The organism is Lysinibacillus sp. RS11 (genome assembly GCF_042019215.1).
Lineage (GTDB): Bacteria > Bacillota > Bacilli > Bacillales_A > Planococcaceae > Lysinibacillus > Lysinibacillus xylanilyticus_A.
On the sequence record NZ_CP168124.1, the window covers coordinates 173014 to 230684 of the forward strand.

Here is a 57671-nt window from a genome sequence, read left to right on the forward strand (position 1 = left end):
ACAACAGGGATTTTTACTTTACTATTTTTATTCACATCTTTACAGGGCTATCGTGTCATTTATCAATTTAAACTGATTGACCTGTTTCATGCTGAGAAGCAGGGGGAGCAAATTCCACGTGCATCGCTTTTAGTAGCTATACTTGGGACGGCGCTAATTACATTTGGATATTATACAGCGTCCTTAGATATTTTCACGAGTAAGATTTGGAGATTCTTCACAGCATTAGGTACTCCACTAATGGTGATAGGTGTGACAATTGCAGGGACATATCTGTTATTCCATAGTGTTAGCGTATTTGTGTTAACGGCGTTGAAAAAAGCAACTTCTTGGTCGTGGAAAGGCTTGAATTTAATTGGTGTATCACAATTATTGTACCGTATTCGAGCAAATGCTAAATCGCTTTCGATCATCGCTATTTTAAGTGCGACAACGATCACGGCAGGTGGCGGCGTTTTCGGAATGTATTACAATGCGGAGGCCACGGTACGCCAAATGTTACCTAACACATTTATGTGGAAGGGCGATACGGTGAAATTTCCTCAAGAAGACGTCTTGTACAATGAATCGCTTGCCGTGAAAAATTTACGTGTCGATAATGAATTTTCATTTTTTGAATATACATTATTACAAGAATCCGATTATAATCGTTTAGCAAAATTACAGGGAAAAGATGAAGAACTGCACATTGCGGATGGTTCAACAGTTTTACTTGATGCAAGCTTCGATGAACGTTTTTCACATGATTTTACCGGCGAAGAGTTTAAATTGGAGAACGGGGAATCATTCCATGTTGCTAAAATGTATACAGAGAGTGTATTAAACTTTTTGCCAGCTGGTACAGTACTCGTCGTTAATGATAAAGTGTTCGCTGCAACAAATGCAGAAGCTGTTAAAATGCAGGTAGTTGGTATGGATAATGACTTGAAGCAACAAGTCATTTCACAGGAGATTTACAATCAATTATCATCTGAACAGCAGGAAGGGTTTTCAAGTGTTCCGCAAAGTTATGAAGCTAGTTTAGCTACTGTAGGATCGCTATTGTTTGTAGGTAGCTTTTTAGGATTAGTATTTTTAGCTGCGACAGGAAGTATTATTTACTTCAAAGTTTTAACAGAGGCAGAGGAAGATCAGTCTAAATATGCAATTTTAAATAAAATTGGTGTTAACAAAAAACAAATATTAAAAGCAGTTGCAGGTCAGGTTGCCGTTATCTTTAGTGCACCACTCGTTGTTGGTATCGCACATAGTGCATTTGCGCTGCTAGCCTTTTCACAGCTATTTAGTTTGGATATAACTAAACCAGTCGTACTGTGGATGATTGCTTATTCCGCAATTTACGGCATATATTATATCTTTACAGTTCGTTCATTTTATAAAATTGTTAGACAGGGGAATTAATATGAAAAAGGTTTTCTTAGGTATAGGAGCATTGTTCTTATTGTTTGTAGTAGGTCTTGTTGTCCTAATGAACGTGGATTTTAACCGTTTAAATAAAGAAGCATACTATGTTCAAATCACTACTGATGGTGAAATAGAGGAATATAAGCTAGATAGTGGGGAAATTATGAAAATGTATTGGTACGAGCTACCTGCTTATGACGAAAACGGTAAAGAGCACACATTAAAATTTTCAGCTCAGAAAAATTTACGCCATGATGCATACATGAAGCTTTACGTAAAAAAAGAAACGGAAGTTACATCATATGATGAAGTAAAATTCCATGAGCTACCTACAAAAGTACAGGAGCTTATGGAGAAATAAGAAGAAGGAGTAGTCCGCATAGGGCTACTCCTTTTTTTCTACAGGTAATTGAATACTGACAGTTGTACCTTGTTGTTCTTCAGAGGTAATCGTTACAATTCCTCCGTGTGCTTCAATGATATCTCTAGCAATAGCAGTACCTAAACCAGTGCCAAGTGTTTGCTCAGTATTTGTACCTCGGTAATAGCGTTCAAAAATATGTTCAAGGTCTTCAGCAGAAATGCCGCTACCATTATCAGAAATCGTAATAGAATGATCATCAACATGAATATTGACTGCAACATCAAAAGGATTATGAAGTAATGCATTGTGTAAAAAATTCATCACGGCTCGTCGCATAAAGTGCTCGTCAATGTGATGCTTAATATCCTCTTTCGAAGCATTAAATTCAATATTGGCCTGCTCATATTGTGGTGTATTGAGTGTATCAATAACAATTTCGCGAATAAATTGCACCATATTTACCTCGGTTAAGCTGAGCGGAAGCTGTTGATGTCTTAATCGCATAGTTAAATTTAAATCATCCAATAAATCCTGCATATGCAATGATTGTTTTTCGATAATCTGAGCATATTCTGTTTGTTCATAAGGAGTCGATTTTCCATCATTCAGTAGCTCCGCATAACCACGAATCGAGGCAAGAGGCGTTTTCATATCGTGTGAGACATTACTGATCCATTCCTCGCGCATGATCTCTAACCTTTTACGTTCCTGCTCATGTGCAGTAAGCTCTCTTGATACTTCATTTAAATTCTCAAAAACTGGCTTGTACACACCACCGAGTACTTTATTAGTCACATGCTCATGATTCTTTAAATGACGAATACGTTCAATCATTGCATAAAGTGGCTTTGTTAATGTTCGCCCGAAGAGCCAGCCAACGAGTGTGGCTACTAATAAATCAGCAATTACAATGAGAAGTCCAAACTTGCCGATAAATTGTAATGCCGATGAGCCAGAAATATGAAATACATATCTAGAAATACCACTTCCCTTGATGCCAATCAGATAACTTATACTGTCTTTACTTCCCACATAAACGGTTGTATCACCATCGAATTCTTTATATTTATAAACTTGAATGAGGTCAATTGGTGCATAGTGTGAAAGAGCTTTCTCTGGTGCGAAGTGGGCATCAACGACTTGTCCCTTGTCATCAAGCAATTGAATCCAAGCATTTCGCTGATGCAACTGTTGAAGCCCTTCTTTACTTACAGAAGGTGTTCCGTTATTTATATCGATATATTGCTGAAAATCACGAACGTATCTTTCCTCTGAATACGCAGAGTCATAATAATTACTGAACTGTTGGAAAATAAAAAAACCAATTAAAATTGCCGTATTCACAAAAATAACAATGATGACGATGGAAAGCACAGAAAGTAGAAAGCGGGTAGTTAGTTTCCACTTCATCCCTGCGCCTCTTTTGGGATGACAAATTTATAGCCAAGCCCTTTTATAGTTGTAATATACACAGGTTTGGAAGCATCTTTTTCAATCTTTTCGCGCAGTCGTCGAATATGCACCATAACGGTATTGTCTGAGCCGAAAAAGTCCTCTCCCCAAACACGCTCGAACAGCGTCTCTTTACTTAATATTCGATTTGGATTGTGCATAAAGCAAGCCATCAAGCCAATCTCCTTCGCCGTTAGCTCCAATAAAACGCCGTCCTTATGTACCTCCGTTTCATCTCCATTTAACAGGAATGGTCCAACTTGTATGGTCTTCACGGGGGCAACTGGTGCAGTTTCCTGCATTTGATAGCCGGCTCTACGAAGCTGTGCCTTTACTCGATAGGCGACTTCTTTAGGACTAAAAGGTTTCGTAATATAATCGTCTCCACCAATGGCAAGTCCTAAAAGTTTATCAATTTCCTCATTTTTCGCCGACATAAAAAGGACTGGTACATGCGACACTTCTCGAATACGTCGGCATAAATCGTAGCCCTCACCATCTGGAAGCATCACATCGAGAAGTACAATATCGGGTTGTGACTGTTGAAAGCTTGCCCATGCTTCTTGAATGGAGCCAGCTGTACGAATTTGCTGATAGCCCTCTTTTTGTAGACTGACTTTTAGTAGATTGGCTAAATCAGCTTCATCATCCACCACTAAAATAGTCGGTTCTTGCATAATTAAACACGTCCTTCCTCTTTTTATGTAATCTCTAATAGTTTTTTAACAATAACGCATTGCTATTACTTTTGAAAGTGGCTTGAAGGACTTTTTCTTATTATAAATGAAACCTACTCGAAAGACGAAATGATGTCATTGCCTGCTATTGGGATAGCTATACGCTTAAAAAAGTTGAGAGTTTTAGTAAGTGAGCTTCGATATAGTAGTGAAGAAGCTTTTTCAATAAGCATAAAGGAGGCGAAATGATGAGATGTTCAGCTAAAAATTTCATTAGCCGTTTACAAAACCAAAAAGAAGATGCGCTTGAGTATGTCATTGAGCAATATTCAGGCTTCGTAAATGCGATAGCTTATAAAATCCTTTCCGGCATAAATAAGGACTCTATTGATGATTGTGTTAATGATGTTTTCCTAGCCATTTGGCAAAATGCAAAGCAATTTAAAGGCGAACCTGAGGATTTCAAAAAATGGATAGGGATGCTGACAAAATATAAAGCCATAGATTTATTCCGTAAGCTTGAAAAACAACAAGCACGAGAGAAGGGAGACGAGGAGCTCTTGCAAAAGCCAGATCTAAAAGATACACAGCAGGAGCTTTTGAAAAAGGAGCAACGAAACGATCTATTAGTAGCAATTAGTCACTTAGAAAATATTGATCGAGATATTTTTATGATGAAGTATTATTTGCAATTAACCAATACAGAGATAGCAGAAGCGCTGCATTTATCAAAAGCGGCCGTTGAAAACCGACTTTATCGAGGAAAGAAGAAACTAGCATCAACAATACAGCTAAAGGAGGCATTCATATGACGAAAAGTTATAGAGAGTGGCTGGACCTGGATGTGGAACAAATTGAACCAATCGAACTATCTGCACAGCAAAAAATGAAGCTTAAACAAAAGATTTTAAAGAAGCAAACACCGAGAAAACGTATGCCAAAATGGGTGCGTCATATAGCAGCGGCTGCAATTATCGGCATAAGTGCAGTGACAACTATTAATTTCGCCTTTCCAACCCTTGCATCACAAATTCCGTTTATGAAAAATATTGCTAGCTATTTTGATCATAATAACACGATGTTCGAGAATTTTGATAGTTACGCAAAAGAAGTTGGTCAGATGCAAGTTAGTAACGGTGTATCGATGATGATAGAAAATGCTGTGTACGACGGCACTTCATTAACCATATCTTTTGCGCTTGAAAGCGAGATAGATTTGGGATCACATCCATTTTTACAAGGTCTTTTTATGGATGTTAAAGGTGCTGGAGGGATGGGAGGGAGTTGTCGACTTGAAAAAATAAGTGATACTAAATATGTCGGCTTAGCAAATGTGACACCTCATTTCGATAAAGAAGTACCAGATGAAATAGAAGTAACGTGGAAGCCAGAAGCTTTTCTCAACATGAATAACGATACAAAAGTGGAGGGTGATTGGGCCTTTAATTTTAAGGTTCCTAAGTTAGCAGGTGAGCTACAGCTAGTCAATGAAACCGTTACAAACTATGATGTCACTGCACGATTTACAGCCCTTGGAAAAAATGATATGTCCACTGTTATTCATTATGAATATGAAGTTGTTCCAGAGATACTAAAAAAGTGGCCAGAAGTTACAGTTCAATTTGATCAACTGCAAGACAATCTTGGCAATATCTATGTAGTAAACGGAAATGGTGCTAAAAGTGAGGACAATGGCATTTCCTATAAATCAAGCGCTACTGTACAGGCCATTGAACCAGCGGCTACATCCATTACATTTGTTCCTGTTATCTATTTCTCCTTGGGCTCAGGGCAAGGAGTGGAAATAAAAGAGATGGATTCTGTGACAATTCCATTAAATTAAGATTACCCATGGAAAGTGTGCATATCCACAATTGAAATATAATAATCTATGAAAGATGAACGAAAGGGTTTTTGTGCAATCAAAAAGCACAGAGACCCTTTATTGTTGTAAATCGTCATAAGAATTTTTATGAATAGACTATTGGATCTTTTTTAACCATTGTAGTCTTAGTGTTTTTAGGAATACCAATGTCTTTTTGAAACTTTTTACAGATGAGAAGCGTAATAATAGTATCAACCATTTAGGAGGAAAAATGATGTTTAAAAAAATAGCAGCAGACGCGCTTGGACTTTCAGATATTGGTGTAGTTGTTACTCGTGAGGATTATGATAAGACGGATGCAGATGATTTTATCCTGCATGAAATTGATGAGAAAATATATTTTTTAATTAAGACGAAATCAGATGAGTATTGCTTTACAAATCGTGCAATTATTCATGTAGACGGTGAAAGCGCGATGAGCAAAAAGCGTTTACTGCGTCGTTACGACTACGCAATGCACAATATTAGTGATGTTTTCCTCGAAACAGCAGGAACTATTGACCTTGATGTCGAAATTAAATTTACAATCGACAATACGCCATTATCAATTGACATTCATAAACGTTTTATAGATGACATTAAAGATTTATATAAAGCGTTGAATGCTATCAGCTATGAGCAAAAGCAAAATGCATACAAGCTAGAGGTGGCAGAAAAGAGTTTATCCATTGCTTCTTCATCAATTGGCCGTATCGGTAATGACAATGTCACACCGTCTGCATCATTCGAGGAAATTACACGTTTTGCAAATAATTGGATGATTGACCATAAGGACAAATACAAGAAGGAAGATTTCTCACATATTTTTGATTTATACATGAATAACTAAGGAAATGTAGGGCTACTAAAAAGAAAACTAGTATGCTTGAAGATATTCTTCCATGCACAATATATGGACAGAGCAAATAGGCTGTACACAATCAAATGTAAATAGCGATGATTGTGTACAGTTTAAATATATTGGTATGGCCTAATACACGACGTACTTATATATTCAGTCGTTATTAAAAGCAGCTATCCGATAAAGTTCTATTGTCCGAAATAGATATTTACTACCTCGATTTTAGTATTATTAGCAATTTACAATGAAGGAAGCAGAACCTTTTGGAAAAATGGGATTTTCTTTTTAGGAAAATAAATTCTTAAAAGTGATTTTTATCCAAGTCGTACTTTCAATCATAACAATTGCGGTGGCCTTTCTATGAACTTTAGAACCACTTCTATCAAATAGAGACTTCATAAATAGCATTCATTTGATATTACATCTTGAAATATTTAAAATACGTTTAAATCACTCAAGGGCAATAATAAAATGTCAACACGACCGACAATATTTTCTTCTAGAATAAATCCTATTGTTTGATCACGGCTATCTGTACTATAGCGACGGTTATCTCCCATTACAAAATAATACCCTTCTGGTATGACTATTTCGCCTGAAATATCTTCTAAAGTAAAATCCAATGTTAATTGTACAAAATTATACACATTTTCTTTATAAGCTGCTAAATGTGGTTCATCTATCTTGTCCCCATTAATAAAAAGAGCGTCATTTTTAAATGCAATATGTTCACCGGGCAATGCGATGATTCTTTTCACATAGCCATTATCGTTTAATTTAAAATTTACAACATCGAAACGTTCATATTGTTTTATATGTTTCTTTACTAGTAAAATACTCCATTCACCTAGTGTCGGTTTCATTGACTCACCAATTGATAGAATTGGTTTATAGAAATATAGCGAGATGACGCATACAAGAAAAATACAAATGATAGAACTAATTATATAGTATTTGAAAGTTCTACTATACTTCATTAATATCAATTCCCCCTTATCAATGGTGCACACATATTTGAGTTACTGAATAATTTTTTTGGCTCATTTGTTTTAAAGATTTGTCATAGCTCCTAAAAATTTAAATAAATTAAAATTTTCAAAAAATAATATATTTATATTATACAATTAATTTAGAAATTATTAAATTTATAGGAGGCATTTTATGAAAAATCAAATTTCTCTAATTGTCCATTGGATCCATATGATTTTAGGATTCTTTTCTGGGGTATTGGTATTTTTAGGTATAAAGTGGTTAGGGGTACCAACTTTTGATAAATTACTTTATAGAGTTCTTGGTCCACCTAATACATTCAATATTGTTTTAGCTCTCTTGCTAACCACTACACTCATTTTCATAGTACTGAAACTACCGACATATAATAAGAAATGAAGATAATTGTGGTCAAAATAAAGTGCAGACTTTTACAATACATTTGTACGAGTCTGCACTTTTTTACGTATAGATAGTAGCTTTAAAATAGTAGAAATACACTGATAAAGAAGTGATTTCTATACAATTTCGAATTATCAATGCATATGTGTAGTGACATTTTCCTCGAAATGGAAGGGAATATCGATCTTAATGTCGAAATTTAACTTTATATAGGAGAATTTTTTAGACACTTTAAGTTTTTAACAAAAATCTATATACATAAAATCAGAACTAGGAGCGTGACGAAAAATGATAAACGAATTGCATGTGCTTGAAAAAGAAGAAAAGGAAAGTGATGACCTTGTACAGCAGCCGCAAGCCGTCGAAACATTATTCGTAAATGAGTTCATAGATGGTATTTTAGATCCTCAGCAAAAAATGCTTGGTCCTGTAAAAGATGGTGGGACAATTATTGCTAATACAACGCCAGGATGCTGGGGTCCGATGCTAACACCAAAGATTCGTGGTGGGCATGAAGTGACAAAGCCTGTATTTGTAGAAGGGGCAGAGGTAGGGGATGCCATTGTCATCAAAATTAAATCCATACAGGTGACATCATTAGCAACAGCATCTGGACATGATGAGGCAATTCCGGATCGATCTATTGGGGATCCATTCGTATCAGTAAAATGCCCAGGCTGTGGTAAGCTGCATCCAAGTACAGTTGTCAAAGGGATAGGTCGGCAGTCCATTCGCTGTTCGACATGTGATACAGAGACATCACCTTTTAACATGACAAATGGTTATACAATGGCATTAGATCATAAAGGTAATATTGGTGTGACTGTTGGACGAGAAGGGGCTCGCCGTATTGCTCTTGATGCGAAAAATTATATGCGTACACCTGAAAATTCTGTGCAAAATCCTGTAGTAGCATTAGCACCAAGTGATTTGATAGGTGTTATGGCAAGAATGCGTCCATTTTTAGGGCAGCTTGGAACGACGCCTTCAAAGGCGATGCCAGACTCTCATAACGCTGGTGATTTCGGTTCGTTTTTAATCGGAGCACCACATGAATATGCATTTACGCAGACGGAATTAGATACACATCGCACAGATGGGCATATGGATATAAGCCGTGTTCGAGAGGGAGCAACAATTATTTGTCCTGTAAAGGTCCCAGGCGGCGGTGTGTACATTGGTGATATGCACGCAATGCAAGGGGACGGCGAAATTGCAGGACATACAACGGATGTTGCTGGTATTGTTCAACTACAGGTAAGTGTATTGAAAAAAGTAGATTTGGACGGTCCTATTTTGTTGCCAAATACAGAAGATTTACCGTATACAGCGAAACCTTTTACAAAGGAAGAAAAACGTCGTGCACGTGAGCTTGCTGAGGAATTTGGAGTTAAACACGTGGAGGAGGCATTCCCTGTATCGGTGGTTGGCTCTGGAACGTCATTAAATGAGGCAACAACGAATGCTATAAGCCGTGCTGCAAGGCTCTTTGAGATGAGTGAGCCAGAGGTTATGAATCGAGCGACGATTACAGGCTCGATTGAAATTGGTCGTCATCCAGGAGTCGTCACAGCAACCTTCCAAGTACCTAAAACAGTACTGAAAAAAGCACGAATTTATAAGCCAGTGAAAAAACAATATGATTAAATGCATAAAGAGAGACCCGAAAAGGAAGCAAACTAGAAGTATTTTATAGTTTGCTTTTTTTTTTGTGTTGTAGGGAGGAAATCGGCCGCTGGGCTTTCGGGGCAGAAAAACATCCCTCAAAAAATTTGACGGATGTGAAAACATTTTTGCATCTGCCGCTACGCTTTCGAAGCAGAAAAAATACGTCAAAAACTTTGACGTATTTAAAAGCATTTGCTCCTGTCACTATGCTTTCGGGGCAGAAAAACAATTTTGCATCTGTCGCTACGCTTTCGATGCAGAAAAAATACGTCAAAACTTTGACGTATTTTTTTGTAACTATTTAGATGGTCGCTCGTCTACTGTTGTGAGAATACTTTTTCTCAATTATATTGATGAATAGTTTTTATTAGTTGTGCGTTTTATGGCGCTAGCTTTGTCTAGCGTAGGCAATGAGCTATTTGTGACAATACAAATGGGCTACCAACTTATGAGTGATTGTCCAATGCTCATTTGCCGTTCTTTTTTTGGATATTTCATAGCAGCAAGCTTAATCTTTTAACCCATCTAGAAGGTATTTGTACCTTTATAGATGGCTTTTTTTTATGCTGTTGTAGCCAAAATGTTGAATTTGCACAAATACTTTTGTTGTAACTTCTTAATGCATATTACGATTTTTTTAGCATATGTTGGATAAGATTTGTTATATTGAAGAAAGAGTGTTTACGGCACGTATTTTACATGATAGGGGAAGATCTTTGTTGGTAGAATTTGATAGGGGGCTTCAGTTGCATGCTGTTGGATTGTGATGAGCAGTTATTCATGACATTTAAACATAGTGGTGAAAAGGGTGCTGAAAAGTTACTTTCGAAATGGTTGGAAGCAGAGACGGACTCTCAAGTAGACCCGGAAATACTAGGTACTGCACTTTCACCAAATTTATTTTTAGTGAATGAAGAAACGGCGATGAATATTGCGTTTTCAACTGCACGAAAATATTGGGGGCGCGTAACGGGAGATATGCAAACGTTTTTTAACAAGCATGGTTTGGATACTAAATTTGTAAATGACCGTCTCGATGCTTTTTTTTATACGCAAAAAGGCAAGGAAACTTTTTTTGAGCAGCTTTTTGCACAGCATACAATGGACTTAGAACGATTAATCTGGCTAATTTTTGGGAAGCGAATGCAAATTACAATGCCAGTTAACGAGCTACAAACTATATTTTTATATAAATTTGAAAATGTATATTTGGTGCATATGATTTATAAAGAAGATGCACAATTTTGGCATTGGCTTTTCATAAAAAAGGTTTATTCACTGTTTATCCACAAACCTTTAGAACAATTCACATTTATCCATGAAATGATGGGTCATATTGAACGATCTACACGAAAAACTTATGCACATGTGAATAACTTTATGAATAATTACAAAAAAACTCTGGATAAGTGTATAACTTATGTGGATAACCGTAATTCTACTTGTTTAGCAAAAAAACAGCTACATCTTTACCAGATTGTCACGCACTATCGTTTAGCAGAAGGGGATTATCGATGTGTTAAAGCATTAATTACTTCCTTTGAAGCGGATTGGCGTTATTCGATGTATGCATTAACGGAGAAAGAAAAGGTTCTGATTGCATATCTTCTTTTTCATATAGCGCATCAGGAGCAGAGTGCTGAAAGTGTTATTCAATACGGTGAGTATTTATTAGAAGATGAACGGCTTAATAATTACGCAATAGAGATTTTGTTGGAATATAAGGAGTTATTGCCTAATCGTAAGCCAACACCACCGGCCATTATTAAAAATTATGACCTTAATTTTTTAGAAAATTTATATGCTGTATTGCTTGATCATTATGTAAGAATGGAGTGTTATCAAGAAGGGCTCCTGCTTTTAAAAGAACATGTACTAGCATCCAATAAAAAAATACATGCCACTTTAGTCCAGAAAAACTATAGTAATGAGCAATTTATCGCGATTGAGGCGTCAGTTCAGCAAGATATTGCTCTCCATGTTAATAATTCATTACAGCATATAGGTTTGTCAGTGGAAGAATGGCGCCAACGTTACCATCATCCAGATACGTCTTATTATTTGGTAGCACAGAGCGCATCCTTGCATATGCTAAATATTTTAAAAGTTTTATTTGTGACGGAGCAGTATGAGGTTTTTGAAAAATTAATGGAGATTTATAAAAAATATCTACTCATTGACGATCATTTCGAAAAGCTACGAGTGTTTGTAAGTGCGTATGTTTAACTTCTGTTGCTGTCGCTAGCGCTTTCGCACAAAAAACATCAGTTGCTGTCGCTGCGTTAGCACTGCGCTTTCGCACAAAAAACATCAGTTGCTGTCGCTGCGTTAGCACTGTGCTTTCGCACAAAAAACATCATGTTGCTGTCGCTACGTTAGCACTGCGCTTTCGCATAAAAAACATCTGTTAGGCTAAAGCCTCTGGACGCAATTATGCCGAGGCATAATTGATTAGAAGTACAAACAAGAGTGTCTAATATGTTTGCATTAGACACTCTTGTTATTTATTTCGTGTTGTTGGCGTAAGGGTGCTAATCTAAAACCCCTTTGTCCTGTAAGTCAGCAATTTGCTCGGCACTATAGCCAAGAGAAGATAGAACTTCTACATTATGCTCTCCAAGCTTGGCACCGACATGCTTGTACGCGGGCTTGGCACCGTCAAACTTAAAAGCAGATGCAATTTGTTTTTGTATTGTACCATCGCTTTTGGGAATATCCACAATCATGTTACGAGCCGTAAGCTGCGGATGCTCACATGCTTCTGGGAAAGTTAAAACTGGTTCGACACATCCCTCGAAATTCTCGTTAAACACTTCAAGCCATTCATTGTAAGTCTTTGATAAGAAAGCATCATGGACGGCCTCTTTAAAACGAATTTGTGTATAGTATGAATCATTGAAAGTATTATCAATAAGCTCAGGAATATCAAGTGCTTCACAAAGCAATTTGCGGAATTGAGGCTCAAGACTTCCTACTGAGAAAAATCGGCCATCCTTTGTTTTGTAAAAGTCATAGTAGCTTCCACCATTTAAAATTTCCTGCTCAGGCTGAGGCACACGACCACCGCCAATATAGGCAGACCCATACATAGCATTGAGTGAGAAGACAGCATCCGTCATACTTATATCAATAAATTGTCCTTCACCTGTTTTTTCACGATGTAAAGCTGCTGCGAGAACTCCAATTGCAGCGTGCATTGAACCCCCTGCAATATCAGCTAGCTGAATACCCATTGAAACAGGTTTTTTATCTTGATGGCGTGAGTAATCAAGTAAGCCAGCTAATGATAAATAGTTATTGTCATGTCCTGGTCGATTGCTATATGGTCCAGTTTGTCCATAACCTGTAATAGCACAATAAATAACCTTTGGATTTACTTCTTTTAGTGCTTCATAGCCAATGCAAAGACGTTGCATGACGCCTGGTCGAAATCCTTCGATAATGACGTCGTATTCTTTAACGAGTGACTTCACAATTTCTACAGCTTCAGGCGACTTTAAATTTAATGTTAATGATTTTTTAGAGCGATTCAAATGTTGATGAATATATGCCTCATGATCATCATCATAAGGTGGCATAATACGCGTTAAATCTACACGTTTTGATGATTCAACGTGAATAACCTCTGCGCCTAAATCAGCAAATATCATTGTCGCCATTGGACCTGGTAGTAATGCAGAAAAATCGAGAATTTTTAACCCCTTTAAAATACCCAAATCTCCCAACCCCTTTTTGTGTAGGCTACAATGCCATCTTTTAAGAAGGAATTGTAGCGCTTTTCTCATTATCCCCATTTTGTGAAAAGCGTGTACCATGTCTGTATTAATACAGAATAACGGTAAATTTATCAGTATTATAACAGAAGAATTGATGGCTTGACTATGTTAATTTCAATTATAAATTAATTAGTCAGAAAATTATATGTCGGAATAACAATAAAAGTAAAAAAATTTTGAATAAAGATTATCTGTCAAATTTCAGATAATAATCTTCGTTTATCCGAAAATTCTGTCGCATCAAAGGTACAAAAAATCTCTATGCAATAGATTGCACATAGAGAGTTTTTTGTGCTAATGATTATTGTCGCCAGTCAAATTACTTAGAATAGAAGTTAATCGTATAATATGGTGCACCGTTATCATTAAAACAGACACCAACAAAAATATGTGTGAATTCTTTTCTTAAAATATTTGTACGATGCCCTGCCGAATTCATCAGTGCCTCATGGGCAAATATACTATTGTGCTGTCCATGAGCTAGATTTTCGCCATACCAGAAGTAATGAACGCCACTAACAGTGAGACGGTCATTGGAATGATTACCTATGTGATCCTTATGGCTAAAAAATTGATGTGCAATCATATTACTGCTATGCTGTCGAGCAATGTTATTACATTTCTTATCATAAATAAGTGGCTGTAATCCTTCTATAACTCGCTCATGGTTAATCAGTTCAACCATTAAATCTTCAAGCCCTGTTCGTAGTTCATTGGAAGGCTTACCATAATAACCACATTTACTTAATTCCGTTTTGGCATTAATCCAAATGATAGAACGAACCATATTATTTTTGTGTAAATCATAGAAAAAAGTAACATAGTGATGATCAATCAAATAGGTCCCATGTGTAGTGCTACCTGTACAATCATTATAAACGAGCAAGTAACTTGTATTTTGATAGTGTATGGCACTGAGTGGAAGACCATATTTCCTATGCACATCTGTTTGATTTGCACCGATGTGAATACCAAATACGCTATATCCAATGCGTGTTTCATATCCTCCAACCTTAGTAGAATTATGTTTTCCTACGAGTGAGAATTGGGCGTAGTCTGTATTTACTCGATGCCATTTCATTTTGTATTCACTTTGAAAGCTGGATAGTGACAACGCTTTTTGTGTATTTAAATGGACTGTCTTTTTTTGATTAAGAGAAGTATTGGCCCATAATGCCATACTGAAACCAAATATAATTGGAGCTGCTTTACGTAACAACATAGTTAAACCCTCTTCTGTGAATTTATAATAAAAATCTATCGAAATCTATCAAAAATATAGGAGATTTATAGATATAAAATACTATATTTTTATTCCGTTAACGATGCTAAATTTCTGGCACTATCCCTACTATATGGCTATTATCATAAAGTGGGGTTGATTTCCGTTCCTACCGAGCGCTTTGCTGCTGACGCTTCGCTTTCGCGCAGATCAAACATTTGTTGCTGACGCTTCGCTTTCGCACAGATCAAACATTGTTGCTGACGCTTCGCTTTCGCACAGATCAAACATTGTTGCTGTCGCTTCGCTTTCGCACAGATCAAACATTGTTGCTGTCGCTTCGCTTTCGCACAGATCAAACATTGTTGCTGTCGCTTCGCTTTCGCACAGATCAAACATTGTTGCTGTCGCTTCGCTTTCGCACAGATCAAACATTGTTGCTGACGCTTCGCTTTCGCACAGATCAAACATTGTTGCTGACGCTTCGCTTTCGCACAGATCAAACATTGTTGCTGTCGCTTGGGCCATAAGGATGTTGGTCACGAAGGCCTTATCACAGGACATGATGCTTTTTGCCTCCAGGGTCTCATCTGAGTCGTCCGGTCTTCATTCCAATCAACTTATACACATGGCATACGTTTTACAAATGTTATCCCAAACTTTTGAAGATGAGCATTCTATATTACTTTTGTTATAAAAAAGTCTTAAGAAGCACTATTTTACAAATACTTTTTTCTTAATATACGAAATTATTCTTAATAAGGAATTTTTTTGTGATTTAATAGACTAATAGAGAAAATGTCAAAAGGCAGTAGTTGAAAAGGTTATTGCAAAGAAATTAACTAGAGGTAAAGGGTAGAGAATGAAATCAAAACATTTAAAGTTAAAGCATTTAATCATGGGAGTTGCGTTGGCTGCCTTTTTCTTAACGAGCATTGGTAGCATTTGGAGCGGTTACCGAATGAATGTTGCCTCCATTAAAGAAAATACGCTTGAAACAAATCGAGTATATGCGCAAAAATTAGCAACCACTGCAAGTTTGTATTTAGAGGAAGCTTTTCAGATTTTAGGATATAGCGCCAACCTTCTAGAGTCGAAAATGGATGATAAGAATGCATTGAATAGTGAAACAGAGCGTTTGAAAATGCAAGATAAAATGTTTAACTCGGTTTTTATCACAAATGCAGAAGGTCTTGTACTATCTGTTACACCACCAGCTGAGGAGGTACAAGGTCAAGTATTGGCAGCAGTTGAAACAGAAGAAGCGTTATCAAAAAAGGAGCCTTTTGTCTCAAAACCTTATGAAGGGGTTACAGGGCGTCTCCTTATTTTTATATCGTCTCCTATATTTTCAGAGACAAATGAATATTTAGGAATGGTAGCTGGAACAATTTATTTGAAGGAACGAAATATTTTTAATGCGTTACTAGGGGAACATTATTATCATGATGGTTCGTATGTTTATGTAGTTGATTCAGACGGACGCGTTATCTATCATCAGGACCCAAGTCGTGTCGATGATATTGCTATGGGTAATAAGGTTGTTCAAGCGGTAGTTTCTGGAGAAAATGGAGCACAGCAAGTAGTGAATACTAGAGGAATAGAAATGCTTGCTGGTTATAGTGCGGTTCCTTTAACGGGGTGGGGAGTTGTTGCTCAGAGACCGTTAGATGTAGCATTAGAACCTTCATTTGATCGTGTACAGGATGTAATTATAAAATCTATTCCTCTTATGCTAATTTCAATTATTATTGTACTTTGGGCGGCAGCGCGTATTGCAAATCCTTTACAGCAATTAGCTACATTAACAGAGGAGAGTTTGGAAACGAAAAATGTGGAAGGGTTAAATTCTGTACGTGGTTGGTATTTTGAAGTGTATTATTTAAAGAGTGCACTTATTCGGAGTTTAACGTTTTTACAGGGGCAGGTGTCCTATTTTAAGGATCAATCTACAACAGATCCATTAACAGGTGTAACGAATCGGCGCACGATGGATGCAATGCTAGCTGAATGGCTTGACAACAAGTTACCGCATGCCCTCATTTTACTTGATTTAGATCATTTTAAAAGTGTTAATGATACATATGGTCATGCGGTCGGCGACAAAGTATTACAATTTTTAGCTCAAAATATGAAAGCAGTCGCTCGTGATGGAGATGTTTGCTGTCGCTACGGTGGAGAGGAATTTGTTTTGTTACTGCCAAATACTACGGCTGAGGAAGCGGGACAAGTGGCAGAGCGACTGCGCCACAATTTGGCACATACTATAAGTCCTTGTGGTCGCATAGTGACATTATCTGCTGGAGTTGCTGTGTATCCACAAATGGCTGACACTGCGGAAAAGCTAATTGAAGCTGCGGATGGTGCGCTGTATCTTGCAAAACAAGCTGGACGAAATCAAGTTATGGTCGCTGAACAAGAAAATAAATAAAAAATGTATTGAAATAGGCTTATATCTTTTGTTTTTTGGGTAAACGATTAATACGACAATCATTTGGGCAAGCTACTTTTAAGTCATTCCCCATATGACTTCTAAAGCATGTTCAAATGATTCGTAAACTCGGGACACATCTCTTGATCGACTTGACAAGATGTAAGGTTATCCCCCTTTCCCTTATGACATCACAAGTACGACAGATGTATGCCTATATATCGTTAAAGCCAAGTGAGCACCGATGCTCCTTGGCTTTTTTATGTGTGATATTAAAGGGATTTCAGGAAAAACGAGGCTCATCGCAATAACGTAGGGTTGATTTCCGTTCCGACTGGGCGCTTTGTAGCTGTCGCTTTGCTTTCGCTACAGATTAAACATTTGCCGCTGACGCTTCGCTTTCGCGCAGATAAAACATTTGTTGCTGTCGCTTCGCTTTCGCACAGATAAAACATTTGTTGCTGTCGCTTCGCTTTCGCACAGATAAAACATTTGTTGTTGCTGTCGTTGCACTTTCGCACAGATAAAACATTGCTGTCGCTTCGCTTTCGCACAGAGCAAAGCTTCCTGGGGGCGTCCGATGAGCCGCTTCACTCGCGTTGCTCGCTCCAGGGTCTCGGGCCAACACGATGTTGGTCACGAAGGCGTTATCACAGGACGTGATGGTTTTAGCCTTCGTTCCTCTATTGCTGATCCCCAAGGAGTCGCCCAGTCTCCACTCCAATCAACTAATATACATTTCGTAATATTTATAACAAATGCCTCACCGACTTTAAGTAATAGTTAAAAATAAGTGGTTTAGTCCTGAGAATGTACAGTGACTAAACTGTTTTTTTGTGTTTACCGCTAGCCTTTATTAACGATTTTCTTCCATTATTTTAGAAATTGCTATGAAGGTTCACTGTCTACCTGTCGATATAAAGGGTATGATGAAAATGATATTTTGTACGTATCAAAATACATAAATGAAAGGAAGAGTGGGATGGATAAAACAAAAATCCAAAAAGTGAACAAAGCACTGATAGCAACTGTTTTCGCTACTAGCGGGATTGCTGTTGTAGTGCCAACACCACAAAAGGCAGCGGCGGCTACTTCACCATTTACAGATATTGACCAATATTCAAGTCATTATGACAATATTATGAAATTATACGCTCAAGGTGCGATTAGTGGGTATGCAGATAAAACTTTCCGACCAAATCAAAATGTAACACGTGGTCAGGCAGCAAAAATGCTGGCGACTGTTTTAAATTTAGATTTGAAAAATGTGGAAGATCCATACTTTAAAGACGTTCCACAGAGCAGTGAATATTATAAGTATGTAGCCGCATTACAAAATGCAGGAATCATGTCTGGGTATTCAAACGGAACATTTATGCCTAATGAAGTAATTACACGTGGGCAATTAGCGAAAATTTTAGTGCTAGGCTTTAAATTTGAGGTAGCATCTAATTACAACCATAGCTTCAAAGATGTAACAAGCCAAACGAGCAACGCCATCTATATTCAAACTTTAGTGGATTTAAATATTACAGAAGGAACAACGCCTGCCACATTCTCACCATTTGATGCAGTAACTCGTGGACAAATTGCATCCTTTATTGTGCGTTCACAAGAGAAAAAAGGCAATGCTACAACTTTCAAAATTACAGGTGTTGAAGACGATGTTGTCTACATAAACGGTGAACCATATTCAGTACCAGAAAGTCTTGCGCATATTTTTAATGAATATAATGCACCCGTATTAAAAGGTGCGTTTATTGAAGGGGATCTTTCAGGCAAAACCATTCGCTCTGTCTCGAAGTTAACATTGAATGCGAGCGGGACAAGCTCAAGATTTCTAGAGTTTGATGGTGATCATGAGTCCTTCGGTGCGACAATCGTTGTTAATGGGAACTATATTGAATTTTCAAATGTTACATTGACTGGCACAATGTATGTGAACGAAACGGTACGTCCACCTTTACATATGAGTGTTTCTGACTATAATCCATTATCGATTGGCCGTATAGCAAGCAACAATTTTTCATTTATCGACTGGACTAATCCCGAAAATCCAAATGGTGAAAACCCACCCCCGTCCAAAAACGGTCCGACAACGGATTTTGAAAATTGGACAGATCAGAATTCAGACAAAAATCCTGATAAAAACAAGCCGTTTGAGAATTGGTCTAAAGATAAAGTGACGATGAAAAATGTTGAAAAACATATTGAATTTTATAACAGCACTGTATCACGCTTAGTCGTATCACAAAGCGGTACAAAAATCGAAACAAATATGAAGTTACCACGCGTAGACATCATCAGGAATGTCCGTGAATTTGAGATTCAAGGAAATATTGGGACACTAAACCTTGATACAGAAACAAAGCTAACAATTTACGGAGATGGCAATATCGACTGGATTAACTACAATAGCTTTACAGATTTAGAGCTATATATGGACGGTCGCGTAGGTACTCTGTACGTTGATAATGTATATGGTTGGGTTGATGTTGGAGATTACACGTATATTGACAAAGTTATTATACCGAAGGGTGAGTCACCGAATAATATCTTCGATGATTTCCTAGAGGATAAAGATAATATCGGCATTATTACAGATCCAGACGGTAAACCGATTGATAAGGATGATTATGATAATCAAAAACCGACCGATAAAACGAAACCAATGGTCGATGTTACAAAGGTAACACCATTAAATGGTAGCCAAGCTCAGGTAGATTTTACCTCAGATGAAGTCGGAACTTACTATTATATAGTTCGTGAAAAGGGCGCTGATGCACCAACAAAACGAGAAATGGTAGATCGTATTTCTACTGAAAATGTAGCAAGTGGAACAGGTGCGGCTGTAAAAGGCACAAACACGGTTAAAGTCACTAATCTAGGTGAGAAAAAAGAATATGTCGTTTATGTAATGGTGGTTGATGGAGCGAAAAATGCTTCGGATATTAAATCACAAGCATTTCAAATGAAGGATGGCTCACCGCCAGTCGTAAAGTCACTTACAGTAACGCCACTACAAGGCGGAAAACGTGCAGAGTTAAAATTCACAGCGAGTGAACCAGGGGATTATTACTACTATGTACGTAAAAAGACGACTGCCGCAGATCCAACAACTGCAGACATTATTGCTAAGCCAACAGGTAAGGGTAAGGCAGTTGCGGGTAAACTTGGAATTACTGAAATTGTAACAGGTTTAGACGCTGAAACAGAGTATCAACTTTATGTAGTGATGAAGGATGATTCGGGTAATAACTCGAAAGATCCAGCTGTCATGAAAGAGTTTACAACAAGTGCACTTGATAACATCTATCCATTTGTAGAAAAGATGAAGCTAGAACCAGCAGGTCAAGAAAACCAGTTTTATGTATATCTAAATGAAGCCTTAGATCCTGAAAGCGCTCGTAATGTAAATAACTACGATTTATCAGGAACAGTTATCGTCAATACGACAGGGCAGCAAAAAATTAAACCTTCTGCTGTAGAGTATAAAGAAGGCGATAAAAAAGTATTATTAACAATTCCATCTCAAACAGGTTTTGTCTATGGTGATACATTACGTGTAACAGTATTACCTGGTGTTAAGGACTTAGCAGGCAATGAATTTGAAAATGCCAATACTGTTGGACCTGGTAAAAATGCTCGAAACTATGCTGAATATGTGCATGAGAAATTTGTACCACCAACTATTTCTATTGAAAATGTCATTAATAAACCAGACGAATCTGATAATTCCAAACGAGTAGAAGTTGAATTCAAGCCAAATAAGGCTGGTTCGTATTATTATATGGTTTTACCTGATACGATCGTAGACAATGGTGAAACAAAGACATTTAAGCAATATTTAGCCGACAAAGGTATTACAGAGCGAGACTTTGTCAATGAATTTGCGAAGGATTCATCATTAAAATCGGGCTACTTCCAAATAGGTGGAAAAGATATTTATATCGAAATTGGCTCTGGTCCGGCTGATTTAGAGACAGATACAAAAAAATTCCCTATTGCTATTTCTAAAGACGAACTTAATCCATTCTCAAGCTATTCTGTTTACATGGTCTTAAAGGATCGTGGTGGGGAAATTTCGAAAATGACATCAAAAGAAATTATTGGTGACACGAAAGCACCGTTAATTAAAGACTTAGTTGTAAAGCCTAAGGAAAAAGATGATACAAAAGCAATGATCAGCTTCAATACTGATGAGACAACTATACTGCATTATTGGTTTGTACCGAAGAAAAATGCTGATGGGACAACGAATGATTCAGCTAATTTAAAGATTGATACACCTGCAGAGCGTAAATTCTTAGAGGACAAATTAAAAGGTAGTCCGAGTGTTAAGAAAAGTGGAAAAGGGGCCTTCCCTTTAACTGAAGCACAGGGTGTAACTTTAAATCCACATACAGAGTATGTTGTATATCTAGGAGCAGAGGATACGTATGGTAATATTAGCGTTTATAAAGCCAATGATGCTGGGGAAAATCATGATGAATCAAATGCTGGTTGGATGAAGCAAGATTTCTATTCTGATGGTACAGCTCCACGAGTGGAAGACCCTATCTTTAAACGAATTGATGGAAAAACATTTGAGGTTACATTCTCAGAAGCAGTCGGTGACCCAGCTAATCCAGGAAGTATTATTAAAAATGGTCAATCATTCTTTAATTTTACAAACTTAGATGGTACAACAGCGACTTTACCAAGTTATACATGGGCTTGGGAAGATGGTGCAGCTTTAAGGGAGACATGGAAACCTAGAAAAATGATTATTACGTTTAATAATCCGGTAAATCAAAGCTTTGCATTAACGGTAAATGCCGATATTACAGATAAAGGCAGTGCGATTATTGCCAATACACAAATACCGTTTGCAAATGGTAAACCTACAGCATCTTATATGTATAGAACTCTTACAACTAATATTGAAAGTGCTAAGCTTCAGGAGCCTATTACTGTTGATAGAAGTAATAAGATTAATGCAACATTCGACTTTACCTTCTCAGATCCTTCAGTGGAACCTGGAGAAGAAGTCAACTACTATTACAAAGTATATAGTAAAACATATACACAAACAGAAATTGATAATGTTAAACCAATTGAGGTTATTGATCCAAATTCTTCGGGTGCATTAACAAGTCTTAGCCAGGGCAATGGCAAAACGCCGCTTAAAAACGGACGAACAGTGCAACCTATTACAAATAATACGTTCCCATTCATTGAGGGAGATTATATTGTAATTGTTATAGTTGATAAATATGGAAATAAATATCTTGTTCAAGATAAGATTTCAAAGTAATAAATATGTATAGATAATAGAAATAAGGCTTTTAAATCGATAACAACCAAAAAATAACCAAGTGGATGATGTTCCACTTGGTTATTTCTCTTTCAGAAAGAGCTTGATGTCCAGCTAATTTATTCCGCATTAACGGGCAGTAATTAAATTGTACCGAAAGCGAAGCGTCAGGTACAAGATTCCTACCTCCAAATTCAGCGAAAGTAAAAAGTTAGGTGGGAGAATAATTGCTCGTAAAAAATAAATGGGGATGAAGAAAACTCCCGCTGATTAAAGTTTCACACTTTATTGAATACCTAGTTGAAACTCAAATTTCGAAGAATAAAAAAGAGGGGCTTATAGACAGCCCCTCCATCACACCCAACCAAATGCTCGAGCAATTGTCGCCGTTAGCCATGTCACGCCAATGGCAATGACAGTTGGAATCATGAATGACATAAATGTCCACTTTGCACTTTTTGTTTCTTTATAAATATTGACTAAAGTCGTTCCGCAAGGGAAGTGTAGAAGTGAGAATAACATCATATTTAAAGCTGTCAGCCACGTCCAGCCTTGGTCGATAAACACTTGCTTTAGCTTCGATAAATCTTCAATCTCAAGCATCGCTCCTTGAGATAAATACGCCATAATTAGGATAGGGACCACAATTTCGTTAGCTGGTAACCCAAGAATAAAGGCGGCCAAAATAAAGCCATCCATACCAAGAGCATGACCAAACGGATCTAAAAAGTTAACAAAATGCATTAAAATACTTGTATCACCAATGTAAATATTAGCGAATATCCAAGTCAAAATAGAGGCAGGCGCTGCAACGATAACCGCTCTTTTTAGTACATTCCATGCTTTATCAATACTTGCTCTTACAATCGTATTCCAGATCTTTGGTCTACGGAATGGTGGAAGCTCTAATGTGTAATGAGTGGGTACACCCTTTAAAGCCGTTTTAGAAAGAACCCAGGATACAGTTAATGTTACAACAACACCTAACAGGACAAATCCCATTAAAATTGCTGCTGTCATAAATGTACCTGTTGCCCCCGTAAAACCCATTGTCATAAATAATGATGCTAATAAAATAAGTGTTGGCCATCTTCCGTTACAAGGAACAAAATTGTTCGTTAAAATGGCCAGCATTCGTTCACGAGGAGATTCTATTATTCTCGTAGATAGAATAGCGGCAGCATTACAGCCAAAGCCCATTGCCATTGTTAATGATTGCTTCCCGTGTCCTCCAGCTCGTTTAAATAAACGGTCCATGTTAAATGCTACGCGTGGTAGGTAACCGTAGTTTTCTAGTAAGGCGAAGATAGGGAAGAAGATAGCCATTGGCGGTAGCATAACGCTAATAACCCAACCGGTTCCTCTAAATAGCCCAAGCACTAAAATACCATGTAGCCATTCTGGTGCGTGCATTGCTTCAAAAATTATTGTTAGCTTACCCTCTAGATAGCCAAATAAATCAGCTAACATGCTTGATGGTACGTTTGCGCCAGCAATCGTAATGTAAAAGACAGTCCCAAGCAGAATAAGCATAATAGGGAATCCCCAAATGCGAGATGTGAAAATTTCATCTAATTTATCGGATCTATATAGTCCTGGCTGTTGCTCCGACACTACTTTTTTACATAAAGATTTGCTTTTAGCATAAATATCACTAACGATTTCATCTCGAATATCCTCATTCGAGACTTCTTTCACTTCAGCCAATATGTTTTTTAGTAAGCTATGATTTAACACTGACTGGGGCTCCATTTGTTATCACCTCTCCTTGTCTATTATTTTTATGATTTTGTAGTCTTAAGATCAATTCCTCATCTCCATCAAGTAAACGAAGGGCAATCCATCTCGATGGATATTTACCATCAAAATAGCCTTTTATTTTCGACTCTACCTTTAAAATGGCTTCCTCTATTTCTTGCGAATATGTCATACGATAAGGAGTCGTAACAATTTGCCCGTGCACTAGTTGATTTAATGTATCTAATAATTGATCAATTCCTTTTTTATTTCTGGCTGATATTTTTACGACTGGGACTCCCAGTTCACGAGCCAATTTCTTGTCATCAATTCGGATACCCTTTTTCTCAGCTTCATCAATTAAGTTGATACAAATGATGACTTTATTAGTCATTTCCAATACTTGGAGTGCGAGATTTAAATTTCTTTCTAATGATGTTGCATCCAGCACAACAATCGTTGCATCTGGTTGATCAAAAATAATATAATCTCTTGCGACTTCCTCATCTGCTGAATTTGAAAATAAAGAATAGGTACCGGGTAAATCCACGAGTACATATTGTTCACCGTTATGTTCAAAGGATCCTTCTGCATGGACAACTGTTTTTCCCGGCCAGTTTCCGGTATGTTGCTTCAATCCTGTTAATGTATTAAACAATGTGCTTTTACCCGTATTTGGATTACCTGCTAAAGCTATTTTATTTACTCTCACTTTATAGCCCCCCTAACGATTTCTCCTAGAATTCTAGAGCTTTCATCATTACGTAATGCAATTGTTGTATTGCTTACACGATAAGCAACAGGGTCTCCTAAAGGACTTTTACGAAGAACAGAGATTTCTGCTCCTTTCACAAAGCCTAAATCTAATAATCTTCTTCTTAAAGGACCTTCAATATTTATTTCTTTTATTAAAAAATAATCTCCAAAAGAGCATTCTGAAAGTGGTCTCAATGTTTTTGTCATACGCCTTTTTTATTCCTTCCCTTAATAATCTTTCCCGTTCTTTATATTGTTTCTCTAAGGAAACTTTATTAAAGAATATGCCGGATTTATGACAGATGTCAATGATTTTCAAATTTTTTTTTGAAAAGTGCGATAAAAGCACTAATTGAATAAAGGATGTGACATGACATAATAGGCTGAACTAAGGAAAGTGGAAAAGGGGATTGTGTTTGGGAAAATGCGGAAGGATAAAGCCGTTGCTGTACTGCTAAGACATAGTCCTTTTTATGGTGTGTTAATAAGATTTTGTTACATGTGCCTAATAAAATTTTCAAGAGGGTTTTGATAATGTTAAACCCTCTGCTAATAACAAAGTATCGGCAGAGGGTTATGATTTTTTTAATCTTTACTGGAGATCATGAAGGAGATTAATTTCTAACGATCTGGAATGTACCTGGTGTAGATGTTTGAATAAAATGTTGATTTCCTTCTACAGTGTAATCAGCTGGCATCTGCTCGTTAAAGTCATAGGTACGAACGATGGAGGCATTCGGTGGTAAATTCTCGAGAATGATTTCCATATCTGCCTCAAATTCAACTGGTTTATTATTTAATGTTGCTTGGAATGTGATACGATTCAAATTTCGTGTAATTTGAATTTCCATTACGCCAGTATCCTCATTAAGAAGAGTTCCTAGCGGTGGAATAATAACAGTCATATTGGATTTCGTTGTTAAAACAAAGCGCTCTGTACTATTTTCTGAGTCAGCAACATTAATTTTTGCTGTATAGGTATTTTTGTTTCTAGTCATAGCTGTGGTTTTACCAGGTAAGGCAGCTTTGTCAGAAAAAGTCGGTGTTTTTTTCGCATTTCCTTTAGCCGGCAGATCATATTTACCATTTACATAGTCTGCTAATGTCCAGACATTTGGCACAAGCTGCTGCTGCACGGGTGTTAAAGCTTCGAAAGCTGTTTTGACTGCCTGTACATCTTGAGCAGTGGACGTTTTAGGTGATAAAGCTGCAATAGCATTTTCTACTTCCTTAGCTGCTGCCTTATCCTTCACAACAAGCTGTTCAGCATCTAATAAAATCTTTTCGACGCCAGCAGGTAATGAGACGTTTGTATGTTTGCGTAGTGCATTAAGCTCGGCTCTCGCATCAGCTACATCCTGATGGAAGCTAATACGAGAAGAGTTTAACAATTGGATTTTATTGACCACTTTATCGATAGATGTATTTGGCGTGATATAGGAATTCAGTATTCTTTGTGATTCAGCACTCACAAAGGTTTTTTGCGCTGCATTTAACGTATTGTACCAATCTTTCGTTTCCATGACATTTTGATAGTAATTAACAGAAGTTGACTCCACAGAGGCTAATTTCTCATCAATTTGTGCAGCAAGCTTACGATACGCTACTCTCGTTTGTTGATGATTTGATAGTGTTAAATAATTCGTGACGTATTGTTTTTCTGTTTCAGTTAACTCGTTGTAGGCTTTGAGGGCTGCCTCAAGGTTTGCTTGGAATGAGTAATAAGTATCGTTAATGTTCGAAATAAGTTGTACAACATTTGTAACGTTTGAGTTGTAGTAATAATTATTATTGTATATGTAAGCCGTTTTTGCATGTCCAGAAACATCAGCAGCCGATGCTGACGTAGTTGGTGCAGTATAGATCAGTGAAGGGACAGCAACTAGGGCGAGTAAAGCTAGTTTTCTTTTGTTTTTCATGATATGGGAAACCTCCTGTTGTTTTGATAAGTGTAATGGTAAATCATAGGGTTTTTATCCTAGGTAAATCCTTTAACTGCCTTAAGAAACGATTGATTATTTACTAGCTGAAAAGGGTCCTGTCTAGACGGAATTATCCTAATATATGTTGATAAACCAATTTTATCATAGCTTAGGATTTTTTTATGTATTTTTTTGGGGAATAGGTAGATAGGTTTTGTATTTTTTTTAAGATTTTGTGTCTTATGTACTTATGAGAATACGAAATGTAAACAAGCAGATAAGTCCGTAGTCTGCTTTTTTCAATTGAGACGGATAGAACGATCAAACAAACGAACGGATAGACTCCTGGAACTGACGGATAGAACACTCATAATTAAGGGTAGAGTTTTATTATAATGATTCTAAGAAGGAGCGGGGGTGTTTTATTTGCAACGAAACTGGCAGAAGGTAGTTGTTGAAAAGTTAGCTACGGCTGTTAAACCCGCCTTTGTTATTGTTTTTGGTTATTATGCGCGGGGTTCGGCACGTGAAGATAGTGATTTAGATATAGCGTATTTTGCAGATAAGCCTCTCTCAAGTTAAGAACGTTTTCTATTAGCCAGAGAAATTGCACAGGCTTGTAATGTTGATATTGATTTAGTCGATATGAAGACGGTTGATACAGTGTTTGCAGCACAAATTTTTTCAAGTGGTATGGTCATTGATAGATGAAAACACCTTTGTTAAAGAACGAATGAAGGCCCTATCAATGTATGTAACGTTAAATGAACAACGTGCGGAGATTTTGAGATCAATTGAAGAGAGGGGTAGTGTCTATGGTAACTAATGATGTTGTTCTAAATAAAATTGCTACAATTGAGCGCTGTGTGAAGCGTGTCAACGAAGTGTATGGAAAACGAGTAGAGAAGCATTCAAATTACTTGAGGAGAATAACATTATTGACCATGGATTAGCAAAAACATTAATAAATATGGTTGGGTTCCAAAATATTGCTATGCATGATTATCAATCTATTGAATTAAATATACTCCAAGCAATCATCGAGAATCATTTAAGTGATTTTAATACCTATACAGAGGCAATATTGCTTGCATAAAAGAAACAACAGGCTATAGAGATTCCTCTAGCGCCTGTTGTTTTTGAATTATAAAACGGATAGAACCTTCATAGTGACGGATACACCCTTCGAACTGATGGTTAGATCAACAAAACTTCGATAATATAAAGCCGATATCGCCTTACTCCTATTTAGGAATTGGGAACGAGATGGTCGTGCCTTGTCCAATTACACTTTCTATTGTTAACTCCACGCCAAATAATTGCTTTAGGCGTTGTTCGGTGTTAACGAGACCAACGCTTGTTTGTTTTTTAGGGCCAGTGTTATCGAAGCCAACACCATTATCGGAGATGGATATTGCAAAGTGCTCCTCGGCTTCTGCAATGCGAATTGTGACGGTTCCTCCTTGTATGCGAGGTAAAATGCCATGCTGGATGGCGTTTTCAACTAGTGTTTGAATCGACAGTGGTGGGACTGATAGCTCTATATTTTCAGGGATGTCCCATATTACTTGAACTCTATTACCGAAGCGTATTTGCTCGATTGCTATATAGGAGTGAACGAGCTTTAATTCGTAGCTGATAGGCACAACTAAGTCGGCATTTTGGAAATCAAAGCTCATCTGTAGATAATCACTGAAAGCTAGCAGTAATTCTTCCATTTGCTCATCATCTACCCCGTGTAGGGATACAATTGAGTTGAGTGTATTAAAGAAAAAGTGAGGCTGAATTTGTGCTTGTAGCCATGCTGCCTCAATCCGTAGACGTTCTTCACTTGTTTGCTTGACGCGAACAAGTGCATTGACCCTAGATTTAAGTTCTACATATTCCATTGGCTTCTTAACATAATCATTTGCACCACTTAAAAAGGCAAGCTGTATATCCTCTCTTTGCTGACGAGCTGTTAAGAAAAGTATTGGCAGTTCGGAAATAGAGAATCGCTCACGAATTCGTTGAGCTAACTCATAACCTGACATATGTGGCATCATAATGTCCGAAATTATCAGATCAAAGCTACCTTCCTGCAGCTTTTCTAGAGCCTCAGCACCACTTAATGCAGTTTCAATTTCATAAGGCTCTGTAGACAGCACGTTGGTAAGCACCTGCAAGTTTACAGCATCATCATCAACAATTAAAACGCGTGAATGACTTGTCACAAGAGATCCTTTTTCGGTAGCTGCAGTAATTTCACCTTCAAATTTGGAAAGATTGTTTAGTAATGAAACGTATTTTGAAAGAGAAGCATCGTTTTCAGCGTTTAAATCGGCTTCATCTACAGCTAGATTTTTAGCTATCGGTAACGAGAAAGTAAACGTAGAGCCTTTTCCAACAGTTGATGATAGCGATATTGTGCCTCCGTGTAAGATAACGAGTTCCTGACATATGCTTAAGCCGAGTCCAAGTCCACCACCTATAGATGTCATACTCGAATCAACTTGCTCATATGGTTCAAATATACTTTCTTGCATGTCCTTTTCAATACCAATTCCCGTATCTGTAATAGAAATATATAGTTTTTTACCAACCACCTCAGCATCACATATAATAGAACCTTTTTCTGTAAATTTAATGGCATTATGAAATAAGTTCGTAAAAATTTGAATAAGCCGAGTCTCATCTGCTAATACAGGTGGTAAATCTTTAGGGATGTTTATTATTAGCTCTACTGGTTTTCCTTTTAACATAAAAAGAAAAATGTTGCTTACACCGCTTGTTAAATTATAAACATTAATCGGCTTTGGCTGAAGACGAATAGTTTTTTCCTTTAGTTTTACTAAATCTAGTAAATCATCTAGCATATAGGACATATGATTACCGATTGTCAGTAGAAGTTTTAAATCATCATTGTTTTTTTCAGCGAACTGATGATCCTGCTTAACTAACAGTGTTTGTGCAATACTCATCATGCCGTGCAGTGGGTTGCGAAGCTCATGAGAGGTATTCGCAAGAAAATCATCCTTCGTGTTAATCTCTTTTTGCAGCTTTACTGTAAGTTTTTCAGTTTGCAGCGTTGTTTGAAAATATTGCGTAAACCAAAATGCTGATATAGCAGTAATGGCAATCAATAGATCGAAGGGGTAATGACTATAAGGCAATGTAGCATTCTGCCTTAATGAGAAATATAGCGAATTAGTTACGACAGCAGTGCCCGTTAATAATAAAAATACAACCCCTTTTTTTCCTTTAATGACTATAATCAGCATAAAAATAGTTATAATAATAGGAGAAACACTAATGAGTATTGTGAAAATAAATTTAGTGCTAATAATATACTCGATAGGAGCTAGTACAATAAATAGTAGGTACACAGCACATAGCATTGGAACAACGGTTAATATTTTGGGCTTTGAATATTCCTTGACTAAATCGCGTAGAAATAAAATAAAAAACAACATGTTATTAATATAAGAAAAGTAATAGATTTTGTATGCCCAAATCCAGTTAATGGGCATGTAAATATATAAAATTTTATTGCTCGAAACAAGCACGGTTATACAAGTAGAAATAATGATCATTGCAAAGTAAATAAGTGATTTGCTTCGAATACCTATCGCAAAAAGTAAAGCAGTGAAAAGTAAGTAAAATATAAAGACTAGGCAAACTGCCATTTGCGTTGCAATTGAAAAGAACTTTGTTCGTTCCATGGAGTGTAAATCGCCAAAAATAATATCTTTTGTAAAACCGCCCTGTGCAAATCGATTTGTTTGGACACCTTGTATGATGATCTCGCTTTCACTGGAATCTAGCGTAAAATAATGTGTAATAGGTCTACTGGCGGGGGCAGTTTTTTCATTATCTGATGTAATGTCTCCTAGACTTCCGATAAGCTTTCCATCAACATAAAGCTCATAAGGTGACAGTCCTTCAGGTATGGTAATGCCATACAGTTGAGGCTTTTTGTCATCTTTCAAAATAGTTAAGCGATAAGAACCATAATGAATATTTGTTTCGTTGTTAAAGTATTTATCCCATGATTCTGGTAAAGTGGAATAAATTTTATGACCATTCTGTTTATATGGTTTTGGATTTTCTGAAACGAGTAGGGTGTTGGGGTAAAACTCCCATTCGCCATGTAGCTTTCTTTTAAAGTCTTTGCTTGTTTCAACACCTCTTAAATCGATAGTACCTTGTTTTGCAACTGCTCCTTCTGGGACATCAATGATATTCATCCAGGTAAATCGAAGTAATGTAAGCAAGCTAAAGAATAAGCTAACAATCAGAACAATCTTTAAATTTTTGGAGATAATTTGCTTTTTTATCATAGAAGTTAATTTTCGACAGATTCCTTAAAAAATCCTTCAAAAGTAATGATTTTCTATCAGGTTTGAAAGAAATAGAACGATATTAATAGTATGACAAGTGTTTAAGGAGGGGATGTTATGAGAATTGTGATAGTTGATGATGAACATCTACCATTAACGAGATTAAAAACCTTACTTGAAAAAAGTAGTATCTCAGAAATTGACATAGTTGGAGAATATACAGATTCTCTAGAAGCAATTGCTCAAATACATAGTTACAACCTGATGTTGTATTTTTAGATATTGTAATGCCTGGTATGAATGGACTTGAGCTAGGTGGGAAAATTCAAGAAATATCGCCGCACGTGGAAATTGTCTTTACCACAGGCTATGACCAATACGCTATAGATGCTTTCAATTTGCATGCTATAGATTATCTCTTAAAGCCTGTACAAAAGCTTCGTTTACATAAATCATTGGAACGGCTTCAACAGATGATCGAAAAGAATCAGCCAATCACAGCTAAACAAAAAATGATTAAGCTGTTAGGGGGTCTGAAGGTAGCGTCGCCTGATGGTAATGCACACTTAATGAAGTGGCGTACGTCGAAAGCAAAAGAATTGTTTGCTTATATACTTAGTCATCGCAATGAAATGATTTATCGAGACACCATTTTGGAATTGTTTTGGCCAGAATCTGATATAGATAAGGCATGTAAGCAGCTTTATACAGCTATTTATACAATCCGACAAACTTTGAAAAATTATGGACTTGACGGTGTTCAAATCTCAAGTCCGTTGTTGAATTCAGGCTATAAATTATTGTTGGAAGATGTAGTAATTGATGTAGAGCAATGGCTGGCTCAATTAAAATCTTTACCTCCGCTACAACAGAGTACAGTAGAAGAGCATGAGCGTGTATTCCAAGTCTATACAGGGGATTATTTGGGCGATAGTGATTACATATGGTCAGAAAGTGAAAGAGAGCGACTAAGACGTTTGTGGACACATCATGCACAGCAATTATGTGAGTTTTATACTTTACATGAAAACTATCTTGCTGCGGTGAAAGTGCAAGAAAAAGTTCAATCATTTTCACCTAATGAGGAAGATAGCTATTTCACCTTGATGAAGCTCTATCATTTACTAAACAATGCCGCTGCTGTGGGGGAACAATATTGGCTGTTAAAGAAAATGTTGCAGGAGCAATTAGCGGTGGAGCCTAGTGAAGGAATTGAGAAATGGTATAAAAATTGGGAAAGAGAATATACAGATGTTTTGGTCTAAGACTGGCTCTATATGAGAGAAAAGGACTCTCTCGGTGTAGAGTCCTTTTTATTTTCTATTTTTGATTACCGTAACTTTGCGCTTCTTTATAAATGCTGATTGCCTTGTCTAAACTGTTAATAGCATCTGTCACTTCGTACGAAGATGCATAGGAGTTACTGACAACTGATTGAGTGTTTTGCACTGCTCTTTCTAAGTCACGTTTTGCTCTTTCTGTTGTCCACTTTTCATAATAGGGTACGTCAGTTCCATCTCCGTTAGCAGAAGTCTTTACATACTGAACAGAACTAATGAGTGACGTTAGCCAAGATTTATCAACATAATTCCGATAATTTACACCGGATTTATGAGTACTTCTATACGTTGAAATAGCATTATATAAATAATTATAGGCAGACGAAATATCTGACTGAGACGAGTAGCCATTATTGGCAACACTTTGAGCGTATGAAACCGCATTGACTAAAGTGTCTTTTTCGCTTTGTGTCGTCCAAATGACATTAGAAGATAATTCAGATCCATTGACAGAAACGGTCACATATTGAACAGAGTTAATAAGTGATGAAAGGGCAGATCGATCGGCATTAGTTTGGTAAGTACCATATTTTTGTGCATTTTTATAAACAGTAATCGCGTAGTTTAAATTGCTAATAGAATTTGAGATATCAGACTGAGTTGAATAGCTATTATTTGCAACAGACTGTGCGGATGAAACGGCATTGACTAAAGCATCCTTCTCACTTTGAGTTGTCCAAGGTGTATATGATGCTACATCATTACCGTTATTCCAAGAAACTGCAACATACTGAACAGAGTTAATAAGCGATACAAGGGCAGATCGATCGCTATTAGTTTGGTAAGTACCATATTTTTGTGCATTTTTATAAACCGTGATCGCGTAGTTTAAATTGCTAATAGAATTTGTGATATCAGACTGAGTTGAATAACTATTATTTACAACATACTGAGCAGATGAAACGGCAGAAGCTAAAGCATCCTTCTCACTTTGAGTCGTCCAAGGTACATATGAAGCTACATCATTACCATTATTCCAAGAGACTGTAACATACTGAACAGAATTGATAAGCGATTGAAGTGAAGATTTATCGCCATAAGTATATTTTGTTCCATTCTTTTGTGCGGCTTGATAAGCTACTAATGCGTTTTTATAGTGTGTAATCGCATTGCTCACTTGTTCCTGTGAGGCGTTGGGATTATTAGCTACTGCTCCTGCACTTGCTACTACGGATTCGAAAGCAGAACGGTCAGCCTGTGTTGTCCATTTTTCAGTTGTTAAAATGTCATTTCCATTATAAGAAACTGCAACATACGGAGGTGAAGACACTAATTTACTTAGCTCTGATTTATTCACGACTGGTAAAATTACAGAGGCCTTTTTATCATCCACCTGCACTTTGTTAATTTGATGTCCTGAATCTAAAGCTACCTTCGCTCCATGTTTGACAATCACTTGCTCAATTTTACCCTCTCCATAAAGGCTAAAATCATTTTCAACATCGATTATAAGTTTATCAACATTAGCCTTAACTTCAAATGAATTTACTTTACCTACCACATCGACTTTAGAAATAGGTTGGTCAGAAGTCACATTTATTTTAGAGCGTTCCACATTAATCTTTGAGTATTTAATATCTTTTAAAGAGACATATAACCAATTTACTTTTCTCGTCAGTAGAGGCTTGAATGTGATCGTCTCCTCAACGTCTACTCCATCGATAGTAATTGCTTTCTTTACTCGGTTCGTTATGATAAGTTCACCGTCAATATCAATATTTTGCACTTTAACATAATCCGCATTTACAGTTAGATTTCCTGCTATCTGTGCATCACCGCCATCAAAATACACTGCTTTTTTGTTTGTACCAGCTTTATTTAATGTTAGTGCTGTAACGCTTGTAATTTCACCGTTTTTCACTACGACTGTGGCTTCGGCATTCGTTAATGCAGTTTTATTCGATGTATTAAAGAGGGGCTTCAGCGACTGACTAATTTTAAATTGGCCATTGGATGTAATTACTTTATCTTTAGTGATATTGGTAATGGTAACGCTTTGACCTGATGGAACCTTTGTTTTGGCTGCAACTATCTGCTCATCAATTTGAATTGAGTGAGGTGAATCATTAGAAGCAGCGTTTGCAGTTGACGCTGGCAACACTAACGTTGCTGTAATAGCAGTTGCCATAAAAGTAGTGAACACTTTATTCTTCATTTTAGTCACTCCGATCATTGTATTTAATGGATAATATATCATAGATTACTTTAATTTAGTATAAAAGGGGTTATGTTTTGTTATTTATCATAATGAAGTAAAACAATAGTCCTTTTTTTCGTAATATTTAATACTTTTCTGAAATCCTTCGATAAATTTATAAAATTCTACTTTATTCGCTAAATCTTTTATTGTGGTACAACATTCCATCCATTATTATGTTATAAAAAAGGGGTGTTGTGATGAAAAAATCTAAGAGTATTTCTTTAAAACTATCTTCCCTAATAATAGGGTTATTTTTAGTATTATTTATTACTTATATAACGATTACAGGTAATATTTTAAAGACTCAAAGTGTTGATGATGCGGAAAGTGCGACGCTTGAAACTGCAGAATATTCAGCAGCAAAGATGGGTGAACGTTTTGAGAAAGCAAATAATACATTACTGACAACGAAGCGGATAATTGAAAGTATGGAGAAAAATGGCGAGCTTTCCGCTAAAGGCGTCATAGATATGATGGAAAGTAATTTAGTTAATAATGAAGATTTACTTGGTGTAGGCGCTGTTTTTGAACAGAACTCCACAAAGATCGATCCGACAATTCATGCTACTTTAGTGGATTCAAAAAATCGCTTTGTCCCTTACTTAAGTAAAGATGAGAATAAAATAACAACTGCTTCTCTTGAAGGCCTGGAAGATAAGAGTGTTTCTGAGTGGTATTGGATACCGAAAGAAGAAGGACGAGCAATTTTAACGGAGCCTTATGATTATAATGTGAATGGAAAAACAGTACTAATGACAACGATTTCTGTTCCATTAGTCGATGCTTCAGGATCATTTTTCGGCATATTGACGGCAGATTTGGCTATTGATTATTTAACTGAATTGACAGAGTCCGTAAAGCCAGATGGTGGCTATGCAGCAATTATTACTAATAATGGGATTTTAACAGCAAATAGCTTTGGTGAGGCTTTAAAGGGATTAAATATGCAAGATCATATGGATTGGACAAGCATTAAGCAAACTATGGATAATGGCGAGCTAAAAAGTATGTATATGGATTCGGCAGAACTTAAGGAAAATGCATTTAATGTTTTTGCTCCGATGATTTTAGATGGAATTGATGAGACATGGACTGTACAAATAGTGCTACCTAAATCCAAAATATTAGAAACTTATAATCATGTACTTATTTTTACAATTATAGCCTCAATTATTATAGTTGTTTTAATGACCGTTGCTAGTGCCTTGTTTATCTATAAACTATTGAAGCCATTAAAGTTTTTACGTACTTCTATTGAAACGGCGGCAGAAGGAGATTTAACTCAAAAAGTAGATGAACAATATATTAAGACTGATGAGATTGGTATGGTTGCACTAGCTTATAATAATATGCTAGATCAAACGAATAGTGCCATTCAAACGGTTCTGAATTCGACGACATTGCTTAATCAATCATCCAATCATGTTCATGAAGCATTTAATGAAATAGTAGCTTCAAGTCAAGAGGTTTCTGTAGCTATTAATGAAATTGCACAAGGGGCATCAAAACAATCTGAGGATACAGAAGAAACAAACTATCGAATGATTGATCTATCCGATCAGATTGATGCCATTACATCGCTTTCGAATGAAATGGATGAGCTATCGAATAAAACGAAAGCAACTACAGATAAAGGTATGAAAGAAGTCGAAAGCTTACGTGAACGTAATGCAGAAACAAATACAATGAATGGACGTATTCAACAGCAAGTCGAGTCTTTGGCGTCCAATATTGCCAATATTAATCAAGTGATCTCGTCTATTCAAGGTATTACAGAGCAAACAAATTTACTAGCTTTAAATGCAAGCATAGAGGCTGCTCGAGCTGGTGAACATGGTAAAGGTTTTGCAGTTGTTGCCGAGGAAGTGCGAAAGCTAGCAGAGCAATCAAAAAATGAAACAGAGGTCATAAAGCGAACAGTAGATAGTATTCTTGTAAATTCTCAGCAAACAGTTGCTGTCATTGCTTCAAACGCGGGCTTAATAGAAGCTCAAAATGAATCAGTACAAGGTACGGAGCTTGCGTTTAAAGATAATAGTGAGCTTTCTAGTTCTATCGCAACTTCAATTAATGAATTAATGACTCAGCTTTCTCATATGTTAGAGCATAAAAATCAAGCGATTATGGCAATCCAAAGTATTTCAGCTATTTCAGAGGAGACTGCTGCATCTGCGGAACAGGTAAGTGCGTCTGCTATTGATCAGCAAGCAGAGCTACAAAAGGTTGCAGATTCCATTAATAATATGAAAGAGATTTCCAATGAATTACAAGCGGTCGTTAATCGATTTAAGCTTGCTTAATGTTAAAGGATGAATTTTAAGAAGGACTGCCTGATTTCGGAGGCAGTCTTTCTTTTTTGCATTTTTCCCGATAAAAAACACTGGATTAGTATTGTACATTTCAGAAGAAAATACCTTTCATGAATGATGAGATAACATTGAGGTGCATTGACCGAGCGAAAAAACAGCACTACTATAGGAAAGGAAAGGGGGACATCACTATGATGTATCTCGGTATGATTTTCTTCCAGATTGTCGCTCCTATTTTGGTGCTTCTAGTACTTGGCGCAGTTTTACAAAAGAAATTTCACTTTAATTTAAAGGCATTATCTCAGCTTATTACATATTGCTTTATGCCAGCAGCTGTTTTTGTGAATTTATACGAAACGCGTATAGAGCTGCCAGTTCTTGTAGAAGTTGCATTATTTATTGTACTCTTTATCGGCAGCCAAATGGTGCTTAGTCACTTTATAGCAAAGGGACTTGGTTTAGTAAAAACAGAGGCTGCAGTGTTTAAAAATAGTGTAGTCCTTATTAATTCGGGCAACTATGGTATTCCAGTTGCACAAATGATTTTTGTGACGCAGCCGATTGGAGTAGCGATTCAGGTCATTCTCGTAATCTTTCAAAATATGACGACTTATACATACGGCTTGTACAATTTAATTTCTTCAACAAAATCAGGCATGTCTATTGTGAAAGATTTCCTCAAAATGCCTATTATTCATGCCCTTATTATTGGTGTAGCGATGAACTATTTTGATATCACTATTCCACAGTTTATAAAAATTCCGATAGACCATGTGGCAGATGGCTTTATCGCTGTAGCGTTAATAACGTTAGGGGCACAGCTATCACAGCTTGAAATCAAATCGATGTTCAATAAGACGGTATTTATTAGTTGTTTTACACGACTAATCATAGGGCCAGCTGTAGCTTTACTTATTATTTTTACACTTGGCTTAGACGGTGTCGTGGCACAATCTCTTTTTATAGCTAGTTCTTTCCCGACATCACGTAATAGCTCTAGTCTAGCATTAGAATACGATGTGGAATCGGCAACTGCCGCACAAACTGTTTTATTCTCAACGATTGTAAGCTGTATTACCGTGACAATTGTGATTTATGTAGCGGAACTGTTGTTTACCTAACGGCTAGTTGTTTTCGGACTAAGATAGAGTGACAGCCGTTCTGGAGTGTGAGGCTTTACTACCGATTTATAAAAATATTTTGTTAAAACGTACGCCGTATATATAGTTGATTGGAGTGGAGACTGGGCGACTCCTTGGGGATTAGCAATAGAGGAACGAAGGCTAAAAACATCACGTCCTGTGATAATGCCTTCGTGACCAACATCGGTGCTGCTGCTGTCGCTGCGCTTTCGCACAAACAAACCCCTCTGCTGCCGCTACGTTAGCACTACGCTTTCGCGCAAAAAACATCTATTGGCCCGAGACCCTGTAGCGAAGCGAAGCGGCTCATCGGACGCCCCCCAGGAAGCTCTGCTCTGCGCGAAAGCGAAGCGTCAGCGGCAAATGTTTTATCTGTGCGAAAGCGAAGCGTCAGCAACAAATGTTTTCTGTAGCGAAAGCAAAGCGACAGCTACAAAGCGCCCAGTCGGAACGGAAATCAACCTCACGTTTGGGTAATAAGCCAAAAATTATCAAATGAAGCTTCCATCTCTTAGCAATATCTGCTACACTAGCATCAAACTTAATAGCATTAACTAGGGGAGTCTGATGAGTCGGGCTGAGAGGGAAACGCATAGAGGTTTCTTGACCCTTTGGACCTGATCTGGCTCATACCAGCGTGGGAAAGTTAACCTTTATTGCAATATAAGCTCTTTGCGATAACTATACCTTTACATTCTTAGCCGGATCCAAAAAAAATTTTGGATTCGGCTTTTGTTTTTTTGAGGGGTGAGCTAGATTTGGTCCTTGTATAAAAATACGTAAAAACGGGAGCGAAATAGTTCATGACAACAGTTAGCGAAAAGAATATTACGATTATGTCAAATTTTGATGGAAGCAAAAAAGTGTATGTGGAAGGATCACGACCAGATATTTTAGTGCCAATGCGTGAGATTGCTTTAAGTCCAACGACAGGTAGCTTCGGTGAAGAGGAAAATGCGCCAGTTCGTGTCTATGATACGAGTGGTCCGTATACGGATCCTGCATATAAGGTAGATATTACGAAAGGATTGCCAACTTTACGTAGTGCATGGATCAGAGAACGAGGTGACGTCGAGGAATACGAAGGTCGTACAATCAAGCCAGAGGATAACGGTTTCCGTAATGCGGATGATCCTCGTATTCAAGAAAATGTTTTTCCGGATTTATCTAGAAAACCTCTACGTGCTAAGAAAGGTGGAAATATAACTCAGCTTCACTATGCGCGAAAAGGAATTATTACACCAGAAATGGAGTTTGTAGCGATTCGCGAAAACATAGATCCTGAATTTGTGCGCTCAGAGATTGCGGCGGGTCGAGCTATTTTACCTTCTAATATTAACCACCCTGAGGCCGAGCCAATGATTATTGGACGTAATTTTCATGTAAAAATTAACGCCAATATTGGAAATTCAGCGGTGTCATCCTCTATTGCGGAAGAGGTAGAAAAAATGACGTGGGCTACCCGTTGGGGCGCTGATAACATTATGGATTTATCGACTGGTAAGCATATTCATACGACGCGTGAATGGATTATCCGTAATGCCGCAGTGCCAGTAGGGACAGTACCGATTTATCAAGCGCTAGAAAAAGTAAATGGTGTGGCAGAGGATTTAACGTGGGAAGTGTATCGTGATACGTTGATTGAGCAGGCTGAGCAAGGTGTTGATTATTTCACAATTCACGCAGGGGTATTGCTGCGCTATGTACCATTAACGGCGAATCGTGTAACGGGTATAGTGTCCCGTGGCGGTTCGATTATGGCACAATGGTGTTTATATCATCACCAAGAGAGCTTCTTATATACGCATTTTGAAGAAATCTGCGAAATTATGAAAACATATGATGTTGCCTTCTCCTTAGGTGACGGTTTACGTCCAGGTTCTATCGCAGATGCTAATGATGAGGCGCAGTTTGCGGAGCTAGAAACGCTAGGGGAATTAACGCAAATTGCCTGGAAGCATGATGTACAGGTGATGGTAGAAGGACCAGGGCATGTACCAATGCATCTTATTAAAGAAAACATGGACAAGCAGTTAGAGGTGTGTAAGGAAGCTCCTTTCTATACTTTAGGGCCGTTGACAACAGATATCGCTCCTGGCTATGACCATATTACATCAGCTATTGGTGCTGCAATGATAGGCTGGTTTGGTACGGCAATGCTGTGCTATGTAACACCTAAAGAACATTTAGGATTACCAAATCGGGAGGATGTTCGAGTAGGGGTTATTACGTATAAAATTGCTGCACACGCAGCTGATTTAGCGAAAGGGCATCCGGGAGCACAGCAGCGTGACGATGCATTATCTAAAGCACGCTTCGAATTCCGCTGGCGCGATCAATTCAACTTAGCGCTAGATCCAGAGCGAGCGGTAGAATATCATGATGAAACATTACCTGCAGAAGGGGCGAAAACAGCGCACTTCTGTTCGATGTGTGGACCTAAGTTTTGTAGTATGAGAATCTCGCAGGATATTCGTAATTATGCAAAGGATAAAGATATGAATACTACGGAAGCTATTCATAAAGGTATGCAGGAAAAGGCAGAGGAATTTAAAAAGGCGGGCAGTCAGATTTATCAATAATGCAAAGCGTAAGGCTTGTGTCTATTTTTTAGGCACAAGCTTTTCTTAATCATTAAAACGTAAAAAAACTCCATGTGAAGTTGCTCTTCGCATGGAGTAAAAAGTTGGATTTGGATATCAATAATAAGTGGAAAATATCAATTAAGCCTAGGCTGAAATAAATTAAACGTTAGTTGGTTGTTTTACGTATGGGTTTGAAAGATCCATACCTTCTAATGAAAGACCCATCGCTTTTGCTACACCTTCACCATATGCAGGATCAGCTAAATAGCAATGAAGGATGTGACGACGTTTGATGAACTCCTCAACTGGTGCCATATCGTTAGCTGTAGTTTCGAATAGGCGTTGTTGCTCTTCTGCCGACATTAGACGGAATAATTTACCTGGCTGCTCGAAGTAATTGTTGTCATCTTCACGGAAGTCGTGGATACCAGCATGACCGTCAATACGTAAGTCAGGTTCTTTATGGTCTAAATTATGCTCCCATTCGCCGTAGCTATTTGGTTCATAGCCCAAAGTTGAACCAAGGTTTCCATCGAAACGCATAGCACCATCGCGGTGGAATGAACGGAATGGGCATTTTGGTGCGTTTACAGGAAGCGAGTGGTGGTTTACACCTAAGCGGTAGCGATGTGCATCAGCATATGCAAAGATACGACCTTGTAACATTTTGTCTGGAGAGAAGCTAATACCAGGAACAATGTTAGATGGTGCGAACGCTGCTTGTTCAACCTCTGCAAAGTAATTGTCTGGATTTTTGTTTAACTCGAATTCACCAACAGGAATTAGTGGGAAGTCTTTTTTATACCATACTTTTGTTAAGTCAAATGGGTTATATGGTAATTCACGAGCTTGTTCTTCTGTCATTACTTGAATGTACATTTTCCATTTAGGGAAGTCGCCTTTTTCGATTGACTCATATAGATCGCGTTGTGAAGATTCACGGTCTTTACCGATCAATTCCGCTGCCTCATCACCAGTTAAGTTTTGAATACTTTGCTCTGTACGGAAGTGGAATTTAACCCATACGCGCTCGTTTTCAGCATTAATGAAGCTATAAGTGTGAGAGCCGAAACCATGCATATGGCGGTAGCCAGCTGGGATACCACGGTCAGACATAACTATTGTTACTTGGTGAAGTGCCTCTGGTAATAAAGTCCAGAAGTCCCAGTTTGAATTTGCGTTTTTCATATTTGTACGTGGATCACGTTTTACCACGTGGTTTAAATCAGTAAAGTGTAATGGATCACGGAAGAAGAAGACAGGTGTATTATTACCAACTAAATCCCAGTTGCCCTCTTCTGTATAGAATTTAAGCGCGAACCCACGGATGTCACGCTCAGCATCTGCTGCACCGCGCTCACCCGCAACAGTTGAGAAGCGTGCGAACATTTCTGTTTTTTTCCCAATCTCTGAGAAGATTTTAGCTTTTGTATATTTAGTAATATCATGAGTTACAGTGAAAGTACCGAATGCACCTGAGCCTTTAGCGTGCATACGACGTTCAGGAATCACTTCACGGTTGAAGTTTGCTAATTTTTCAACTAACCATACATCTTGAAGTAATAGAGGACCACGAGGACCTGCTGACATTGAGTCATGGTTGCTTACTACGGGTGCACCACCTGCTGTTGTGAAGCGGCGGCTACGATCATTTGCGTTTGTCATATTAGTTTACCTCCTGAAAAAAGATGAGAGTTGAACTCTTCATGAATTACTATAACAAATATAAAATAGAATTGCTAGTAAATTATAATGATTATTGTTAAAGAATTTTTACATTAAGATATAAACTTTAAATATATGTGTGGAATTATTAATATATGCATAGATTTTTGTGGTATTTAAGCTTTTCTAAAACGTTATAAAGAAATAAGAAGATAAATGCTTCTATATTTTCCCGACTAAAGGTAAATAGAAATAAAGAGAATCCTTGTGTAAAATCCTTTCAAATTGAAAAAATTTATGCTAATTGAAAAATTCTAGCGTACTTCTTTTCAAGCTTTACGATAACGATTAGGAGTAATACCAATTTGCTGTTTAAAAATTTTAATGAAATAATTCGGATCATCAAAGCCATTTAAATAGGCAATTTCACTAATAGCAAAATCTGTTTCTACAAGCATTTTTGTAGCATTATGAATTCGGACTTGCTGTAGGTAGCGTTTAAATGGCAGTCCTCGCTTCTTTGAAAAAATCGTACTTAAATAATTGGGACTAATCCCTAACTTATGAGCAACGAAAGGTAAAGACAACCCGCTATCCTGAAATTGTTGATCAATAATTTCTATTGCCAGTTCTACATAGTCGGCTCGTTTTTCTAATCGTGCCTCACGAGCTAATTCAATAAGTCTTTGAGTAAACGAAATAATGCTATTTAGAATGGTATAAAATATCGGATGCTCGATGATTAAATGAAAAAGCTGGCGATAATTTTGCTCAATTGCGGCTTTCTCATGTAATTTATATTTCAGCATAAAGCGGCGAATTTGTGCCAATACACTCGTTAGATGAATACGTAAGTCATCTTGCTCATAATAAATTCCTTCATTAGATAGTCTATATAAAAATGCTTTGACGGCTTCAAGATTTCCGTCCTCTAAACTACTTATCAGTAATTGTTGCTCCTCTGGTGTTAACAAAGGATCGAGAGGCTGTGCTTCAAACTGTTTACTCGCATAGAAAATGTGTCCAAAGCCTTCGTAAAAACTTTGATGAAGGGCACGCTCTGTTAATGTATACATATTCTTTATCGTTGTAGGTTCTCCATCATAAATCCCGATATTTAAAGAGCTATTGTGTGACATCCACCATTCCTTCATTAGTGTCCGAACATCCTTTTCAACAATCTTTAAATCATCCGTTTGAAATAAGCAGACGATTCTATCTGATAAAGGATAAATCTTCATATGATAAAAAATAGGTGTTTGCTGGAGCCAGTTGAACAGCTTATTAAACATTTCTGAATGCTCAGGCTCGATCATGGTGAAATGTATATTTGTTTCTATTGAACTTGTCTTACTATCTAAAAATAATCGATAGTAAAAAGATTCATCAGAAGTTTCTTGATAAGCTACCTTTGGCTTTGGTGTACGAAGAGAAATAGCAGTGAGTTTTTGCTTTAATATTTCTAAATCAATTGGTTTAACAAAAAGATGTGCGACCTGTAAATCAATTGCCCTCAATGCATTTTTAAATAAGGGCTCCGTCGTCATAGCTAGAATAGTTCCCGATTGTTTTTGCAAAACACGATAAAGTGCAGTTAAACGATTATTTGAAATTAGGTCGATGTTCAGTAGTATTACCTCAGGCTCGAATTGCTGGATACTTTGAGGCGCCTCATTTATAGCTGTACACATTTCAATCGTTACATCTCCAGGAAAATACGTATGTAAAAACCAACGAATACCTGTAAGTTCAGTAGGATCTCGATCAATTAATAACACCTTCATGACAATTAATCTCCTTAAAACAATCTAGTTTCGTAAAAAAATACGATTATATTATTAAAAATAACAAAAAATCTGAAATAAATCATGTTTTTTCTTTTAAAATTCTCTATTTTCTGAAAAATGTAGTTAGTACAATGTAAATAGAGTAATCGCTATTATAAAAAGCATTTTTTACATAGCACAGAAGGAATAGGGGGATATCATATGAAGTCTATCATCGAGCTGGATGGCAATACATTAACGAGACAGCAAATCGAAGAAATTGTAAAAGGTCATGCTACGGTTGCACTATCTACAGAAAGTGTGGAGCGTATTCGCTTAAGTAGAGAACGAATTGAAAAGCGTTTAGCTGAAGGGCAAACAATTTATGGTGTGAATACAGGGTTTGGAAAATTAAGCAATATAAAAATTGAAGAGGAAGACATTGAGCTTTTACAACTAAACTTATTGCGCTCAGATGCAACAGGTGTTGGTGCTCCATTTCCAACAGATGTTGTGCGTGCAATGATGGTTTTACGTGCCAATGCTTTAGCGCGTGGTTTTTCAGGGATTCGTCAGGAAACAGTGCAACTACTTGTGGATTTGATAAATAAGGGAGTGCACCCGATTGTACCATCTCAAGGCTCGGTTGGAGCAAGTGGGGATTTAGCACCGTTATCACATTTGGCTTTAGTGCTAGTAGGTGAAGGTAAGGCTGAGTTTAACGGAGAGATTATGAGCGGTAGTGAGGCTTTAGAGCAAGCAGGGCTAACGCCGGTTCGACTTCAGGCTAAGGAAGGGCTAGCGCTTGTTAACGGTACACAAGCAATGACAGGGATTGGTGTTTTAACAGTGAACGAAGCAGAGCGTATTGGGCTTGCGGCAGATATGGCAGCGAGTTTAACACTTGAGGCACTAAAAGGGATTACATCAGCGTTTGACCCAGCACTTTTAGCAGTAAGACCACATCCGGAATTAGAGCTTGTAGGCGGGCGAATTCGTAAGTGGCTTGAGGGAAGTAAACGTGTGACGAAGCAAGGTGAGATACGGATGCAGGATGCTTATTCATTACGTTGTATCCCGCAAGTGCATGGTGCTTCCTGGCAATCGTTTTTCTATGCTCAGGACCGCGTGCAAACTGAGATGAATGCAACGACAGATAATCCGATTGTTTTAGAAAATGGAGAAGTGTTATCAGGAGGGCATTTCCATGGTCAACCAATTGCATTAGCGATGGACTTCTTAAAAGTTGGTGTAAGTGAGTGGGCTAATATTTCAGAGCGACGTACAGAGCGTATGGTTAATCCGTATCTTAATGAAGGTTTGCCGCCATTTTTAGCGACAAATCCTGGTATTGAATGTGGACTAATGATTGCACAATATACAGCGGCATCTATTGTTTCTGAAAATAAAGTGTTGGCACATCCTTCTAGTGTGGATTCCATACCGACGTCAGGTAACCAAGAGGATCATGTAAGCATGGGTACGACATCTGCTCGACAAGTGCGTCAAATCGTCCACAATGCTGCTCGTGTCATAGCGATAGAGATGATTTGTGCATCGCAGGCTATTCATCTAGATAAGGCAGAAGAGCAGTTATCTCCAACAACGCGAAAGTATTTAGAAAAAGTACGTGAATTTTGTCCGCCATTGTTAATGGATCAACCAATCGGCGATGAAATTGAAGCGCTTTCAGAGTATTTATTAACGAGTGATGTTCTGTTAAATGAGTTTATGTAAGCCTAAAGGCGATAACTTCCGATAGAAAAACCAACAAATTCTTCAGCTTGTCCTGATTACATGGAGTTTCTATCGGAAAGAGCTCTTACTATTAACATCTAGGAGGTTTGGGATGGAATTTCAACAACAAGAGTTGGAGCAAGGCTCGCAATTTAGAGTCTCCTCTGCTATGAAGATGATTGTATGTAGCTTAGTCGGAATATTTAGTTTTTTCGTATCGTTTGAATGGCAAAATAAAAATACAATTTTAATCGACCATATAGTGAACTTTATTCGCGCTGAAGCACCACTACTTGTAACTGCATATGTACTCATAATGCTTGTAGGCGGAGCAATCCATCCATTTATTACTAGTAAATGGAATAAATCAACAGTCAATATTGTAATGTCAATCTTTAAAGTGGGCGGTATGGTTGCAGGGATATTGTTAATTTTCAATATAGCACCCGCGTGGTTAGCGGATGAAAGTATTGGTCCGTATTTGCTGGAGAAGCTTGTTAAGCCAGTGGGGGTATTAATTCCAATCGGGTCTTTGTTTTTGGCACTTCTAGTTAGCTATGGGTTGCTTGAATACATCGGTGTTTTAGCACAGCCGTTTATGAAGCCTGTTTTTAAAACATCAGGACGTTCGGCAGTGGATGCAGTAGCCTCATTTGTCGGCAGTTATTCGGTTGGCTTACTTTTAACGAACCGTGTTTATATGGAGGGTCGCTATACAGCGAAGGAAGCTGCGATTATTGCAACAGGCTTCTCGACGGTATCTGCAACGTTTATGGTTGTCGTTGCAAGTACGCTGGATATGATGGAGCATTGGAATGCATTTTTCTGGGTGTCGCTCGTTGTAACATTCGTGGTTACTGCATTAACAGCGCGTATGTATCCACTTCGTTCAATGAAGGATGAATACTACGAGGGCGCAACGCCAATGCCAGAAAAAATTGTTAGGAAGGGGCGTTTTAAAGAAGCGTGGCGTCAGGCGATGGAGGCAGTTGAGCAAAATCCACCTTTATCTAAAATTTTATGGACGAATTTAAAAGATGGCTTCATCATGGCGATGGGTGTTATTCCGTCAATTTTGTCAATTGGTCTACTAGGGCTTGTACTTGCAACATATACACCAATTTTTGATTGGCTTGCGTATATTTTTGTACCATTCACATACGTATTACAAGTTCCAGAACCATTTTTAACAGCGAAAGCGTTGTCATTATCGCTAGCAGAAGTATTTTTACCAGCACTTGTTGTCACGCAAGCAACACTTGTGACGAAATTTATTGTGGCAGTCGTATCAATATCGGCAATTTTATTCTTTTCAGCAGTTATTCCACTTATTTTATCATCTGAAATTCCATTGACATTGCGTCAAATTATAATCATTTGGTTTGAACGTGTCGTATTAACTTTAATCATCGTAACACCAATAGCATTTTTACTATTTTAAAGGAGCGTGTTTTTAATGGTAGTTAAAACAAATATTCGTGCACCACGAGGGAATGAATTAACATGTAAGGGGTGGACACAGGAAGCTGCAATGCGTATGTTAATGAACAATCTAGATCCTGAAGTAGCAGAAAATCCAGATGAGCTAATCGTCTATGGTGGAATCGGTAAAGCAGCGCGTAATTGGGAGAGCTACGAGCAAATTATTAAGTCATTAAAAGAATTAGAGAATGATGAAACACTTCTAATTCAATCAGGAAAGCCAGTTGCAGTATTCCGTACACATGAACATGCACCACGTGTATTAATCGCGAATTCTAATTTAGTGCCGGGGTGGGCAAATTGGGAGCATTTTTATGAGCTAGAGGAACGCGATTTAATGATGTACGGTCAAATGACGGCTGGTAGTTGGATTTATATTGGCGCACAGGGAATTTTACAAGGAACGTATCTATCATTCGTAGAGGCAGGCAAAAAAGTATTTGGCACAGCTGACTTACGTGGCAAATTCATCCTTACAGGTGGTATGGGTGGTATGAGCGGTGCACAGCCTTTAGCTGGGAAAATGGCTGGTGCTGTCATTTTAGTAGTCGAAGTGGAGCGTGCTCGAATTGAACGAAAAATAAAAGAGGGCTACTGTGATTATATTGTAGAGACAGTAGATGAAGCGATTGAATTAGTCAATAAACTCCGTGACAAAAAAGAGCCTGCATCCATCGGTCTTGTTGGCAACTGTGCAGATGTTAATCGTGAGCTATTGAACCGAGGTATTATTCCTGATTTTGTAACAGATCAAACATCTGCTCATGATCCGATAAATGGCTATGTACCGAATGGTATGACGTTTGAAGAAGCGCTAGAACTTCGTAAAAAAGATGTAAAAACGTATGAGCAAAGAGCAAAAGAAACAATGGCTGAACATGTTCGTACAATGCTTGAATTCCAACAAGCAGGCGCAGAAGTATTTGATTACGGAAATAATATTCGCGCTTATGCCAAAGAGATGGGTGTAACAAATGCCTTTGACTTCCCAGGCTTTGTTCCAGCGTATATTCGTCCGTTATTCTGTGAGGGGAAAGGGCCATTCCGCTGGGCTGCACTTTCCGGCGACCCTGAGGACATTTATAAAACAGATGCACTTGCAAAAGAAATGTTTGCCCATGATGAAGGTCTAGTAAATTGGATTGATATGGCGCAAAAGATGGTGAAATGGCAAGGTTTACCGGCTCGTATATGCTGGTTAGGTTATGGTGACCGTCATCGTTTTGCACTGAAGGTTAACGAGATGGTTGCTAATGGTGAGCTATCAGCACCGATTGTTTTTGGGCGAGATCATTTAGATTCTGGCTCTGTTGCATCACCAAACCGTGAAACAGAGGGTATGCTTGATGGCTCTGATGCAGTATCAGACTGGCCGATTCTAAATGCACTTGTCAATACAGCGAGTGGTGCAAGTTGGGTAAGTGTTCATCACGGTGGTGGTGTAGGTATGGGTTACTCTCAGCATGCAGGTCAAGTGTTAGTAGCGGATGGATCAAAGCTTGCTGCTGAAAAAATTGCACGAGTGTTAGTTTCGGATCCAGGAATGGGTGTTGCACGTCATGCAGACGCTGGCTATGAAATTGCCATTAATACAGCCAAGAATAAAGGTGTGCATATACCAATGCTAAAGGATGATGCTAAGTGACGATTTTAATTAAAAATGCGAATGAAGTGGTTACGCTAAAAAGTACTGTACAAGGTCCTCGTATAAAAGAACAAATGCGTCAAATTGCAGTAGTGGAAAAAGGCAGCGTATTAATAGAAGGAAATCGCATTGTAGCAGTTGGGGCTTATGAACAGCTTGAAGCGGATTTCCCTGATTTAGTTAGGGTAGCAGAGGTTATTGATGCTTCCGGTAAAATTGTTATGCCGGGTCTCGTAGATTGTCATACGCATTTAGTTCATGGAGGTACACGTGAGCAAGAATTTAATATGCGGCTCAATGGTTCCACATATATGGAAATCATGAATGCAGGTGGTGGGATTCATGCCACGACAAAGCGAACACGAGAAACTAGCTTTGAGGATCTATATGAAAAAACGATGCATCACTTGGACGTGTTTTTAAAGCATGGTGTCACAACAGTCGAAGCAAAATCAGGTTACGGCTTGGATTGGGAAACAGAAAAGAAACAGCTCGAGGTAGCAAAAAAATTGCAAGCTACACATGACATTGATGTCGTTAGTACCTTTATGGGGGCCCATGCAGTGCCCCGTGACTATAAAGGACGTGAAGATGAGTTTGTAGATGTAGTGATTCATGACATGCTGCCGCAAGTGGCCAAGTTAGAGCTTGCAGAATTTAATGATGTTTTTTGTGAAAAAGGTGTATTTACTCCAGAACAGTCGCAACGTATTTTAGAGGCTGGAAAAGCGCATGGATTAACAGCGAAAATTCATGCTGATGAAATTGAGCCCTATAAGGGAGCGGAGCTTGCTGCGGAAGTAGGGGCGATTTCAGCTGAGCATTTGCTAGTTGCTTCTGATGAAGGCATACAGAAAATGGCGGGAGCTGGCACGATTGCCGTGTTGTTACCTGGAACAGCATTCTTCTTACGAGCTCCATTTGCAAGGGGGCGTCTAATGATTGATGAAGGGGTACCTGTAGCTATTTCAACTGACTTTAATCCTGGCTCATCTCCAACGATGAGTCTGCCCTTTATCATGAATTTAGCTTGTATGCATATGGGTATGACGCTAGAAGAAGTGTTAACTGCAACAACCATTAATGCAGCATACGCACTAAACCGAGGCCATAAAATTGGCTCACTTGAAACGGGCAAACAAGCTGACATCATTATATTGGATGTTGCCAATTACAAGCAGCTACAATATTTCTATGGCATGAACCATACGAATACAGTTATTAAAGATGGGCGAGTTGTTGTACAAGATGGTATTCTCTTGAAAAATCAACTAGTAAATTAAATAATCAAAGGCATAAATAAGGCAGTAAATGCTTTTATTTATGCTTTTTTTAATTCAATTACATTTCTCAAAAATTTTTTATTAAAAGAGTTGAAATGATTGGAAGGAACAGTTATTATACTAATAAATAGTAATCATAGAATTACAAATTACTTAAATGATTTAAATTAATGCAAGGATAGATGAGACGCGCGCCGGGAGAATATCCGCGGAAGCGAAGCAAATACCCGCGCGTTCCCGGAGAGTCATTATGCTTCATATGCATCTTGATCATTAATTTTGCAAAATATTGTTTCAAAGGAGTTACATTCAATGACAAAATATCGTTCACAAGAAGAAGTTCTTGCGAATTATGATTCTTCTAAATATCTAACACCTGATGGCTATACGTCAGATATTGCGATTTTTACAATAACATCTGAAAAAGTAGAAGAAAAAGCACCGCCGATGATGACGCTTAAAATCATGTTGATTAAACGAGCAGATAAAGATAGTGAGGGGAACCCTAATATCGAAGGAGGAAAATGGGCGCTTCCAGGAGGATTTGTAGATGCAACTCGAAAGGAAACTGCGTATTTCGCTGCTAAAAGAGAGTTAAAAGAAGAAACCAATGTAGAAGGGTTGCATGTTAAACACTTTGGTGTCTACGATGAAATAGATCGCGATCCTCGTGGTTGGATGATTTCAAACGCCTTTTATGCTATTGTTCCGGAAGTATATATCGATCAACGCCAAGCAAATGATGATGCGGCGGAGGTAGAGCTGTTCGATTTAAATGAAGTGTTTAAACTCGAGTTAGCTTTTGATCATCGAAAGATTATTACTGATGCGTTAGATTTTATTAAGAAAGATATGATTCAAACAACGGTTGCTAAAAATTTCTTGCCAGAAGAATTTACTTTATCTGAATTACAAAGAGTTTTGTTGACAGTGGGAGATGATCCGCGCATTTCAAATGATTCTGTGTTCTTCACAAAAGCACCTAAATTGCCTTTTATTGATAAAGTATTAGATGAAGAAGGAAAACCAAAGAAAACGAAAAGAAATTCATATAGACCGTCACAATTATATACTTTTAATAACTTTGAAATTGTAGAGTCAATTTATCATTAGGAAAGCACCTGTCTTTCCTGATAATTTTTAACTTCTTTCAGTAGGTGGCGAACGCAATTATGCCGAGGCATAATTGACATAAAGGTAATTTGTAATTTATTAATTACTAATTAAAGAAGTGGAGTGTTGGAATATGCCGAAACGTGCATTGATTAATATTGATTATACAGTGGATTTTGTAGCACCAGATGGAGCTCTAACTTGCGGAAAACCGGGGCAACTATTGGAAGAGGTAAATACACAATTAACAAAGGAATTTATCTCAAAAGACGATTTTGTGGTTTTTGCCATTGATGTTCACGAAAAAGATGATTGCTATCACCCAGAAACAAAGCTTTTTCCTCCTCACAATATTAGAGGCACAGAGGGGAGGGAACTATATGGCTCCTTAAAAGAATTGTATGAAGAAAATAAACATTTAAATCATGTCTACTATTTGGATAAAACAAGATATTCTGCTTTTACTGGGACGGATTTAGAGATTAAATTGCGTGAAAGAGGAATTACTGAATTGTATTTAATAGGTGTATGTACAGACATTTGTGTTCTTCATACAGCTGTGGATGCTTATAACAAAGGATTTAACATTGTTATTCATGAAAATGCTGTTGCGTCTTTTAACCAAGCTGGACATGAATGGGCGTTAGGACATTTCAAACATTCACTCGGAGCCACTATTATTTGATGTTATGAATGGGGGAAAAGGGAATGAAATATACAGACGATAGCTTCATGTTACACACTGATTTATATCAAATTAATATGGTCGAAACGTACTGGCGAGATGGTATCCAAAATCGCACAGCGGTGTTTGAACTGTATTTTCGGAAGCTTCCGTTCGGTAATGGCTATGCGATATTCGCAGGCTTACAAAAGATCATGGAGTTTATTAAAAGCTTTGGGTTTTCGGATAGTGATATTCAATATTTACGTGAGGAAGGAAAATACTCAGAGGAATTTCTTAAATATCTTCAAAACCTCAAATTTACGGGTACCATTTCTGCTATGAAGGAAGGTGAATTGGTATTTGCGAATGAGCCCATTTTACGAATTGAGGCATCATTAGCGGAAGCTCAATTAATTGAAACACCTATACTAAATATCGTGAATTACCAAACCCTTATTGCAACGAAGGCTTCACGTATTAAACAAGTGATTGGAAAGGATGCGGCGATGGAATTTGGTACACGTCGTGCTCATGAATTTGATGCAGCTATTTGGGGAACCCGTGCTGCTTATATTGGTGGATTTTCTGCTACAAGTAATGTAAGAGCTGGGAAGTTATTTGGCATCCCTGTGTCAGGTACTCATGCACATGCGATGATACAGGCTTACCGTGATGAATATACGGCATTTACAAAGTATGCAAGTACACATAAAGATTGTGTTTTCTTAGTAGATACGTATGATACGTTGCGTTCGGGTGTTCCTACCGCTATTCGTGTAGCAAAGGAATTTGGAGATAAAATCAATTTTGTAGGAATCCGTTTGGACAGTGGAGACTTAGCGTATCTCTCAAAAAAGGCAAGGGAAATGCTAGATGAAGCCGGCTTCACGAAGGCAAAAATTATAGCATCTAATGATTTGGATGAATATACCATTATGAACTTGAAGTCTCAAGGAGCTGAAATTGATGCTTGGGGAATTGGCACAAAGCTCATTACTGCTTACGATCAAGCTGCACTTGGTGGGGTATACAAATTAGTATCGATTGAAAATGAAAACGGTGAAATGGTAGATACTATTAAAATTTCTGCAAATCCCGAAAAAGTAACAACGCCAGGACGCAAACGTGTCTATCGAATCATTAACAAAGGGAATGGTCATGCTGAAGGAGATTATATAGCGTTAGACGATGAAAATCCCCAACAAGAAGAACGCTTGAAAATGTTTCACCCTGTTCATACTTATATCAGCAAATTTGTTACGAATTTTGCAGCTAAAGAATTAAATGAAGACATTGTAGTGGATGGCTCTATCCTTTACAAGGAACCGACGCTTATGGAAATTCAAGCATATGTAGAAGAAAATTTACATCTACTATGGAGTGAGTACAAACGGACGATGAATCCAGAAGAGTATCCTGTAGATTTAAGTCAAGCATGCTGGGATAACAAAATGAAAAGCATTAAGGAAATTAAAGAAAAAATCACAAAGTCTGTATGAGAGAAGTTAAGGGGAGGGTTATGTAATGGCGAGAATAGGTATTTATGGTTCATCTTTTGATCCAATTACAAATGTTCATCTTTGGACGGCAAGCACAGTAGCACACCGTTGCAAATTAGATAAGGTCATTTTTTTACCTTGCTCCAATAAACGTAAGGATAAAGAGATAAAAACAAAGGATACTCATCGATGGAATATGCTGCAGCTGGCTATCGCTAAGGATCAGCGTTTTGTTGCAGATTCATATGAGATGGAGCAAGAAGGTTGGAATATTTACACATATGACACGATGAAATATTTTAGAGAACAGCACCCCAATGATGAAATTCATTTTATTATGGGAGCGGATTTATTAGTTGATATTGGGGCAGGGTTGTGGAAACAGGGAGAATCGTTAGTAGCTGAAAATAAGTTTATTGTAATGGCGAGGCATGGCATTGATATGTTATCAACGATCAGTCGTTCCCCTATTTTGAGGAATAATGATGATGGAAGATTTCATTTAATCGACAAAGGCTTAGCAATGGAAATTAGCTCTACCTATATTCGAGAAGAATTCGCAATGGGCGGCGAGCCGAAATATCTATTGCCTAGCGCTTGTTATGACTACATTAAAGAGCATGACCTTTATCAAAAATAATCATATGATTCAATTCAATTCATGACAATAGATACCATTTAGAGTGTGGGTTAATTACCACACTTATTTTTATTTGGTTCGTCACCAAAAGTGCTGGATGACATTTGTTAAAACGTATGCCATGTATATAGGTTGATTGAAGCGGCTCAGCGGACGCCCCTAGGAAAGCGCCCGGTCGGAACGGAAATCACCCCCTCGTTATGTGATAAGTCTTTTATTTCGAAAAGACGGTGAACTTTCTCATATGTAGCACTTGGTAAGATATAATAAAAATAAGTGATATAGCAAACAAGCAAGATATTGCAAGTACAAAAGGTTTGATTTTGTATATCACCTTCAGTAAAGCATAATGATTAATGTTAGAAAGGAATTCTTGGATGTGCAGCTTACATTAACATTTCTTATTTTAGGAGCGACAATTTTTGCGTTTGTGACCAATAAAGTACGAGCAGATCTCGTTGCGATTGTGTCACTCCTAGCATTTGTTATTACGGATATTTTAACACCCACGGAGGCACTAGCTGGTTTTTCAAACTCTGTAGTATTAATGATCGCGGGGTTATTTGTCGTGGGTGCAGGAATTTTACGCACAGGGCTTGCCGGGATGGCCGGTCAATTATTACTGAAATGGTCAGGCAATAGTGAGCTGAAATTATTTGTATTACTACTCATTATTGTAGGCTCTGTCGGCGCATTTATGAGTAATACGGGTACGGTAGCTTTGATGATGCCAATAGTCGTTAGTATCGCGATTAGTATGAAGGTAAGCCCGTCAAAATTTTTACTCCCACTCTCATACGTTGCGAGTCTTTCTGGGCTTATGACACTTATTGCTTCTCCGACAAATTTAATTGTTAGTCAGCTATTGGTCGATCGCGGCTACAATAAACTAGGCTTTTTCGAAGTGACACCTATTGGTATTGTAGGGATGATTACTGGTATTACCTATCTAGTACTCGTACGAAATATACTATTACCAAATGATAAAAACCGTACACAAACTAATGCTGGTTATAAACTTTCGCCAAAGAAAATCATTAAGCAATATGATTTGAACAATCGTTTGTTCAAAATATTTGTACCGGAGGATTCCCCGATTGTTGACACGACATTGGCAGAGTTAAAACTTCCAGCCACATATGCGCTCTGTATGATGAAAATTCATCGGAAAGCACAGGAGGGCATCAATTTATTGCCTATGACATATCAAGAAATGGCAGGACCGACAAGTGTCATACATGGCAAGGACGAACTATATATCCAAGGTGAGGAAGAGAATGTTCGTCGCTTTACTACAGATTATCATCTACAGATGCAGGAGTTAGCTGAAGGAGAGGCTGATGAATTGGTATCGAAGCATCTTGGCATTGCAGAAGTATTATTAACACCAAATTCTAGCTTTATTAATGAAACCGTTAGCTCTCTTGGATTCCGAGAAAAATATAATCTAAACATTATCGGCATTAATCGCAGAGGTGGCTATAAGCTTCAAGATATGATTACACATAAGTTGAAATTCGGAGATGCCATTTTAGTGCAGGGAGCATGGGATGAAATTCTATTACTAGCAAGGGAGACGCAGGATGTCGTTGTAGTTGGTCAGCCGAAGGAGCATGCGAGTGTTGCAGCAGCCACTGGTAAAGCCGGTATTGCTGGTGCCATTATGCTTTTGATGATTTTGTTAATGGCTTTTGAAATTTTCCCTGCAGTTATATCCGTTATGATTGGTGCTGTACTTATGATATTGACAGGGTGTTTACGTAACATGGAGGATGCATACAGCAATATGAATTTTGAAAGTATTGTACTTGTAGCAGCAATGCTCCCTATGGCGACAGCATTAGAAAAAACAGGTGGAATGGCTATCTTATCTGATGGTATTATCAATGCGCTTGGTGACTACGGACCTTATGGGGTATTAATTGGTGTTTATATTTTAACAGTTATCTTTGGGCAGTTCATTAGTAATACGGCCACTGCTGTATTATTTGCACCAATCGCTATGAATGCAGCGATTGCAATGGAAGTTAGTCCGACGACATTTATGATTGCTGTTGCTGTGGCCGCGAGTATGGCGTTTGTCACACCGATTGCTTCCCCAACGAATGCACTTGTGATGACAGCTGGTGGTTATAAATTTATGGATTTTGTAAAGATCGGAATACCATTGCAAATTGTCATGTTTATTGTCATGATGATAGCAATTCCATTTTTCTTTCCGTTTTAAAAACTCGGTTTCTATACCGAGTTTTTTTGTTCAATTTTTTTAATATCTATTATTTTTTTTATTAAGGTTATGATAGAATTCTAGTTTAGACAGGAATTTAAAATTGAATTTGCTTGAGATGAAGAGTTTAACTTCTTTCAGCAAATGTCGTTTGTAGCGAAAGCAAAGAGTCAGATACAGAAGTCTCCCACCTCTATAGGTGGTGAGATGAATGCAATTTTAAGTCACTTTTCAGCGGGTGTCCAAACATCCGCTGAAAGAAGTTAAAGCTTCCGACGCAATTATGCCGAGGCATAATTGATTACTATATTTTTTTGAGAGCATTATATAGGAAGTTTTTCGATGAAGTGAAAAAGTATAAAGTTTTTTTAGAAAAGGTGTTGACCTTTTTAAAATAAGAGTGTAGTATTATACAAGTCGTTAAGACAACTACTGAAAAACAATTAAATTAAATAAATTAGTTGTTGACATCTAGTTGATAACGTGATATTATATAAGAGTTGCTTTTGCGAAATGGTGACGAAATGAACCTTGAAAACTGAACAAGCAAAACGTAATCAATAAAGTTTTTAGTAGCTAACCTTGAGTTAGTGAACGAAACAAAATTTTGGACATCAAACATGATGCCAGCAAAACAATTTGAGCTAATCAAATTCCTTTTTTATGGAGAGTTTGATCCTGGCTCAGGACGAACGCTGGCGGCGTGCCTAATACATGCAAGTCGAGCGGACAGAGAAGGAGCTTGCTCCTTTGACGTTAGCGGCGGACGGGTGAGTAACACGTGGGCAACCTACCTTATAGTTTGGGATAACTCCGGGAAACCGGGGCTAATACCGAATAATCTATTTTACTTCATGGTGAAATACTGAAAGACGGTTTCGGCTGTCGCTATAAGATGGGCCCGCGGCGCATTAGCTAGTTGGTGAGGTAACGGCTCACCAAGGCGACGATGCGTAGCCGACCTGAGAGGGTGATCGGCCACACTGGGACTGAGACACGGCCCAGACTCCTACGGGAGGCAGCAGTAGGGAATCTTCCACAATGGGCGAAAGCCTGATGGAGCAACGCCGCGTGAGTGAAGAAGGTTTTCGGATCGTAAAACTCTGTTGTAAGGGAAGAACAAGTACAGTAGTAACTGGCTGTACCTTGACGGTACCTTATTAGAAAGCCACGGCTAACTACGTGCCAGCAGCCGCGGTAATACGTAGGTGGCAAGCGTTGTCCGGAAT

At 37.8% G+C, this 57671-nt stretch carries 42 protein-coding genes, 1 rRNA gene, 1 pseudogene and 1 riboswitch (2 of these 45 only partly in view); of the genes and pseudogenes, 28 read left to right on the forward strand and 16 right to left on the reverse strand.

Translation table 11 applies throughout. The features are described from left to right. A protein-coding gene (locus AB9L17_RS00995; protein ID WP_068986110.1) for an ABC transporter permease crosses the window boundary here: on the forward strand, window positions 1-1401 show its 3' portion. 468 nt of this gene lie to the left of the window's left edge; 1401 of the gene's 1869 nt are visible here — the last part of the coding sequence; the start codon falls outside the window, past its left edge; the stop codon is at window positions 1399-1401. A 1-nt stretch (window position 1402) separates the two neighbouring features. Beyond that, entirely contained in the window at window positions 1403-1765 is a 363-nt protein-coding gene (locus AB9L17_RS01000) for a YxeA family protein (protein ID WP_068986109.1), read from the forward strand. Between the two features lie 24 nt (window positions 1766-1789). Here the strand turns inward: AB9L17_RS01000 and AB9L17_RS01005 are convergent, their stop codons facing one another. Beyond that, complete coding sequence (locus tag AB9L17_RS01005) at window positions 1790-3178, reverse strand: sensor histidine kinase (protein WP_068986108.1); 1389 nt, start codon at window positions 3176-3178, stop codon at window positions 1790-1792. Continuing rightward, entirely contained in the window at window positions 3175-3897 is a 723-nt protein-coding gene (locus AB9L17_RS01010) for a response regulator transcription factor (RefSeq protein ID WP_375199929.1), read from the reverse strand. Before AB9L17_RS01010 ends, AB9L17_RS01005 begins: the two co-directional genes overlap by 4 nt. A gap of 248 nt (window positions 3898-4145) precedes the next feature. On the opposite strand from AB9L17_RS01010, the gene AB9L17_RS01015 reads away from it, so the two are divergent. From AB9L17_RS01015 to AB9L17_RS01025, 3 genes are all read left to right on the forward strand, one after another. Continuing rightward, entirely contained in the window at window positions 4146-4709 is a 564-nt protein-coding gene (locus AB9L17_RS01015; protein WP_068986106.1) for a sigma-70 family RNA polymerase sigma factor, read from the forward strand. Beyond that, entirely contained in the window at window positions 4706-5740 is a 1035-nt protein-coding gene (locus tag AB9L17_RS01020) for a DUF4179 domain-containing protein (protein WP_375199930.1), read from the forward strand. The genes AB9L17_RS01015 and AB9L17_RS01020 overlap by 4 nt, the downstream gene beginning before the upstream one ends. A 256-nt stretch (window positions 5741-5996) precedes the next feature. Beyond that, a complete protein-coding gene (locus tag AB9L17_RS01025; protein ID WP_068986104.1) occupies window positions 5997-6611 on the forward strand; it encodes a PH domain-containing protein in 615 nt (204 codons plus the stop codon). 446 nt (window positions 6612-7057) lie between these two features. Here the strand turns inward: AB9L17_RS01025 and lepB are convergent, their stop codons facing one another. Beyond that, entirely contained in the window at window positions 7058-7600 is a 543-nt protein-coding gene (gene lepB, locus AB9L17_RS01030) for a signal peptidase I (protein ID WP_068986103.1), read from the reverse strand. Between the two features lie 184 nt (window positions 7601-7784). Between lepB and AB9L17_RS01035 the strand changes: the two genes are divergently transcribed. The 3 genes from AB9L17_RS01035 to AB9L17_RS01045 all read left to right on the forward strand — a co-directional run bounded on the left by AB9L17_RS01035 (window position 7785) and on the right by AB9L17_RS01045 (window position 11909). Continuing rightward, window positions 7785-8012, forward strand: coding sequence for a hypothetical protein (locus tag AB9L17_RS01035; RefSeq protein WP_375199931.1), 228 nt, complete (start codon window positions 7785-7787; stop codon window positions 8010-8012). 291 nt (window positions 8013-8303) lie between these two features. Then, the gene (locus AB9L17_RS01040; protein ID WP_068986101.1) at window positions 8304-9662 is read left to right on the forward strand and encodes an acetamidase/formamidase family protein; all 1359 of its coding nucleotides are present in this window, start codon (window positions 8304-8306) and stop codon (window positions 9660-9662) included. A gap of 771 nt (window positions 9663-10433) precedes the next feature. After that, window positions 10434-11909: a hypothetical protein gene (locus AB9L17_RS01045; protein WP_375199932.1), complete on the forward strand. Its 1476-nt coding sequence runs from the start codon at window positions 10434-10436 to the stop codon at window positions 11907-11909. Here AB9L17_RS01045 and AB9L17_RS01050 read toward each other — a convergent pair. The 4 genes from AB9L17_RS01050 to AB9L17_RS01065 form a co-directional block, all read right to left on the reverse strand. Further along, window positions 11857-12033 carry a hypothetical protein gene (locus tag AB9L17_RS01050; RefSeq protein ID WP_375199933.1) on the reverse strand — a complete coding sequence of 59 codons (177 nt, stop codon included), beginning with the start codon at window positions 12031-12033 and terminating at the stop codon, window positions 11857-11859. The two genes, AB9L17_RS01045 and AB9L17_RS01050, sit on opposite strands and share 53 nt — an antisense overlap. 181 nt (window positions 12034-12214) lie before the next feature. Beyond that, a complete protein-coding gene (locus AB9L17_RS01055; RefSeq protein WP_375199934.1) occupies window positions 12215-13399 on the reverse strand; it encodes a CaiB/BaiF CoA transferase family protein in 1185 nt (394 codons plus the stop codon). Window positions 13400-13778: 379 nt separating this feature from the next. Next, on the reverse strand, window positions 13779-14681 hold the full coding sequence (locus AB9L17_RS01060) for a CAP-associated domain-containing protein (RefSeq protein WP_375199935.1): 903 nt from the start codon (window positions 14679-14681) through the stop codon (window positions 13779-13781). A 210-nt stretch (window positions 14682-14891) separates the two neighbouring features. Further along, window positions 14892-15245, reverse strand: a complete 354-nt coding sequence (locus tag AB9L17_RS01065) for a hypothetical protein (RefSeq protein WP_375199936.1) — start codon at window positions 15243-15245, stop codon at window positions 14892-14894. A gap of 298 nt (window positions 15246-15543) precedes the next feature. Between AB9L17_RS01065 and AB9L17_RS01070 the strand changes: the two genes are divergently transcribed. Further along, entirely contained in the window at window positions 15544-17112 is a 1569-nt protein-coding gene (locus AB9L17_RS01070; protein WP_068986097.1) for a sensor domain-containing diguanylate cyclase, read from the forward strand. 373 nt (window positions 17113-17485) lie between these two features. Here the strand turns inward: AB9L17_RS01070 and AB9L17_RS01075 are convergent, their stop codons facing one another. Beyond that, complete coding sequence (locus tag AB9L17_RS01075) at window positions 17486-17812, reverse strand: hypothetical protein (RefSeq protein ID WP_375199937.1); 327 nt, start codon at window positions 17810-17812, stop codon at window positions 17486-17488. A gap of 282 nt (window positions 17813-18094) precedes the next feature. Here AB9L17_RS01075 and AB9L17_RS01080 point away from each other — a divergent pair, with 282 nt between their 5' ends. After that, window positions 18095-22408, forward strand: coding sequence for an S-layer homology domain-containing protein (locus tag AB9L17_RS01080; protein ID WP_375199938.1), 4314 nt, complete (start codon window positions 18095-18097; stop codon window positions 22406-22408). 354 nt (window positions 22409-22762) lie between these two features. Here the strand turns inward: AB9L17_RS01080 and AB9L17_RS01085 are convergent, their stop codons facing one another. The 4 genes from AB9L17_RS01085 to AB9L17_RS01100 all read right to left on the reverse strand — a co-directional run bounded on the left by AB9L17_RS01085 (window position 22763) and on the right by AB9L17_RS01100 (window position 26820). Next, on the reverse strand, window positions 22763-24160 hold the full coding sequence (locus AB9L17_RS01085) for a nucleoside recognition domain-containing protein (RefSeq protein ID WP_068986094.1): 1398 nt from the start codon (window positions 24158-24160) through the stop codon (window positions 22763-22765). After that, window positions 24132-24857 (reverse strand): FeoB small GTPase domain-containing protein, encoded by a 726-nt coding sequence (locus AB9L17_RS01090; protein ID WP_068986093.1) that lies wholly within the window; start codon window positions 24855-24857, stop codon window positions 24132-24134. Before AB9L17_RS01090 ends, AB9L17_RS01085 begins: the two co-directional genes overlap by 29 nt. Next, window positions 24854-25108 carry a FeoA family protein gene (locus AB9L17_RS01095; protein WP_068986092.1) on the reverse strand — a complete coding sequence of 85 codons (255 nt, stop codon included), beginning with the start codon at window positions 25106-25108 and terminating at the stop codon, window positions 24854-24856. The genes AB9L17_RS01090 and AB9L17_RS01095 overlap by 4 nt, the downstream gene beginning before the upstream one ends. Window positions 25109-25515: 407 nt before the next feature. Then, the gene (locus AB9L17_RS01100) at window positions 25516-26820 is read right to left on the reverse strand and encodes a hypothetical protein (protein ID WP_375199939.1); all 1305 of its coding nucleotides are present in this window, start codon (window positions 26818-26820) and stop codon (window positions 25516-25518) included. A gap of 429 nt (window positions 26821-27249) precedes the next feature. Between AB9L17_RS01100 and AB9L17_RS01105 the strand changes: the two genes are divergently transcribed. Together AB9L17_RS01105 and hepT are read left to right on the forward strand one after the other, a co-directional pair. Further along, window positions 27250-27405: a nucleotidyltransferase domain-containing protein gene (locus AB9L17_RS01105; protein WP_375199940.1), complete on the forward strand. Its 156-nt coding sequence runs from the start codon at window positions 27250-27252 to the stop codon at window positions 27403-27405. 233 nt (window positions 27406-27638) lie between these two features. Beyond that, window positions 27639-27919: pseudogene (hepT, locus tag AB9L17_RS01110) on the forward strand (type VII toxin-antitoxin system HepT family RNase toxin). Window positions 27920-28067: 148 nt separating this feature from the next. On the opposite strand, the gene AB9L17_RS01115 reads toward hepT, so the two are convergent. After that, on the reverse strand, window positions 28068-31049 hold the full coding sequence (locus AB9L17_RS01115) for a hybrid sensor histidine kinase/response regulator (RefSeq protein WP_375199941.1): 2982 nt from the start codon (window positions 31047-31049) through the stop codon (window positions 28068-28070). A gap of 210 nt (window positions 31050-31259) precedes the next feature. Here AB9L17_RS01115 and AB9L17_RS01120 point away from each other — a divergent pair, with 210 nt between their 5' ends. Together AB9L17_RS01120 and AB9L17_RS01125 are read left to right on the forward strand one after the other, a co-directional pair. Further along, complete coding sequence (locus AB9L17_RS01120) at window positions 31260-31421, forward strand: hypothetical protein (RefSeq protein ID WP_223555118.1); 162 nt, start codon at window positions 31260-31262, stop codon at window positions 31419-31421. A gap of 8 nt (window positions 31422-31429) precedes the next feature. Then, window positions 31430-32407, forward strand: coding sequence for a response regulator (locus AB9L17_RS01125; RefSeq protein WP_263297549.1), 978 nt, complete (start codon window positions 31430-31432; stop codon window positions 32405-32407). Between the two features lie 55 nt (window positions 32408-32462). Here the strand turns inward: AB9L17_RS01125 and AB9L17_RS01130 are convergent, their stop codons facing one another. Then, the gene (locus AB9L17_RS01130) at window positions 32463-34637 is read right to left on the reverse strand and encodes an S-layer protein (RefSeq protein ID WP_375199942.1); all 2175 of its coding nucleotides are present in this window, start codon (window positions 34635-34637) and stop codon (window positions 32463-32465) included. Window positions 34638-34879: 242 nt separating this feature from the next. Between AB9L17_RS01130 and AB9L17_RS01135 the strand changes: the two genes are divergently transcribed. The 4 genes from AB9L17_RS01135 to thiC all read left to right on the forward strand — a co-directional run bounded on the left by AB9L17_RS01135 (window position 34880) and on the right by thiC (window position 40715). After that, entirely contained in the window at window positions 34880-36982 is a 2103-nt protein-coding gene (locus tag AB9L17_RS01135; protein WP_068986087.1) for a methyl-accepting chemotaxis protein, read from the forward strand. Between the two features lie 200 nt (window positions 36983-37182). Further along, a complete protein-coding gene (locus tag AB9L17_RS01140) occupies window positions 37183-38112 on the forward strand; it encodes an AEC family transporter (protein WP_068986086.1) in 930 nt (309 codons plus the stop codon). Between the two features lie 294 nt (window positions 38113-38406). Beyond that, complete coding sequence (locus tag AB9L17_RS01145; RefSeq protein WP_223555113.1) at window positions 38407-38610, forward strand: hypothetical protein; 204 nt, start codon at window positions 38407-38409, stop codon at window positions 38608-38610. A 69-nt stretch (window positions 38611-38679) separates the two neighbouring features. Further along, window positions 38680-38794: riboswitch (TPP riboswitch) on the forward strand. A 142-nt stretch (window positions 38795-38936) separates the two neighbouring features. Continuing rightward, the gene (gene thiC, locus AB9L17_RS01150; RefSeq protein ID WP_068986084.1) at window positions 38937-40715 is read left to right on the forward strand and encodes a phosphomethylpyrimidine synthase ThiC; all 1779 of its coding nucleotides are present in this window, start codon (window positions 38937-38939) and stop codon (window positions 40713-40715) included. A gap of 162 nt (window positions 40716-40877) precedes the next feature. Here the strand turns inward: thiC and AB9L17_RS01155 are convergent, their stop codons facing one another. Further along, window positions 40878-42383: a catalase gene (locus AB9L17_RS01155; protein ID WP_068986083.1), complete on the reverse strand. Its 1506-nt coding sequence runs from the start codon at window positions 42381-42383 to the stop codon at window positions 40878-40880. Window positions 42384-42712: 329 nt separating this feature from the next. Continuing rightward, window positions 42713-44167, reverse strand: coding sequence for a helix-turn-helix domain-containing protein (locus AB9L17_RS01160; protein ID WP_375199943.1), 1455 nt, complete (start codon window positions 44165-44167; stop codon window positions 42713-42715). Window positions 44168-44371: 204 nt separating this feature from the next. Between AB9L17_RS01160 and hutH the strand changes: the two genes are divergently transcribed. From hutH to AB9L17_RS01210, 10 genes are all read left to right on the forward strand, one after another. Next, window positions 44372-45886 (forward strand): histidine ammonia-lyase, encoded by a 1515-nt coding sequence (hutH, locus tag AB9L17_RS01165; protein WP_068986081.1) that lies wholly within the window; start codon window positions 44372-44374, stop codon window positions 45884-45886. Between the two features lie 112 nt (window positions 45887-45998). Continuing rightward, a complete protein-coding gene (locus tag AB9L17_RS01170) occupies window positions 45999-47327 on the forward strand; it encodes a YjiH family protein (protein WP_068986080.1) in 1329 nt (442 codons plus the stop codon). Between the two features lie 15 nt (window positions 47328-47342). Then, on the forward strand, window positions 47343-49013 hold the full coding sequence (gene hutU / locus AB9L17_RS01175) for a urocanate hydratase (protein WP_223555107.1): 1671 nt from the start codon (window positions 47343-47345) through the stop codon (window positions 49011-49013). Continuing rightward, a complete protein-coding gene (gene hutI, locus AB9L17_RS01180) occupies window positions 49010-50296 on the forward strand; it encodes an imidazolonepropionase (protein ID WP_223555105.1) in 1287 nt (428 codons plus the stop codon). Before hutU ends, hutI begins: the two co-directional genes overlap by 4 nt. Window positions 50297-50608: 312 nt before the next feature. Then, the gene (locus AB9L17_RS01185; protein WP_068986077.1) at window positions 50609-51409 is read left to right on the forward strand and encodes an NUDIX domain-containing protein; all 801 of its coding nucleotides are present in this window, start codon (window positions 50609-50611) and stop codon (window positions 51407-51409) included. Window positions 51410-51542: 133 nt separating this feature from the next. Next, window positions 51543-52094: a cysteine hydrolase family protein gene (locus tag AB9L17_RS01190; protein WP_223555103.1), complete on the forward strand. Its 552-nt coding sequence runs from the start codon at window positions 51543-51545 to the stop codon at window positions 52092-52094. A gap of 23 nt (window positions 52095-52117) precedes the next feature. Further along, entirely contained in the window at window positions 52118-53575 is a 1458-nt protein-coding gene (locus AB9L17_RS01195; RefSeq protein WP_375199944.1) for a nicotinate phosphoribosyltransferase, read from the forward strand. Window positions 53576-53600: 25 nt separating this feature from the next. Next, the gene (gene nadD / locus AB9L17_RS01200; protein WP_068986074.1) at window positions 53601-54215 is read left to right on the forward strand and encodes a nicotinate-nucleotide adenylyltransferase; all 615 of its coding nucleotides are present in this window, start codon (window positions 53601-53603) and stop codon (window positions 54213-54215) included. Window positions 54216-54588: 373 nt separating this feature from the next. Further along, window positions 54589-56442: an SLC13 family permease gene (locus AB9L17_RS01205; protein WP_083227095.1), complete on the forward strand. Its 1854-nt coding sequence runs from the start codon at window positions 54589-54591 to the stop codon at window positions 56440-56442. 660 nt (window positions 56443-57102) lie between these two features. Then, a 16S ribosomal RNA gene (locus AB9L17_RS01210) occupies window positions 57103-57671 on the forward strand (it continues 983 nt past the right edge of the window).

Bases quoted from the DNA above. Each gene is read 5' to 3' on its own strand.
- AB9L17_RS01000 (WP_068986109.1), top strand. From the start codon at position 1,403: ATGAAAAAGGTTTTCTTAGGTATAGGAGCATTGTTCTTATTGTTTGTA.
- AB9L17_RS01005 (WP_068986108.1), bottom strand. From the start codon at position 3,178: ATGAAGTGGAAACTAACTACCCGCTTTCTACTTTCTGTGCTTTCCATC.
- AB9L17_RS01010 (WP_375199929.1), bottom strand. From the start codon at position 3,897: ATGCAAGAACCGACTATTTTAGTGGTGGATGATGAAGCTGATTTAGCC.
- AB9L17_RS01015 (WP_068986106.1), top strand. From the start codon at position 4,146: ATGAGATGTTCAGCTAAAAATTTCATTAGCCGTTTACAAAACCAAAAA.
- AB9L17_RS01020 (WP_375199930.1), top strand. From the start codon at position 4,706: ATGACGAAAAGTTATAGAGAGTGGCTGGACCTGGATGTGGAACAAATT.
- AB9L17_RS01025 (WP_068986104.1), top strand. From the start codon at position 5,997: ATGTTTAAAAAAATAGCAGCAGACGCGCTTGGACTTTCAGATATTGGT.
- lepB (WP_068986103.1), bottom strand. From the start codon at position 7,600: ATGAAGTATAGTAGAACTTTCAAATACTATATAATTAGTTCTATCATT.
- AB9L17_RS01035 (WP_375199931.1), top strand. From the start codon at position 7,785: ATGAAAAATCAAATTTCTCTAATTGTCCATTGGATCCATATGATTTTA.
- AB9L17_RS01040 (WP_068986101.1), top strand. From the start codon at position 8,304: ATGATAAACGAATTGCATGTGCTTGAAAAAGAAGAAAAGGAAAGTGAT.
- AB9L17_RS01045 (WP_375199932.1), top strand. From the start codon at position 10,434: ATGCTGTTGGATTGTGATGAGCAGTTATTCATGACATTTAAACATAGT.
- AB9L17_RS01060 (WP_375199935.1), bottom strand. From the start codon at position 14,681: ATGTTGTTACGTAAAGCAGCTCCAATTATATTTGGTTTCAGTATGGCA.
- AB9L17_RS01065 (WP_375199936.1), bottom strand. From the start codon at position 15,245: ATGTCCTGTGATAAGGCCTTCGTGACCAACATCCTTATGGCCCAAGCG.
- AB9L17_RS01070 (WP_068986097.1), top strand. From the start codon at position 15,544: ATGAAATCAAAACATTTAAAGTTAAAGCATTTAATCATGGGAGTTGCG.
- AB9L17_RS01080 (WP_375199938.1), top strand. From the start codon at position 18,095: ATGGATAAAACAAAAATCCAAAAAGTGAACAAAGCACTGATAGCAACT.
- AB9L17_RS01085 (WP_068986094.1), bottom strand. From the start codon at position 24,160: ATGGAGCCCCAGTCAGTGTTAAATCATAGCTTACTAAAAAACATATTG.
- AB9L17_RS01095 (WP_068986092.1), bottom strand. From the start codon at position 25,108: ATGACAAAAACATTGAGACCACTTTCAGAATGCTCTTTTGGAGATTAT.
- AB9L17_RS01100 (WP_375199939.1), bottom strand. From the start codon at position 26,820: ATGAAAAACAAAAGAAAACTAGCTTTACTCGCCCTAGTTGCTGTCCCT.
- AB9L17_RS01115 (WP_375199941.1), bottom strand. From the start codon at position 31,049: ATGAATATCATTGATGTCCCAGAAGGAGCAGTTGCAAAACAAGGTACT.
- AB9L17_RS01120 (WP_223555118.1), top strand. From the start codon at position 31,260: ATGAGAATTGTGATAGTTGATGATGAACATCTACCATTAACGAGATTA.
- AB9L17_RS01125 (WP_263297549.1), top strand. From the start codon at position 31,430: ATGCCTGGTATGAATGGACTTGAGCTAGGTGGGAAAATTCAAGAAATA.
- AB9L17_RS01130 (WP_375199942.1), bottom strand. From the start codon at position 34,637: ATGAAGAATAAAGTGTTCACTACTTTTATGGCAACTGCTATTACAGCA.
- AB9L17_RS01135 (WP_068986087.1), top strand. From the start codon at position 34,880: ATGAAAAAATCTAAGAGTATTTCTTTAAAACTATCTTCCCTAATAATA.
- AB9L17_RS01140 (WP_068986086.1), top strand. From the start codon at position 37,183: ATGATGTATCTCGGTATGATTTTCTTCCAGATTGTCGCTCCTATTTTG.
- thiC (WP_068986084.1), top strand. From the start codon at position 38,937: ATGACAACAGTTAGCGAAAAGAATATTACGATTATGTCAAATTTTGAT.
- AB9L17_RS01155 (WP_068986083.1), bottom strand. From the start codon at position 42,383: ATGACAAACGCAAATGATCGTAGCCGCCGCTTCACAACAGCAGGTGGT.
- AB9L17_RS01160 (WP_375199943.1), bottom strand. From the start codon at position 44,167: ATGAAGGTGTTATTAATTGATCGAGATCCTACTGAACTTACAGGTATT.
- hutH (WP_068986081.1), top strand. From the start codon at position 44,372: ATGAAGTCTATCATCGAGCTGGATGGCAATACATTAACGAGACAGCAA.
- AB9L17_RS01170 (WP_068986080.1), top strand. From the start codon at position 45,999: ATGGAATTTCAACAACAAGAGTTGGAGCAAGGCTCGCAATTTAGAGTC.
- hutU (WP_223555107.1), top strand. From the start codon at position 47,343: ATGGTAGTTAAAACAAATATTCGTGCACCACGAGGGAATGAATTAACA.
- AB9L17_RS01185 (WP_068986077.1), top strand. From the start codon at position 50,609: ATGACAAAATATCGTTCACAAGAAGAAGTTCTTGCGAATTATGATTCT.
- AB9L17_RS01190 (WP_223555103.1), top strand. From the start codon at position 51,543: ATGCCGAAACGTGCATTGATTAATATTGATTATACAGTGGATTTTGTA.
- AB9L17_RS01195 (WP_375199944.1), top strand. From the start codon at position 52,118: ATGAAATATACAGACGATAGCTTCATGTTACACACTGATTTATATCAA.
- nadD (WP_068986074.1), top strand. From the start codon at position 53,601: ATGGCGAGAATAGGTATTTATGGTTCATCTTTTGATCCAATTACAAAT.